Below are 55,976 nucleotides of genomic sequence, written 5' to 3' on the forward strand. Positions count from 1 at the left end.
GGCAACTCGGCGTGGTTGACCCCGTCGGAGGCGGCCAACCGGTTGCGCGGCGCCGACGTCTCCAACAGCGCCGACGGCATCGCCTCGAACGTGTCCAACTACCGGCGCACCTCCGACGAGGTCGCCTACACCAAGAACATCCTCAACGCCCTGGGCGACGGCCGGCTCACCGCGGTGATCGACACCAGCCGCAACGGCAACGGCCCGCTGGGCACCGAGTGGTGCGACCCCGCCGGCCGCGCCATCGGCACACCCAGCACCACCAACACCGGCGACTCCCGCATCGCCGCGTTCCTGTGGGTCAAGCTGCCCGGCGAAGCCGACGGCTGCATCGCCCAGGCCGGCCAGTTCGTGCCCCAACGCGCCTACGACCTGGCCATCGCAGCCGGCCCGACGTCGACCACCACCAGCACCACGACGTCGACCACCACTTCCACCACTACTACTTCCACGACCACGACCACCACGACCACCACTCCGCCTCCAGGGGACGGATGCCGGGTGACGCACCGCGTGGTGAGCCAGTGGTCGGGCGGCTACACCGGCGAGATCGTCATCGAGAACCGGGGACCGGCGATCAACGGCTGGACCCTCACGTTCTCCGCGCCCGGTGTGACCGTTTCCCAGGGCTGGAACGGGACGTGGACCGACGGCGGCGACATCGTCCGCGTCGGCAACGCGGCCTGGAACGGCGGACTCGCGACCGGTGGTACCGCGACCATCGGGTACAACGCGAGCTTCAGCGGCGGTACCCCACCGTTCACTTCTCCCACTTTGAACGGTGTGGCGTGCGGCTGACGCCGTAGCCGGCCCTCGAAGCGGCTCCCCTCCCCGACTGGCAGTCAACGGGAGGGGGGCCGCTTCCTCTCCTATCCTGGTCCCGTGACCGAACCGATGTCCGCCGCCGTGCGCGAGGCGCTGTCGACCGACCCGTCGGCGCCCGCCGACGCGCTGGCGGCGCTCGCCGAGGACCCGAGCCCGGTGATCCGCGCGAACCTGCTCACCAACCCCGCCGTGCCCGCGGACCTGCGCTACCAGGTGCACGCGTCGTTGTCGGCGGAGGCGGCGGCCGGTGACCGGGACGCCGAGAACGCGCTGGCGTGGGTGCGCTACGACCGCTCCGGCCGCACCGCGTGCGACCGGCCGGAATGAGCGGCACGGGAACGGGCGGGACCGGGAAGGCCGGCCGGTGCCCCTGCGGCCGGGGCGAGCCGTACGACGAGTGCTGCGGGCCGCTGCACCAGGGGCGGCGCAAGGCGGCGACGGCCGAGGCACTCATGCGCTCCCGCTACAGCGCGTTCGCGGTGGGCGACGAGGACTACCTGCTGGCCACCTGGCACCCCAGCACCCGCCCGGCCTCGCTGGACCTCGACCCGGACCAGCGCTGGACGCACCTGGAAGTCCTCTCGCACACCGGCGGCACGCCGTTCCAGACGACCGGCACGGTCGAGTTCCGCGCCCACTACCGCTGGCAGGGCCACCGCGACGAGCTGCACGAGAACAGCCGCTTCGTGCGCGAGGACGGCGTCTGGTTCTACGTCTCCCCCGCCTGAAACACCGGCCGCCCGCGTGACGATCTACCGGACATGGTCGAGCAGGCAGACGGAAACTCGGGCATCTACGACGCCTTCCCCGGCTACCGCCGCCCCTCCGAGGAGGAGCAGGCGGACGCGCTGCGGTCCGCGCTGGTCGTGGTCGACGCCAACGTGCTGCTCAACCTCTACCGCTACACCGAGGCCACCCGGGACGACCTGCTGGGCCTCCTCCGTCGCGTGGGCGAGCGGCTGTGGATACCGCACCAGGTGATGCGCGAGTTCTGGCGCAACCGGCTCACCGTGCTGGCCGGGCGCGCGGCGGCGACCGACCAGGTGCTCTCCGCCCTGGCCAAGCAGCAGCGGGCCGCGGACGACGCGCTGAACCAGTGGGCCAAGACCACGGCGCTGGCCGACGCGGTCCGCGACGACCTCGTGCGCAAGGTGACCGCGCTGCACCAGGAGCTGGTCGCCGCCATCAGGTCGCACACCCCGCCGTCGCCCGACTCGCCGGGCGTGCCGGGACGCGAACCGGTGCTCGACCGGTTGGAGGCGTTGCTGCGCGGCAAGGTCGGCGCGCAACCGGATCACAGCCAGTGGAAGGCGCTGGTCCAGGAGGGCAAGCGGCGTGCGGCGGCCAAGGAGCCGCCCGGGTACCTCGACGCGGGCAAGGACGACTCGGCCCTGCCCGAGGGCGCGGCGGGCGACTACCTGGTGTGGGCGCAGGCGGTGCAGGAGGCCGCGCGGCGCGACACCGACCTGCTGTTCGTGACCGGGGACGAGAAGGAGGACTGGTGGTGGCGCTACCGGTCGGAGTTCCTCGGACCGCGGGTGGAGCTGGTGGAGGAGTTCGCCGCCACGGCCGGCAGGCAGCTCTACATGATGCGCCCGGTCGACCTGCTCCGGCGGGCGTCCGCGTTGGAGGTCGAGGTGCGCACCGAGTCGGTCGACGACGTCGCCCGGGTGAGCGAGAGCCAGGAGAGCGCGACCTGGTCGGCCACCGGCGTGGCGGAGCTGCTCCGCCTCCTCGACTTCGAGGAACGGCCGCACGCCCAGGTCATCCGCCAGGCAGCACGACTGGGTGGGCACATCGACAACAACGCGATCGCATCCAGCGGGGCCTACCTCGGGGGGATACCGCACGACTTCACCGATCCGGTCCACCGCATCACCCGCATGTTGCAGAGTCGTGGCCTCGTCCCGCGAGGGGTCACGCCGGTGCTGACTCCCGTGTTCAGCGGAGTGGAACTGGTCGGGTTCGAGCTCCCGGGCGAGGTGGTGGCCATCCTGGCCGGAACCGAGGACCCGGACGACTAGCGCGGGACGTTCTGCGAGCCGCGGACGCCGGTGGCGGAGCCGCGCGGGAGGGTGCAGGCGGCGTCGGTGTTGAACGGACCGGCCGAGGTGTCCAGGCCGCCGCGGCGCGGGGTGGTCTCGTAGCCCGCCTCGCACGGCGGCGGTTCGAAGAACGTCAGGGCCAGGCCGAACCGCGCCTGGCCGGACCCGACCGCCGAGGCGGCCACCGACACCGCGTCGGGCACGGTCACCAGGACCTCCTCCAGCGCGCCCTGCCGGGTGACCAGCACGTCCGCCGTGGTCAGCAGGTTGGCCAGGACGACGCCGAGGTTCGGGCCGGACTCCCGCAGCAGGGCGCTCACCTCCGCCGACGCGCCCGGCGCCGCCGCGATCAGCCGCCGCAGGTCGCCGTCTGACTCGCGCAGCCGTGACGCGACCTGCAAGGCGCTGTCGGCGAAGGAGTTGATCGCCGCCGAGTGGTCGAGCTGGGTCGCCAGCACGCCCGCCGAGTCGTTGAGCAGCCGCGTGGTCTGGGGCAGGTGAGCGCTCGCGGTCGCGATGAACTGCGTGGTCGCGTCCAGCAGCACCTGGAGGTCCGGCCCGGTGCCGCGCAACGCCTGGTCCAGCTCGTCCACCACGGTCCGCAGCGACTCGACGGGCACCGAGCGCGCCAGGTCGTCCAGGCTGGTCAGCACCTGCTCCACCGGCAGCGGCAGCGAGGTCCGCGACCGCGGGATCACCGAGCCGTCGCCCAGGTACGGCCCGCCGTCGTGGCGCGGCCGGAGGTCGACGTACTGCTCGCCCACCGCCGAGCGGTTGGCGACCACGGCCTCCAGGTCCACCGGGATCGGCGGCGCGCCCGCGGCGATGCGCAGCTCGACCTCGACCTGCCCGTCCCCCAGCCGGATCGGCCCGACCCGCCCCACCGGCACGCCCCGGTACGTCACCTCGCCGCCGGTGAACAGACCGCCCGTGCGCGCCAGCTCCACGCGGACCACGTACCCGTCGTCCACCACCACGAGCCCCACGTACTTCGCGCTGACGTACGTGACGCCGAGCAGCGCGATGACCGCGAACAGCGCGATCTGCGCCTTGATCCGGCGAGTGATCATCAGCGCGCTCCGGGTTCCAGGGTCAGGTAGGTGTTGAGGTAGTCGCCCTTGATGCCGTCCAGCACGGCGTCGGTGAACGGGAAGGTCAGCAGCATCTCCAGCGACTGCGGCAGGTTCTGCCCGGATTCGGCCAGCCGCCGCAGCGTGGGCTCCAACGCCCGCAGGTCGGCCACCAGGTCCTCCCGGCTGCGGTCCACCGTGCTCACCGCGACGTCGGACAGCCCGCGCAACGCGTCGAGCAGCCCCACGAGCTGCCCGCGCTGCTCGTGCAGCACGCGAAGGCCCGGTTCCAGCCCGTCCAGCACCTCGCCGATGTCGTCCTTGCGGGACTCCAGCGCCGACGCGAGCTTGTCCATCCCCTCGAGGGCGCGCGTGATCTCGCCCTTGTGCGAGTCCATCTCGCCGACGAACGAGTCCAGCGTGGACAGCAGTGACTTCACCGCGGCCTCGTTGCCGGACAACGCCGCGCTCAGCTCCCGCGAGATGTCCTGGATCTGCGCGATGCCGCCGCCGTTGAGCAGCATGGACAACGCGCCGAACACCTCCTCCACCTCGGGGTTGCGGTTGGTCCGCGCCACGGGGATCACCGCGCCGTCCACCAGCGGCGACGCCGACCGCTGCGGCGGCGAGGCGAGCTCCACGTACTTCTCCCCCAGCAGGCTCGACTGGCGCAGCCGGGCCAGGGCGTTCGCGGGCAGCAGCACGTCACCGCGCACCGCGACCCGCACCAGCGCCGTGGAGCCGTCCTCGGACAACGCGATGTCCTCGACCTTGCCGACCGCTACGTCGTCCACTTTGACCCCGGCGTGGGGCACGAGGTCCAGCACGTCGTCGAACTCGACCGTCACCCGGTACGGCCGGTCACCGAGGTCCGCGCCGCCGGGCAGCGGCAGGTCGTACGCGCTCGGCATCGCCGAACACCCCGTCAGCACCAGCACCAGCGCCACCGCCGCGAGCCGCCTCACCGCACGCCCCCGGGCACGCTCAGCAGGTCGGTGACGAACTCGTTCAGGTTGGCCCGCGCGGTCAGCGTCCCGGTCGCGGGGTCGTAGGCGTTGACCACGTTGTGCAGCGCCACGGGCGCGACCTCCAGCATCTCGGTCAGCGACGCCTGCTGCTGCACCAGCGTCCCGGTCAGCACGGCCAAGTCCTCCACACTGGACTTCACCCGGTCGCGGTTGTCGTGCACGAATCCCCGCACCTGTTCCAGGGCCGTGGCCAGCTCGCCCAGCGCCGCGCCGAGGTCGTCCCGTTCGGCGGCGAAGAACCCGGACACGTCGGCGAGCTGGTCGGCCAGCCGGCCCACCTGCTCGTCGTTCGCGGCGAGCATCGAGGTGAACGACTGCAGGTTGTCCACGGTCCCGAACAGGTCGTCGCGCGACCCGGCCAACGTCTTCGCCGCGTCCGCGAGCTGCCGGATCGACTCGCCCAGCGCCGCACCGGAGCCGTCCAGGTTCGCCGCGCCGGTGGTCAGCAGGTCGGACAGCGCGCCCTCGCGGTTCGCGCCGTCCGGGCCGAGCGCGGTCAGCAGCGTGTCCAGGCTGGAGTACAGCTCGTCCAGCTCGACCGTGCCCGCGGTGCGGGCGCTGGTGATCACCGCGCCGGGCGCGATCCGGTCACCCCCGGTGTAGGCGGGCGTGAGCTGCACGTACCGGTCGGCCACGATGTTGGGCGACACGACCACCGCGCGGGCGTCCGCGGGCACGTCCACGCCGGGGTCGAGCTCCAGGTCCACCCGCACCGCCCCGCCCTCGGGCAGCACGCCGACCACCCGGCCGATCCGCACCCCGAGCACCCGCACGTCCGATCCCTCGTAGACGCCGACGGCGGCGGTGAAGTAGGCGGCGACGCGGGTGGGCGCGGGCCGCAGGAAGACCCACCACACCGCGATCGTCGCCACGAGCACGAGCACGAACCCCTGCGCCAGCACCAGGACCAGCCGGCGACGGCCACGCGTGGGCGCGAACATCAGCGGCCTCCCGTCGGGCAGTCGCGCCGCGCGCCGGGGTCGACCACAAGCCCGCACAGGTAGGTGTCCACCCAGCGGCCGTTGCCCAGGGAGTTGTTCAGCACCCGGTAGTACGGCCCGGCCAGCGCGAGCCCGCGGTTGAGCCCGTCCTGGTTGTTCCGCAGCACGTCGGTGACGCGTTCCAGCTGCTCCAGCGCGGGCCGCAACTGCTCGTTGTTGTCGGCGACCAGGCCGGAGAGCTCCCGGGACAGCGCGCGCGTGCCGTCGAGCAGGCGTGCGATCGCGTCCCGGCGACGCCCGATCTCCTCCAGCAGCAGGTTGCCGTCGGTGATGAGCGCGGCGAAGTCCTCGTTGCGCTCGGCCAGCGCCCCGCTGACCCGGTTCGCGCCCTCGATGAGCGACGCCAGCTGCTCGTCGCGCGAGGAGATGGTCTTCGACAGCGACGACAGCCCGTCCAACGCCTGCTTCACGTGCGCCGGCGAGTCGCGGAAGGTGTCCGAGAGCACCTGGAAGCTCTGCGCCAACTGGTCGGTGTCGATCCCGCGCACCGTGGTGGACAACCCGCTGAACGCCTCGACCACGTCGTAGGGCGAGGTGGTGCGCTCGACCGGGATGGTCTCGGTGAGCGGGTCGCGGCCCTCGGAGTCCAGCGCCAGGTACTTCTGCCCGAGCAGGGTCTTGATGCGGATCTCGGCCCGGCTGCGGTTGCCCAGCTCGACGCCGCTGACCCGGAACGTCACCAGCACCCGGCCGTCGCGCAGCCCGACGTCGGTCACCGTGCCCACCTTCATGCCCGCGACGCGGACCTCGTCGTCCACGCGCAGGCCGGCCGCCTCGGCGAACTCGGCGGTGTGCCGGGCGCCGCCGCCGAAGAACGGCAGGTCCTCCAGGAAGAACGTGAGCAGGGCGGTGACCGCGATGACCAGGAGGCCGACGGCTCCCAGCAGCACCGGCCGGCTCCGCACCCCTCTGGGTGTCATCGGTGGCACCTCGCTTCGGTGACGGGGATGCCGACGGGCGGTCCGCCGGGCGCGGGCGGCGCCTGCGAGGAGGCGAAGCACAGGTAGAAGTTGAGCCAGGAGCCGTAGGACGCGGTGCGGCCGATGGACTCGAACTTCACCGGCAGGTTCCGGATGAACGGCTCCAGCTCGGGCGCGTCGCCCAGGTTGCCCGCGAGCAGCCCGAGGGCGGCGATGTCGTCCTTGAGCGGTTGGCGGCCCTGCTCCAGCAGCGCGGCGGTGCTGTCGCTCAACGCGGCCAGGCCGGTGATGGCGTTGCCGATCGGCTCCCGGTCCGCGGCGAACCCGGACACGAGCTGCCGCATGGAGGTCAGCAGCTCGCCGAACCGGTCGTCGCGCGAGTTCACCGTCTCCAGCACCGCGTTCAGGTTCTCCACGACCTTGCCGATGACGTCGTCCTTGGCGGCCAGCGCGGAGGTCAGCGAGGCGGTGTGCGCGAGCAGGCTCTCCACCGTGCCGCCCTCGCCTTGCAGCACCTGCACGATCTCGTGCGACAGCTTGTTCACGTCCTCCGGGTTCAACGCCTGGAACAGCGGCTTGAACCCGTTGAACAGCACGGTCAGGTCCAGCGCCGGCGTGGTCCGCTCCACCGGGATGAGGTCGCCGGGCGCGAGCGTCGCGCCGACCCGGCCGGCGGGCTGCTCCAGCGCGATGTAGCGCTGGCCGACCAGGTTGCGGTACTTGATGGTGGCGGTGACGTCGGCGGACAGCGACCGGCCGTCGGCGACGGAGAACCCGACGTCCACCAGCTCGTCGTCCACCAGCTCCAGGGACTCGACCTGGCCGACCTTCACCCCGGACATGCGCACGTCGTCGCCCTCGGCCAGCGCGGTGACGTCGGTGAACCGGGCGGTGTAGACCGCGGTCGCGCCGACCTGGCTGCCCGCGATGGTCGCCGCCAGGAAGCCGGTGGCGGCGACCGTCACGAGGACGAACACCAGGAACTTGGTCAGCGGCGCGGCGACGTTCCTCATCGGGCTCCCATCAGCAGGCCCGCCCACTCGGGCACCCGGTCCGGCGTGACGGCGCTGACGGGACCGGCCGGGCAGTGCGGCGCGCCGCCCCGGCGGTGCGCCGGGTCGTCGACCCCGGGCACGTACCGCTCCCCCGGCGGCACGACGGTGAACTCGACGTGCATGCCGGGCTGGTCGGTGCCCTTGCCCAGGGCCTGGTCCATCCGCGGCCGCAGCGCGTTGACCGCGCCCAGCACGCACCCGAACTCCGGCGAGTAGGTGGCGAACAACTCGAACGTCGGCCGCGACCGGTCCGCCAGCGCGACCACCGTCTCGCCGTTGGCCCGGAGGAACCCGGTCAGGTCGGCCGACGCGGTGGTGAGGCTCGCGTACACCGCGTCGAGGTCGGCGCGCTGCTCGGCGATCGTGCGGCTGACCGCGGTGGCGTCCGACAACGCGCGCACGAGGTCCGGTCCCGCGTCCGCGTACACGCCGGCGACGTCGGCGAACTTGGTGATGTCGTCCTTGAGCACCGGCAACTGCGGGTTCAGCTCGCGCAGGTAGGTGTCGAGGTCGACGATCGCCTGCCCCAGGGTCGCGCCGCGCCCGTCCAGCGCCTGCGCCATCGACGTCAGCGCGGCGGACAGCTTGTCCGGCCGCACGGCCTGCAACGTGGGCAGCAGGTCGGCGAGCACCCGTTCCAGCTCGACCGCGCCGGACGTGCGGTCCTGCTCGATCACCGCGCCGTCGCCGAGCGCGCCCTCCGGGTCGTCGGGCAGTTCGAGGCTGACGAACCGCTCGCCGAACAGCGTCTTCGGCAGCAGCCGGGCGGACACGTTCGCCGGGATGCGGTCCACCTGCTCCGGGCGCAGCCCCAGCTCCACCTCGGCGCCGTCGCCGCGCGAGCGGATCGCCCGCACCTCGCCGACGAGCACGCCGAGCAGCTTCACGTCCGAGTCGGCCTGGAGCTGGTTGCCGACGTGGTCGGTGCGCAGGAGCACGGTCACGCGCGAGGTGAACACCTTCTGGTACGCCGCGACGGACAATCCGCACAGCGCGACCAGGAGGGCGGCGAACAGCAGCCCCAGCAGGCGACGGCGCAATGCCACGGGTATTCTCCGCACTGGTGGTGTGAATAGCCGAAATGACGTTACCGACGAGTACGTTACTGACGGGCGTCCCACCGCACAAGAAGCCGAAAAGGCTTGTCAAGCACGTGACAAAAACCGGTCGCGGACCACTCACGTCGCTGCACAAACCCGATCGGGCGCTGGCGCCCCGGCCCGCGTTGCGGCTACCAATGATTGGCGTTGTCGAGATTCGGGGGTGCACGCGTGTCACATCTGCCGCACTGCGTTCGGGTGCTCCACCGCGCCGGAATGGTCCAAGCGCACCGACCCGATCGGGCGCTGCGGTCGCTGGTCGAGGTGCGCGCGTGGGGTCCGCTGCTCGGGTCGGTGCTGCGCGCCGCGCGCCACCACCCCGAGGCCATCGCGGTGATCGACGAGACCGGGCCGTGCACCTACGCCGAGCTGCGGGAGCGGTCGACGGCGGTGGCGCGGGCCCTGCACGCGGCGGGCATCGGCGCGGGCCAGGTGGTGGCCGTGCTGTGCCGCAACCACCGCGACCCGGTGGAGGCGATGCTGGCGTGCGCCCGGCTCGGCGCCCGGGTGCTGCTGCTCAACACCGGGTTCGCCGCGCCGCAGCTGGCGGACGTGGTGCGCCGCGAACGGGTGGTCGCGCTGGTGCACGACGCCGACTTCGCGCCCGTGCTGGTGGAGGTGCCGCCCGCCGTGACCCGGTTGCGCACCGACGACTTCGACGCGCTGGTCGGCTCCGCACCCGACCGCGAGCCTCCACGCCCGGCGCGGCCGGGCAGCGTCGTGCTGCTGACCAGCGGCACGACCGGGACCCCCAAGGGCGCGCACCGGGAGCTGCGCTCGGCGTTCGCCGCGGTCGACTTCCTGGACCGCGTCCCGCTGCGGACGCGCGAGGTGACGCTGATCGCCGCGCCGGTGTTCCACGGCATCGGCTTCGCGCACCTGGTGCTGGGCCTGGCGCTCGGCTCGGCGGTGGTGCTGACGCGCAGGTTCGACGCGAGGCGGACCGTGGAGCTGGCCGCGCGGCACCGCGCCACCGCGCTGATGCTCGTGCCGACCATGCTCCGGCGCATCCTCGACCTGGGGCCGCTGGAGCTGGAGTCGCACGACCTGTCGGCGTTGCGGGTGGTGCTGAGCTCCGGGGCCGACCTGCCCGCGTCGCTCGCCGCCGAGGCGACCAGGCGGTTCGGTGACGTGGTCTACGACCTGTACGGCTCGACCGAGGTGGCGGTGGCGACCGTGGCCACGCCCGAGGACCTGCGCGCGGCGCCGGGCACGGTCGGTCGCCCGCCGCGCACGTGCCGGGTGGCCGTCTACGACGAGCGCGGTCGCCGGATCGCCGAACCGGGCGTGGTCGGCCGCGTGTTCGTCGGCAGCGGGCTGCGGTTCAGCGGCTACTCCGGCGGTGGCGGCAAGGACACGATCGACGGCCTGGTCGGCACCGGCGACCTGGGGCACTTCGACGGGCACGGGCGGCTGTTCGTGGTCGGCCGGGAGGACGACATGATCGTCTCGGGCGGCGAGAACGTCTACCCCGGCGAGGTGGAGAACCTGCTGGCCACGCACTACCAGGTGCGGGAGTCGGTGGTGCTGGGCGTGCCGGACCCGGAGTTCGGGCAGCGGCTGCGGGCGTTCGTCGTGCCGGTGCCCGGCGCGCGGGTGGACCCGGAGGAGCTGAAGCTCTTCGTCCGCGACCGGCTGGCCAGGCACAAGGTGCCGCGCGAGGTCGTGCTGATGACCTCGCTGCCGCGCACCGAGACCGGGAAGGTGCTGCGCCGCGGGCTGCGCTAGCGCCGTTCTTGTCATCCGGCGCACGACAACAGCGGCGACTTTGTCATGGGAGCGCGTCCCGGTTGACAACTTTTCATGATCAAAAATACAGTGTTCGGAATCACACCTAACCGTTTGGTGGTGGGCGAACAGCATGAACAGAACCGGAGAAGTCCGAGCCTCCGAGTTACCGCTCATCGGGAACGCGGACCTGTGGGAGCAACTGCCCGCCGACCTCGCGCCGAAGTTCCGCGCCCGGGCCGGCGACGTGGCGGTGGACATGGTCCGGGAAATCCAGGATCAGATCGCCGAGTATTCGCAGAAGCTGGAGGGGATGTTCGGCCAAGTGGTGGTCGAGGGGGTGGAACAGGCGATCCACCAGTTCATCGACCGGATGGTCGACCCCACCGCGCAGCGGGAGGACCGGGCCAAGCTGTTCCGCCTGCTGGGCAAGCTGGAGGTCAGCGCGGGCCGCAGCCTCGACCTGCTCCAGACCGCGTACCGGATCGGGGCGCGGGTGGCGTGGCGGCGCATCTCCGAGTTCGGCCAGACCGAACGCGTGCCGCTGGCCACCATGTGCCTGATCGCCGAGGCGATCTTCGCCTACATCGACGAGCTGTCGCTGCGGTCCATGGAGGGCTACGCCGAGGCGCAGGCCCGGCACGCGGGCGCGTTGCAGCGGCGGCGCAAGCGGTTGCTGGAGCTGCTCCTGGGCGAACCCGGCTACCACCCGAACGCGCTGGTGGAACTGGCCGAGGCGGCGCACTGGCCGTTGCCCGACAAGGTGCTGGTGGTGGCCCTGGAACGGCGCACCGACCAGCACCAGCTCCCGATACCGGCGCTGCACGAGGACATCCTGATGGACCTGGAGGGCAGCGAGCCGTGCCTGCTGCTCACCGACCCCGAGCGGCAGCTGGTCGCGCTGGAGCAGAAGCTCGGCGGGTGGCGCGCGGCGGTCGGCCCGGTCGTGCCGCTGACCTCGGCGCGGCAGTCGCTGCGCTGGGCGCGCCGCACCATCACGCTGATCCAGTCCGGCGTGATCGCGGACAAGCCGATGGTGGACACCACCGAGCACCTGTCGACGTTGCTGCTGCTCGGCGACGAGGAGCTGGTGCACGAGCTGGTGAAGCGGACGCTGGCGCCGTTGGAGGGGTTGACGCCGAAGCAGCAGCAGCGGATGCGGGAGACGATGACCGCGTGGGTGGAGACGCGGGGCAGCGCGCCGGAGGTCGCTTCCAGCCTCGCCGTGCACCCGCAGACGGTCCGCTACCGGTTGCGGCAGTTGGAGGAGCTGTTCGGGGCGAAGCTGCACGACCCCGACGCGTTGTTCGACATGGGCATCGCGCTGCGGGCGTTGCGGCTGCTGAACGGCTCGACCGAGCGGACCGGGCGGCTCGGGCCCGCCGGCCCGCCGGGGTTCACGGGATCCCCGGGAGCAAGGTCAGCGTGAGGTCGAGCGTGTTGCCCGGCCCGGAGATCAGGCCGGTCAGCAGCGAGTCCAGCCGCTCCCGTCCCTGGCAGCCGCCGAAGGGCGGGATGGGGTAGACGCCCTTCATCCGCATCTTCGCGAGCTCGAACGGCCCTTCGAGGTCGATGGAGGCGGCCTCGACGGTCCGGCACGCCGGTCCGACGTCCAGCGGCTGGGCGTCGACCACGACGTCACCGAGCCCGATGTCGAGCTTGGCGTTGGCCTTGACGTCACCGTCCTTGATCGTCCCGGTCACCTTGGCGACCGGGACCAGGTCCGTGCGCGCGGTGGTGGGCACGAAGCCGAACACGACGAAGTAGCCGTCGCTGGGCGGCAGCCACAGGTCGCCGACGATGGTGCCGTTGACGAGGTCGATCTCGGCCTTGAGGGTGCCCGGACCGATCACGAGGTCGGACTGGAGCTTGAAGATCCGGCTCACGCCGTCCACCTGGTAGTTGACCACGATGCCGGCGGCGGGCCTCGGCACGCGCACCTCGGCGTGGCGCACCTCCCACGTCGGGGTCAGCGTCGCGCCCAGCAGCGCGGCGACGGCGGCCAGCACCACCGCGATCCTCACCGCCCACCTCCGCTCATTCTTCGAAACTACTTTCCCCAGCCGGTCCGGACAAGCACCGGGCGATGATTTGTCATGCGGGTGACAACTCTTTCCGGCGCTTTTGTCGCACCTCTGACACAGCCGGGGAAAACGTGAAAGAAATACTTGCCCAGCGTGCGCGACAAAGCTACTTTACTGACGAGTAGCCTTCCGCCGCACACCGAACACCCTGCTTTCCGCACTGCTCTCGACGAGGAGAAGCACATGCTGAAACTCACTGGCCGTACGGTCATCGGTGCACTCGCGGTCGCCACCGCCGTCGTCGGATCGGTGGCGTTCGCCGGCGCGGGCACCGGCATGGCCGCCACCAAGAGCCTGACCCTGGCGTACAGCTGCCCGTTCCCGCTGATCGGCACCCAGGACATGACCGTCCGCATCACCGTGGCCGACCTGGCCGACTCCGCGGTGGTCGGCCAGCCGGTCCCGGGGACGCGGGTGACCGCCATCGCCACCGTGCCGTCGAGCGCCACCCTCGGGCTCAGGCTGGTCGGCGCGACGACCGTGGAGGGCACCGCCGTCGCGAGCACCGCGGTGGACAACGCGGGCGCGGTGCAGAACGTCGTGGCCAACCTCGTGGTGGCCAAGACGAACATCCCGACGTCGGGCTCGTTCAACACCATCGCCACGGGCGGCACGGCGCCGGTCACCTTCGCCAAGGCGGGCACGACCACGGTCCGGGTCGGCGCCTTCAGCACCACGTTGACGCCGCGCCGGGCCGACGGCAGCTTGACCGGCCTCGGCACGTTCACCTCCGACTGCACGCTCAAGCCGAACCAGAACACGCTGCTGCACACCTTCACCGTGTCGCCCGCCTGACCGTCGTCGACGGCACCGGGCAGTGATCCGACCGCGGGCGGGCCGGCGACGTCGCCGGCCCGCCCCGACGTTTTCGGCAGGAGAGGACCTGACATGAGATTGCGGCACCGGGTGGCCGCCCTGGGTGTCACCGCGGCGGTGGTCGGCGCCTCGGCCCTGTGGGGCGCGGGCGTCGGCAGCGCGGCGACGGCGCGGCTGACCCTGGTCTACAACTGCCCGTTCCCGTTGATCGGTGCGCAGGACATGAGCGTCGAGATCGTGGTCGAGGACCTCCCGGACACCGCGGTGGTCGGCGAACCCGTCCCCGAGGCTCGCGTGACCGCGACCGCCACCGTGCCGGAACTGGCTACGCAGGGCCTGCGGCTCGTCGGCGCGGAGACCGTGGAAGGCACCGCGTCGGCGCAGACCGTGATCGACAACGCGGGCCTGGTGCTCGACATCGTGCCCGACCTGACCGTGGCCAAGACCGCGGTCCCGGAGTCGGGCGCGTTCGACACGGTCGCCACGGGCACCACGCCGTCGTTGAGCTTCCCCTTCGCGGGCACCACGACCATCGACGTCGGCGACTTCGTGACCACGCTGACCCCGCGCACCGCCGACGGTTCGGAGACGGGGCTGGGCACGTTCACCTCGCCGTGCACGCTCAAGCCGGGCCAGTCGACTCGCCTGTACGAGTTCACGGTGCAGCCCGAGGGCACCACCACCACGACGACGCCGACCACAACGACGACCGAACCCACGACAACAACCACGACGACCACAACCACCACCACGGAGCCGACGACCACCACCACCGACTCCACAACCACAACAACGGAACCCACCACCACCACGACTACGACGTCGCCGACGACGACCACCACGACCGGTCCCACCACGACGACCACGACGAGTCCGACGACGACCACGACCACAACGACGACCACTCGTCCGACCACCACAACCACGACCCAGCCGACCACCACCACGACCACCACTCAGCCGACCACCAGCACCACCACCACGAGGTCCACCACCACGACGGTCCCGACGTCCACCACCACGAGCACCACGACGCCGGTCACCAGCAGCAGCACCACGACAACCGCGTCACAGGCCGTGGTCCCGGTGTCGCACCCGGACAAGAACGGGCTCGCCTACACCGGCAGCTCGATCAAGGGCCCGCTGGTCCTGGGCGGCGCCCTCCTCGCGCTGGGCGCCGGCGTTCTCCTCTACCTCCGCCGCACCCGCAACCGCGCCTGACGATCCCGTTGTCCCCCAACGCGAAACGGCCCCCTCCCGAGACATCGGGAGGGGGCCGTGCGCGTGCCGATCAGCCCGGCAACGCGGGCAGCTCGCCGAGCTGGTCCGGCGCGGGCGGGGTGATGTCGACCGGCTTGCCCCAGTCCCGGTAGTTCGCGACCACCTGCACCGTCTCACCGCCCTCCACCGGCGTGCGCGCCTCGGTCTTCACCGGCAGGTCCTCCCCGTCCACCCACAGCTTCAGCACCGACGCCCGCCCGTCCAGCGTCACGTGCGCGGTGTAGCGGACGGTCTGCATGCCCGACACCGACTCCTCGCCCTTCTCCACGATCCGCGCGCCGTCGGGCAGCGCTTTGCGGATGTCGGCGGTGTCGCGGATGTGCACGGCGACGTCCGCCATGGCACGCGCCAGCGCGTTGTCCGGGTCGTCGGGGTCGATCCGGAGCCACGGCTTGTCCGGCTGCGGCGCCTGCCCCGTCGGGATGCGCACGAAGATGCCGTCCGGCACCATCACGTACGCGACCTCCTCGGCGTCGGCGATGGAGATCCGGCACGACGCGGCGAAGTCGGCGGTGCGCACGCCGCAGCTGCCCCTGCCGTTGGTCGCGAGGTCCAGGTCGACGGTGACCGACCCCTTGATCTCGGCGGCCACCCGGGTCGCCTCGGCCAGCGCCTGCGGCGTGTCGAACGTCCTCATCGTCGACGACGGGTCGTCGGCGCACGCGGTGAGCGCGGCGGAGACCACGACGGCGAATCCCGCCGCGGCCACACGGTTGGAGCGCATGCTTCTCCTCGGACCAGAATGGGGAAAAGGCTTTTACCCGGACACTCTAACCGGAACCGGGAGCGCCGACGCCGAGGAATTCACGCCTGTTGCGGAAACCAAAACAGGAATTCGACTTTTGTCAGGGGCGTGACAATCAGGGCCGTCTTCGCACCGACACGAGCAGGTTGCGGGCGACTTCGCGCAGCTTGGTGTTGTGCTGCTGCGACTCGGTCACGAGCCGGCCGAACGCCTCCTCGGCGTCGATGCCGTGCGCGGCCATCAGCACGCCCTTGGCCTGGTCGATCTCGGCCCGCGAGTCCAGCGCGTGCTGGAGGTGCTCGACCAGCCGCCGGGACCGCTCGTACCGGCGGAACCCGGTGATGGCCGTGGACGCGGCGGTGACGAACAGCCGCAACAACGCCTCGTCGAACGGGTCGAACGCCCGCTCGTGCGAGCTGTAGAGGTTCAGTGAGCCGAGCATCTCGTCCTCGACCACGATCGGCGCGGACAGGTAGGCCCGCACGCCCGCGCGCTCGGCGGCGGCGGCGAACTCGGGCCACTTCTCCCGGCCGTCGGCCACGGTCGCCCGCACCGGCTTGCGCGTCCTGGTCGCCTCCAGGCACGGCCCGTCACCGGCCGCGTACTGGTCGGCGTCGACCGCGAGGACCTTCTCGTCGGTCGACGCCACCGTGGACGCGCCGTCGGGGTCCACTGCGGTCACGCTGACGTTCTCCGCGTCCGGGATGACCCGCGACGCCGACTCGGCCAGTTGCTGCAACGCGTCCTTCAAGGTCTGGCCGTCGGCCAGCACGCCCGCCAGCTCTTCCAACGCCTCGCTGGCCTCGTCCAGCAGGACCGCGGGCACGTGCTCGTCAATGCTCACAGCCACTGTCTACACCTCGAACGACATAATCGCCCCAACCAAAGGGGGTGGACGGGTGCGCGTGCTGCTCGTCGAGGACGACGACGGGGTCGCCGACGCCTTGGTCGAGGCGCTGGAGGCCAACGACCACCGGCCGAGCCGGGTGGCCCGCGGCGCGGACGCGCTCCTGGTCCACCGCGACTTCGACCTGCTGCTCCTGGACCTGGGCCTGCCCGACACCGACGGGCTGGAGGTGCTGCGCAAGATCCGCAAGGTGTCGCCGGTCCCGGTGCTGGTGCTCACCGCGCGGGGCGACGAGCGCTCGATCGTGCGTGGTCTGCGTCTCGGCGCGGACGACTACCTGGTGAAACCGGTCCGCCTCGGCGAGTTGCTGGCCCGGATGGACGCGGTCGCGCGGCGCAGCGCGGCGCTCACCGGCCCGAAGGACCGCACGGTCCGCGTCGGTGACGTGGAGATCGACCTGGAGGGCAGGCGGGTGGTGGTCGGCGACGCGGAGATCGCGTTGACCACCAAGGAGTTCGACGTGCTGGCCGCGTTGGCCAGCCGGGCGGGCACGGCGGTGAGCCGCCAGCAGCTCATGGACGAGGTGTGGGGCGACGCGTACCTGGCCGTGTCGCGGTCCCTGGACGTGCACCTGGCGGGGCTGCGGGCGAAGCTCGGCCGACCCGGGCTGCTGACCACCATCCGCGGCTTCGGCTACCGGCTCGCCCCCGGCGGGGCCGAAGACAAGACGGGGCAGTGAATGCGACGCCGCCTGCTGCTGGTGCTGCTGCTGTTCTCGGGGGCCGCGGTGGCCGCGTTCGCCGTGCCGCTGCTGTCGTCCACGGCGGCCGAGCGCACGCAGTCGTTCGTGCTGACCCGCACCGGCGACCTGGACCGGTTCGCCGCGCTCGCCCAGCAGGCGGAGACCACCGGCGACAAGGCCGCCCTGGAGGACGAGGTCGCCGCGTACGTGGAGCTGTACGGCGATCCGGTGGTGGTGGTCGACGCGCGCAGGCAGCCGGTCGCCCAGGCGGGGCTGGCCGCGGACGACCCGGCGCTGGCGCGGGTGCTGGACGCGGCGCTGCGCAACCAGCCCGCGTCGTCGGTGCCGGCGCTGACGCCGTGGTCGTCGGGGCACGTGGTGTTCGCGCGGCCGGTCGGCACCGGCACGAGGGTGGCGGGCGCGGTGGTCCTGCGGGCGTCGGTCGACCGGGCGGCGGCGGACGTCACCCAGCGGTGGCTGCTGGTCCTCGGTGGCGCGCTGGCGGCGGCCGTCGTCTCGGTGGTGCTGGTGCTGGCCGTGGCGCGGTGGCTGCTCAAGCCGCTGGCGGAGCTGGCGATCGGCGTGCGCGCGGTGGCCGCGGGCGAACGGCGGGCGCACGTGCCGGGCAGCAGCGGTCCCCCGGAGGTGCGGGAGCTGTCGGAGTCGTTCAACCGGATGTCCGACGCCGTCACGGAGGCCGCGGACCAGCAGCGGCGGCTGATCGCGGACGCCTCGCACCAGCTGCGCAACCCGATGGCGGCGTTGCGGCTGCGCATGGACACGTTGAGCGGGCAGGTCAAGCCGGAGGGTGTGCGGGCGTACACGGCGGGCGTGGCCGAGATCGAACGGCTGGAGTCGCTGCTGGACGGCCTGCTGGCGCTGGCGTCGGCGGAGAGCGCGGCCACCGAGGTCGCGGCGGGCGGGCGCGAGCCGGAGCTGGCCGACGTGGGCGCGGTGGCGGTGGACCGGGCCGGGTTCTGGCAGGTGCCCCTGCCGGAGACGCCCGCGCTGGCCGTGCTGGTGCGCTGCCCCGAGTCGGACCTGGCGCAGGTGCTGGACGTGCTGCTGGACAACGCGGTCAAGTACGGCGGCGCGGTGCGGGTCTCGTTGGGCGCGGACCGCGCGGCGGGCGTCGGCTGGGTCGAGGTGCACGACGACGGGCCCGGGTTGGGCGAGGAGGAGCTGGCGCTGGCCACGTCCCGGTTCTGGCGCGGGCGGTCCGGGCAGCCGGGCACGGGGTTGGGGCTGGCGATCGCGGACCAGCTCGTGAAGGCGCGGCACGGCGTGCTGGCCCTGTCGTCGGCGGACGGGTTCACCGCGCGCGTGACGCTGCCGCTGGAGCCGGCGCTGTGAACCGGCGGGTGTTCCTGCTGGGGCTGCTGGCCGCCGGCTGCGCGTCCGGCGGGCCGGCCGGCGAGGTGACGATCGCGGCCGGTGAGCGCGGGGGCATGTACTTCGACTTCGCGACCCTGCTCGCCGAGCAGCTCCTGGACGTGCGGGGGCGGGTGCTGGAGACGGAGGGCAGCCTGGCGAACCTGGCGCTGCTGGCGTCCGGTCAGGCGCAGGTGGCGCTGTCCCTGGCCGACTCGGCCCGCGTCGCCGACCCGGGGCTGGAGCTGCGGGCGTTGGGCCGGGTGTACGAAAACTACCTGCAACTGGTCGTGCGGGTGGACGACCCGGCGCAGACCCCCGGTGACCTGGCCGGGCGGACCGTCTCGCTGGGTGCCGAGGGGTCGGGCGCGTCGCTGTCCGGTGAGCGGATGCTGGTCGCGCTCGGCCTGCGCGAGTCCGTGCGGGTGGAGCACCTGAGGCTGGGTGACGCGGCGCAGGCGTTGGCCGCGGGGCGGATCGACGCGCTGCTGTGGTCGGGCGGAGTGCCGACGCCCACGTTGGACGACCTGCCGGGCATCCGCCTGCTGCCGCTGGCCGGGTTGGTGCCGGAGCTGCGCGCGGCGCACGGCTCGGTCTACGACCAGGTGCCGGTGCCGGTCGGCGTGTACGGCGCGACCCGCGAGGTCCCCACCATCGGCGTGGCCAACCTCCTGGTGTGCCGGGCGTCGCTGCCGGACGACGTGGCCGCCGCCGTCACCCGCACCCTGATCTCCCGCGCCGCCGCCCTCGTCCCCCGCCAGACCCTGGGCACCCAGTTCCTCGACGTCCGCAGCCTGATCGGCACCGCCGGCCTCCCCCTGCACCCCGGCGCCGCCACCACCTACCGCACCCACCACCACTGACCCGCGCGAGTCGAACACCCAGGTCCCGAGAGTCGAACGCCCAGGACCCCTGAATTCAACGCTCAGGACGGCCAGGCGCGTTCCGAAGGGCGAACTCACGGGTCCTGAGCGTTCGACACGCGGGACCTGAGCGTTCGACACGCGGGACCTGAGCGTTCGACTCGCGGGTCAGAGGTTGGCGGTGTAGGCGTGGCGCAGGGAGGTCAGGATGTCGTCGTCGATGTCGTCGGCGCTGCCGATGCCGATCCGCAGGGTGATGGTGTCGTGGCCCGTGCCGCGGGCGGGCTCCAGGCGGCCCGTCGGCGGGTGACCGGCCAGGCGCAGGCCCAGGTCGACGCGGGTGCGGGTGGCGGGCTTCACGACCGCGAACGTCCGGCGCGGCGTCACGAGGGCCACGTACGCCTTGCGCGCCTGGACGCGCATCGGCCCCAGCAACGCCGCCTCCGCCAGCAGCCGGTCGAGGATGGGACGCAGCTCGGGCCGGTCGGCGTACTGGGCGTCCACCAGCCCGTCCGACGACGCGCGCAGCAGGTCCGGGTACCCGAACCGCTCCATCACCAGCAGCATCTGCGGATACCCGGTCACGCCCCGCTCGCGCAGCCACACGCGCAGGTCACGCTCGTTGTCGAGGCCGGACGACAGCACCCGCCGGTTCCACTCCGGCACGCCCTCGCCGGTGCCGCGGCGCAGCAGCGCCACGGACCAGTCGACCATCTCCCGCCAGTTCTCCGCCACCACCACGGGCGACATACTGCCGCGTCACGGCAGACGTTGCCCGAAGAGCAGCGCGCCCGCCACGGCGATCATCCCCAGCACGGTGCCCAGCGTGACCCACGGCCGCGACGCGTCGGCCTGCTTCTTCTCGTACCCGATCTGCTCGCCCAGCGTGTCGTACACCCGGCGCAGCTCCTCGGCGCTCGCGGCCTTGAAGAACTCGCCGCCGGACAGCTTCGCGATCTCCTTCATCGAGTCGTCGTCCACCGGCACCTCCTGCCGCCGGCCCTCGATCTCGACCACGCCCTCCTCGGTGCCGAACGAGATCGTGGAGATCGGAACGCCCGCCTTCTTCGCGTCCTCGGCCGCGTCGAACGCGTCCCGCGTGCCGACGGTCTCCTTGCCGTCGGTCATCAGCACGACCCGCGCGGGCGGTGGCCCGTCCGCGCCGCCGACGACCTTGCCGAACGAGTCGATCGCCGCCAGCGCGGCCACGATCGCGTCACCGGTCGCGGTGGACTGGGCCAGCTTGAGCCCGTCGATGCTCTGCGTGACCGCGGCGCGGTCGGTGGTCGGCGCGACCAGCACGGTGGCGGAGCCCGCGAACGAGATGAGCCCCAGGTTGATGCCCGGCGTGAGCCCGTCGGCGAACGACTTGGCGGCCACCTGCGCGGCCTCCAGCCGGGACGGCTGCACGTCGGTGGCCTTCATCGACAGCGACGTGTCGATCACCAGCATCACGGTGGCCCGGTTGCGCGGCACCTTCTGCTCGGCGGTCGGCCCGGCCAGCGCCACGGTCAGCGCGATGAACGCCACCATCAGCAGCGCCACCGGCACGTGCCGGTACCAGCCCTGCCGCTTGGGCGCGACCTTCTCCAGCATCGGCAGGTTCGCGAACCGCAGCGTCCGCTTGCGCAGCACGCGTTGCACCACCACGTAGAACGCGGCCAGCGCCGCCACGCCCACCAGCAGCAGGAACCACCACGGCGCGGTGAAACCCGACAGGCTCATCAGGCCACCCCTCCCGACCAGCGGCGCTTGCGCGCGACGACGAACCGCACGGTGTCGGCGATCCAGTCCGAGTCGGTGCGCAGCACCAGGTGACCGGCGCCGGCGCGGCGCAGTCCCGCGGCCACCTCGGCGCGGTGCTCGGCGGCGGCGGCGGCGAACTCGCGGCGCAGCAGCGGCGACGCCACGACCTCGCGCTGCCGGCCCGACTCCGGGTCGGCCAGCACCACCGTGCCCACCTCGGGCAGGTCGATGTCACGCGGGTCGATCACCTCGATGGCCACCAGGTCGTGCCGGGCGGACAGCGCGCGAAGCGGGCGCTGCCACTCCGTGCCGCCGAGGAAGTCGGAGATCACCACGACCAGGCCGCGTCGCCGCGGCGGGCGGCGCAGCTGCTCGACCACGTCGGCCAGCGAGCCGCGGGTGCCCTCGGGCGCGCGGGGCGTCTCGGCGACCTTGCGGATCAGGCCGCGCGAGTGCGCCAGACCGCCGCGCGCGGGCACCCGGACGAGGTCTTCGCCGGTGGACACCAGCGCGCCGATCCGGTTGCCGCCGCCGCGGGTGAGGTGCGCGACCGCGGCCGTCGCGGCGACCACCAGGTCGCGCTTCTCGCACGCCGCCGTGCCGAAGTCGAGGCTCGGCGACAGGTCGATCGCGAGCCACGTCTCCAGCTCGCGGTCGGCGACGGTCTCGCGGATGTGCGGCACGGTGGTGCGGGCGGTGACCGCCCAGTCCATCCGCCGCACGTCGTCGCCGGGCTGGTAGGGCCGCGCCTCGCCGGGCTCGGAGCCCGGTCCGGGGACCAGGCCCAGGTGGTTGCCCTGGAGCAGCCCGTCGAGCCGGCGGCGCACCTCCAGCTCGAGCGTGCGCAGCGCCGCTTCCATCCGGCCGCCGTGCAGCACCGGTGGCGCCCAGCTCGGCCGCTCGCCGGTCGTCGGGTTCGGCTCGGTCACGGCCTGCCCGCGGGCTGCGGCGTCTGCGGACGGGCCGAGACCTGCGGCAACGGCACGGTCTGGAGCACGCGCGTGATGATGTGGTCCAGCGGCACGCCGTCGGCCAGCGCGTCGTAGGACAGCACGAGGCGGTGCCGCAGCACGTCCGGCACCACGTCCACGATGTCCTGGGGCAGCACGTAGTCGCGCCCGCGCACCAGCGCCAGGGCGCGGGCGGCGGCGATGATGCCGAGGCTGGCGCGCGGCGAGGCGCCGTAGGCGACCCACCCGGCCACGTCGGTGAGCTGGTGCTCCTTGGGCGCGCGGGTCGCGATGACCAGCCGCACCACGTAGTCGACCAGCGCGTGGTGCACGAAGACCCGGGAGGCCACGCCCTGGAGGCGGACCAGCTCGTCCGGGCCGAGCACCTGGCTGGGCACCGGCGGCTCGACGCCCATCCGGTAGACGATCTCCCGCTCCTCCTCGGCCGTCGGGTACTCGACCTGGATCTTGAACAGGAACCGGTCGCGCTGCGCCTCGGGCAGGGGGTAGACGCCCTCGTTCTCGATCGGGTTCTGGGTGGCCAGGACCAGGAACGGGGTGGGCATCGGGAACGTCTTGCCGCCGATGGACACGTGCCGCTCGGCCATGACCTCCAGCATCGCCGACTGCACCTTGGCGGGCGCGCGGTTGATCTCGTCGGCGAGGACGAAGTTGGCCACCACGGGGCCGAGCTCGACGTCGAAGCTCTCGCTGCCCTGGCGGTAGATGCGGGTGCCGAGGATGTCGGCGGGCACCAGGTCGGGGGTGAACTGGACGCGGGAGAACGAGCCGCCGACGACGTTGGCGAACGTCTCCACGGCCAGCGTCTTGGCCACGCCGGGCACGCCTTCCAGCAGCAGGTGGCCCTTGGCCAGCAGGCCGACGAGCATCCGCTCGACCAGCCGGTCCTGACCGACGATCACCCGCTTGACCTCGAACACGGTGCGTTCGAGCAACTGGGCGTCACGAGCCGGCGTGTGGGTCGCCTCGGCGGCGGGCTCGGACAAAGGTCCTCCTCGACAGGGTTGTACGACTGTGGCCCAGTCTCCCCTGCCGACGGTGTGGCTCTTGTGAAGGGGGTGGGCCCCGAATTCGGGCAGCGGCGCAGCTCACGCCGTCCTCACCGGATCTTGGTCCCCGTCACGGGGTCAGGTCGCGCGGGGTGTCGACGTCCCGTGCCTCACCCGGTCGGGCGACGACAGCCGCGGCGTCCAGGGGGCCGAGGACGGACCTCATGGACGCGTCGCGCGGGTCGGTCGGCAGCGCTCGGCGCAGCGCCTCGGTGCGCCACGCCCCGATGAGCCACTGCGAGCGCCCTTCGTCGTCAACGAGGACCGCGCCGGTGTCGCCGACGGCTGCGAGCAGCCGGTCCACCGTGGACCGGGTGATGCCCGGCTGGTCCACCGCGAGCACCACCACGAGGTCGGTGGTCACGTGCGCGAGCCCGGCGGCCAGTCCGGCGACGGGTCCACCGCCGGGCGGGTCCTCGCGCGCCCACGTCACGCCGGGCACGTCGTCCTTGCGCGGACCCACGACGACGGTCCGCCGTGCGCCCGAGACCGCGTCCAGCACGTGGTCGAGCAGCGTGCGACCGCCGACCACGACGGACGCCTTGTCGACGCCGCCCAGCCTGCTGCCCCGACCACCCGCGAGGACCACCGCCGACCACGACACGGGCTTACGGTAGCCGTCAGGCGGCCTCGCCCAGCACGTCGTCGTCGGAGGTGAACAGCATCCACAGCAGTGCCGCGACCACCAGCGCGCTGGTCACGAACACCGGGAACACCAGGTCGAACACGGCCGTGCCCTGCGGGGCGGCGATCGTCGGGTCGGTGGTGACCCGCACCGCGGCCATGCCGGTGTAGTGCATGCCGGTGACCGCCACACCCATGATCAACCCGGCCGCGACCCGCGCCGAGGTGGTCTTGACGACCAGCGTGAACCAGAACGCCGCGGTCGCCGCCACCACCGCGATCACGCAGGACAGCGCCACCAGCGCCGGGTCGTAGCCGAGCTCGCCGCGGAACCGGATGGCGGACATGCCCAGGTAGTGCATGCCCGCCACGCCGAGCCCGGCCAGCAGCCCCGCGAGGAGCAACCGCATTCGGGTGAACCGGACCAGCGTGACCAGCGACAACCCGACCCCGACCACCCCGATCGCCACCACCGCCGACAGCGCGGTCAGCGGCGCGGAGTACTTCACCGCCGCACCGGGGACGTCGAAGCCGAGCATGGCGATGAAGTGCATGAGCCAGATGGCCACACCCCCGATGGCGACCGCGCCGAACGCGGTCCAGCGCGCCTTGGCGGCGCGTTCCGGCTCGGCCTGGGCACGCGCCATGCAGGCGAGGCCGATCAGCGAGCCGACGACGGAGACGACGTAGGCCAGCACGAGGGTGGAGAGGCCGTCGGAGGAGAAGTGCTGCATCGAGTCGTGGGGCACAGCCATTACTAACCGACGGTGATCACGTTCACCAGAAAAGACCAGGTGAATTCATTGACCCGCAATCGAACTGACCCCTTTTTCTACTGTGTGTAGTTTCCGAGTGGGCTGAACGGCCGCTCACAGCGCCGTGTGGGTGAGCCAGTGGTCGAGGAGGGAGCGGTCGCCGGACACGGTCACGCCGGTGGCGTCCGGAGACAGCCGCCGGGTGGCGACGAGCAGCAGGTCGCGGGCGCTCGCCGTCACCGTGACGTCCCCGTCACCGCCGCCCCGCCGCCAGGTCGGGCCGGCCGATCCGCGCGTGATCGACCACGGTGTCGCGTCGTGCGGGCGCAGCGCGATGGTGTGGCCGTCACCGCGCAGCTCGGCCAGAGCCGGTTTCAGAGCGGGAGCGCCGGGTGCGGTCAGCAGCTCCAGCAGGCCCTCCAGGGCGTCCCCGGCCAGGTCGGCCGGGATCAGGGCGTCCCGACCCGCGAGGTCGGCGTGGTGGACGGTGGTGTCGTGCAGCATCCGCCGCAGCCAGAACCGGGACGGGCCGTCGCCGAAGTAGGTCCACACCGGCGTGACGCCGTCGCCGACCGCCTCGACCAGGTCCACCGCGCCGTCGCGCAGCCACGCGGCCCAGTCGTCGGGGACTTCCTGCGCACGGGGATCGGGCACGTCGACGGGCGCGCCGGAGCGCACGATCTCCTCGGCCCAGCGGTGTTCCTGGCCGATGTGCGCCACGAGGTCACGCACCGTCCACTCCGGACACGTCGGCACGGTCGCGGTGAGGTCGCGCACGTGCGCGGCGAAGGCGGAGGTCTGCTCGAGCAAGCCCACGGCGAGGCGTTCCAGGGTCGGCATGGCCGTACCGTAGGAACGGCACCCGGGTGGAGGTTCGACCGATCGTGACGGGGGACACAATGCTGGGCATCGGTGACCTCGCGCGGTTGACCGGGGTGCCGGTGCGCACCATCCGCTTCTACTGCGACGAAGGCGTGCTCGAACCGGCCCGCAGCGCGGGTGGGCACCGGCGGTTCGACCAGGCCGCCGTCGACCGGCTGCGGACCGTCCGGGAGCTGCGCGCGCTGGGGTTGGGGCTGCCCGTGATCACCGACGTGCTGGCCGGGCGGCGGTCACTGGCCGACGCGGTCGCGGCGGAACGGGCGGCGCTCGACGTGACCCTGGCCGGGATCGCGTGGCGCAGGGCCGCCCTGCGCGCCGTCGAGCACGCCCCGCCGGCCGCCCGGGCCGCGCGCCTGGCGTTGCTGGCCGCCGCACCGGACGGCCGAGCCGTGCGGGACTCGCTGACGTCCTTCTGGAGCCGTTGCTACCTCGGCCCCGCGCCGGCCGACACGGTCGAGATGTTCCTCCAGGTGAGCGCTCCCCCGCCACCGGCCGACCCGACGCCCGAGCAGGTGCTCGCGTACGCCGGGATGGCCGCCCTGACCGCGGACCGGTCCCTGCGCCACCTGCTGGCCACCCGCGACCGCGTGCCGGACCAGGGCGCGCTGCACGACGGCGTGGGCCGGGCGTGCGACGCAGCCCGCCCGCTGGTGTCGGCGGGCCGCCCGCCCGGGCCGGGACCCGCGCTGGACCTGTTCGTGCGGTCCTACGCGGAGGTGCTGGGCCGGCGGGACACCCCCGCGTTCCGCCGGGCCCTGCGCGCGCGGACCGAGGTCGAGGGCGATCCCCGGCTGCGCCGGTACTGGCGCCTGGTCGGCGCGGTGACCGGCGAGGAGGTCACGGTCGGCGCGGCGCACTCGTGGCTGCTGGACGCGCTCGCCGCGTGAGGCTCAGCCCCCGGCGCGGCGGCCGACCACGCGGTTGCGACCGGCGTCCTTGGCCTCCAGCACCGCCACGCTGGCCTCCTCCACGGCGTCGGTGACGGACGCGCCCGCGCAGACCTCCACCGCGCCGATCGACACCGTCACCACGCCGCCGGGGTTGCCCCGGTGCTCCAGCCCGAGCCGCTGCACCTCCTGCCTGATCCGCTCGCCCAGCGCGAGCGCGCCGTCCAGCCGCGTGCCGGGCAGCAGCACGGTGAACTCCTCGCCCCCGTACCGGTACGCCCGGTCACCCGCGCGGGTGGTGCGGTCGATGGCCTCGCCGACCTTGCGCAGCGTCTCGTGGCCGGCCAGGTACCGGTACAGCGTGTTGTAGCTGTGGAACCGGTCGATGTCGACCAGCAGCAGGCTGTACGGCTCGCCCGCCCGGTTGCGGCGGGCGTGGTCGGCGTCGAACGTCGCCGGGTTCGGCAGCCCGGTCCGCTGGTCGATGGTCGCCGCCTCGGCCAGCGCCCGGTTCTCCGCGTGCAGCTCCTCCAGCCGCTCGGCGAGCCGGTCCACCTGGTGCTTGCGCGCCAGCGCCCAGTCCTCCAGGTCCTCGTCGTAGACGGCGACGCCGCCCGGGCCGATCGTCTTCGCCCGGTACATCGCGAGGTCCGCCTGGTGCAGCAGGTCCTCCGCGCCGTGACCGGGCCGGACGAACGTGATGCCCGCCGACACCGACACCCGGATCACGCCCTCGTCCAACGTCACCGGCGTGGCGATCACGGCCAGGATCTCCCGGGCCGCCGCGATCGCCTCCAGCTCGTCCAGCTCGTCGAGCAGCACGGCGAACTCGTCGCCGCCGAGCCGGGCCGCCGTGCCGCGCCCGGCCACCACCGCGGCCAGCCGTGACGCCACCAGGCGCAGCACGTGGTCGCCCGCGGCGTGCCCGTGGCAGTCGTTGACCTCCTTGAACCGGTCGAGGTCCAGGAACACCAGCACCGGGCCCGGCGCGCCGCGCACGGCCTGCTCCAGCCGCGGCAGGAACCCGGTGCGGCTGGCCAGCCCCGTCAACGCGTCGGTGTTGAGCCTGCTGCCCAGCTCGTCGGCCGTCGCCGCCCAGCCCGTGACGTCCAGCGCCACCACCACCAGGCCGCGCACGTCCGGGTCCGCGCTCAGGTCGCGCGCGATCAGGTCCACGTGCCGGTGCCGGGAACCCTGCACCGGCACCGCGCAGGTCAGCCGCGACGCGCCCGCGCGCCCCACCGCCTGCAGGAACGTGCCGACCGCCGCCGCGTCGCCGGTCGCCACCAGGTCGGGCAGCAGGCCGGACGCGCCGCCGAACAACCGCCGGGCCGCCGGGGTCGCCCACCGGACGCCCAGGTCGGTCGGATCGACCACCAGCACGGCGGCGTCGGCCCGTTCGAGCACCGCCTGGTGGAAGCCGCCGTTCATCGCGACGCGCGCAGGAACCGCAGCAGGACCCGGTCGAACTCGTCCGGCCGGTCGAGGTTCACCAGGTGACCGGCACCCTCGACAACGACCTCCTCCGCGCCGGGCACGGACTCCTGGAGGAGGTCGGCCACTGCGTGGATGTCCGACGAGTCGAGGTCGCCGACGACCACCGGCGTCCGCGCGCGCAGCTCGTGCGGTCGGTCGACCGCGTGCAGCTCGTCCGGCAGGTCCGTCACCCGGTCGGGGTGGGCGAGCGCGAAGCCGACCGCGGTGCGGGCGCCCAGCGACAGCCCGACCAGGGTCGCCCGGTCGAGGCCGGGCCCGTCGAGCAGGTCCTCCAGGTCTTCGTGGTGGGCGAAGGGGCCGGTCACCGGCGACGACCCGCCGTGGCCCCTCGCGTCGTACCGGACCGCGGTGTGGTCCCGCGCCAGCAGCGGGAATTGGCGGTCCCACAGGGCGCCCGAGAGGCCGCCGGCGTGCAGCAGCACGACCGGCGGCCCGTCGCCCCGTCTTTGGTAGGTCACTTCGCCGTCGTCGAGCATCAAGCGGCCGGCCGTCATGGTCCCCCCTGGACTTGACTTCCTCCCTGTACCCATCGACGCTACCGAATCCGGGCCGGGCATTCGGGTGATCGGGACCATTTCTCCGCAATTCTGGGGTGGCCATTCCGAGATCGCGCCGAATAGGGGTTCATATCCACCCGTGGTCCACTGTGGACAGGCCAATCGAGACGGAACGGCAAACCGGTGGACAACCGCAGGCTGCCGTGCCTAACCTCGCCGCCGACCGTCCCCACGCGTGCGAAGAGGTGCATTGGATGCCCGTCCGGGTCCCGGCCGCCGAGCGGCCGATCACGCCGACCGACCCCTTGGACGTGAGGACGACCGGAAGTGGACATACCCCGTAGATTCACCATCCGCGAAAGCGGCCACCGCATCCACAACCCGCTGGACGACGCCAAGTTGGCCGTCCTCGGGCGGGCGTTGCGCCCGGGTCCCGGGTGGCACGTGCTCGACCTGGCGTGCGGTTCGGGCGAGATGCTGTGCACCTGGGCCCGCGACCACGGGCTCACCGGCACCGGCGTCGACCTGAGCGCGACGTTCCTGGCCTCGGCGAAGGCCCGCGCGGCCGAGCTGGGCGTGACCGACAAGGTCCGGTTCGTGCACCGGGACGCGGCGGGCTACGTCGCGGACGAGCCGGTGGACGTCGCCGCGTGCGTCGGCGCCACCTGGATCGGCGACGGCGTGCCCGGCACGGTCGAGCTGCTGCGGCGCAGCCTGCGCCCCGGCGGCCTGCTGCTGGTCGGGCACCCTTACTGGCGGCAGGACCCGCCCGACCAGGCCGCGGTGGAGGGCAGCCACGCGGCCTCCCGGGACGACTTCCTGCCGCTGCCCGACCTGCTCGCGCAGTTCGGTGAGCTGGGCTGCGACGTGGTCGAGATGGTGCTGGCCGACCGGGACAGCTGGGACCGCTACGTCGCGGCGCAGTGGCTCACCACCCGGCGCTGGCTGGACGCGAACCCGGACGACGAGCTCGCGCCCGCGCTGCGGGCCGAGCTCGCCGGCGAACCGGCCCGGTACGCGCGCTACCAGCGCGAGTACCTGGGCTGGGGCGTGTTCGCCCTGATGGACCGCTGACGCGGAGCGCGGACCCCACCTCGGCGGGGTCCGCGCCACCATGGACCCATGGATGATCCACGACTGCGCGTCGAGGTGGTGTCCGCGCCGGCCGTCGCGGACCGGTTGCGAACGCTGGACGTGACCGGGCTGGTGACCGTGCTCGACCGGCCCGGACCCGCCGCGCTGGTGGTCGGCGGCGTCGAGGACGCGCGGGCGGACGTCGTGGCGGACGACCCGGACGCGCTGTGGTCGGGCCGGGTCGAGCCGTTCGCGCGGCGGTTCGCGGGCATCGACCCGCCGCCGCGCACACCGCCCGCGCCGGCGGACCACGACCCGCGGCTGCCGGCCGCCGCGCGCCGCCTGCCGGACCGGCTGCGCGCACACCTCGCCGAGCCGTCGTGGAGCTACGAGCACATCGGGTCGAGCGCCGTGCCGGGGTTGCGCGCCAAGCGGTTCGTCGACCTCCAGCTCGGCGTGACCGCGCTGCCCGACCCCGCCGACCTCGACCCCCGGCTGGCGGCGCTGGGTTTCCGGGTCGCGACGGGATCGCGACCCGACTCCCCCGGCGAGACCCACGACTGGCGGAGCGATCCCGACGTGCCGGCCGAGCTGTACCGCAAGCGGCTCTACTTCCGGCCCGACCCGGCCGAACCCGCGATCCTGCACGTGCGGTCGTTCGGCAACCCGTGGCACGGGGCCACGATCCGCTTCCGCGACCGGCTGCGCGCCGACCCGGCCCTGCACGAGGCTTATTAGACGGCGAAACTCCGTGCGGCCGAAACGCACGCCGGAGACGACGACTACGACGACTACACCCGCGCCAAATCGGCATTCTTCCGCTCGATGAGGTGAATTCGCTCAAGCCGTGCGGTCCGTGCGCCGATGGGGCGGTGCTCGATCGAGCGAGATCCCCGAAGCGTGCAGGAGGAGTTCGGCATGGCTCTGCGCGACCGCGTCCGCGATGTCGTGGACGGCAGGCGCTTCCAGCAGTTCGTGATCGCGGTGATCGTGGTCAACGCGGTCACCCTCGGCTGCGAGACCTCGACGGCGCTGATGGGGTCCTACGGCGAGCTGCTCGACGTGCTGGACAGCGCCGCCCTCGCGGTCTTCGTCCTCGAACTGGTCGCGCGGCTGTACGCGCACGGGCCCCGGTTCTTCCGCGACCCGTGGAACTGCTTCGACGTCGTCGTCGTCGGCGTCGCCCTGCTGCCCGCCGCCGGCCCGCTGTCGGTGGTCCGGGCGCTGCGCGTCCTGCGCGCCCTGCGGCTGGTCGCGATGGTGCCGAGCATGCGCCGCGTGGTGACCGCGCTGGTGAAGTCGATCCCGGGGCTGCTGTCGCTGTCCGGGCTGCTCGTGCTGATGCTGTACGTCGGCAGCGTGGTGGCCATCAACCTGTTCCGCGCGAGCGGTGACCCGCGGTTCGGCGACCTCGGGGCGACCGTGCTGACGCTGTTCCAGATCACCACCGGCGACGGCTGGTCGGACGTGATGCGGGACCTGATGGCGACCCAGCCGCTGGCGTGGGTCTTCTTCCTGGTGTACCTGCTGGTCGGCACGTTCACCATGCTGAACCTGTTCATCGCGGTGGTGTGCAGCGCGATGGAGTCCGAGGCAGCGCCGGCGCGCGCCGGCGCGGAGGACCGGCTGCTGGACGAGGTGCGGGCGCTGCGCGAGGAGGTCCGGGCGCTCCGCGTGCAACCCTCCAGCGTGCACCCCTCCAGCGTGGAACCCTCCGGCGTGCAACCCTCCAGCGTGGACCCGCGCCGCCTGGACCCGGTCGGCGACCGGCGCTGACGGCTACAGCACGCGGGTGGCGTACGGCATGATCCCGCCGTACCGGACCGGGGCGACCCGGACGTGCGAGCCGGAGTACGGCGCCTCGACCATCATGCCGCCGCCGAGGTAGAGCGCGACGTGCGTGCCGCCGCCCGGTCCCCAGAACAGCATGTCGCCGCGCTGCGCCTGGGACAGCGGCACCTTGCGGCCGGCGTTGTACTGGTAGCCGCTGTAGTGCGGCAGGTAGACGCCGGCGCCCGCGAACGCGTACATCATCAGCCCGGAGCAGTCGAAGCCGACGCTGTAGTAGTCGCCGTGCGCGTCGCCGATGCCGCCGTCCCGGATGCCGACGGTGGGACCGTCGTAGTTGCCGCCGCCCCACGAGTACCGCACGCCGAGCTGCTGCATCGCGCGAGCCACGACGGTCTCCACGCTGCCACTGGCGGGCGCGGTCACCGGTTGCGGTCGGGGCGCCTGCGGCTTCGGCGCGGCGGCGAGCGCGGCCAGGCGCGCGGCTTCCTCCTCCTCGCGGCGCTTGTCCTGGAGCCACTGGTCGTACCGGTCGCGCTGGCCCTCCAGCCCTTCGACCGCGTGCAACGCCTGGTCCAGCTCGCCCTCGACGCGGGTCTTCTCGTCCTGGATGCCCTGCGCGGCGGCGGCCTGGCCCTGCTGCGCCTGCACGGCGGCGGTCTGCGCCGCGTCCGCGTCCCTCTTGGCCTGGTCGGCGTCGGCCTGCTTCCGGTCGGCCAGGTCGAGCGCGGCCCGTGCCGCCGACTCCTTGTTCGCCTGCTCGGCCCGGCTGCGCTCGACGTCGTCCAGCGCGTTGAGGCTCGACTCGCTGACGGCCTGCAGCAGCTGGGCGCGGGCGAGCAGGTCCTCGGGGCTGGTCGCGCCGAAGTACGCCGAGACGGAGCCGACCACGCTGCCCTGCTCGTAGCTGGCGGCGGCGAACTCGTCCAGCCGCACGCGGGCGTCCTCGACGGCCCGGCCCGCCGCCTCGGCCTCGACCCGGGCCGCGTCGGCGTCCCGGCGAGCCCGGTCGGCCTCGGTCCGGGCGGTGTCGAGGTCCACCCGGGCCTTGTTGGCCAGCTCCAGCTTGAACGCGACGTCGTCGGTCAGCTCCCGCAGCCGGGCCTCGGCGTCGGTGAGCCGACCGGTCAGCTCACCGACGCGGGCGGCCTTGGCGTCGGCCTGCTGCCGGCCGGCGTCGATCTCGGCGTCGCTCGGGTTGGGCGGCGGTGGCGGCACCGCGTGCGCGGCGCCCCCCAGACCGATCGCGGTGGTCAACGCGATCACGACCGGGATGATCCATCGAGTCACGACTGCCGCCCTCCCCGCGCACTCGGCCGAACGACGTTACGCCGAACGGCGCTACCCGGAGTCGACTGTGCCACTCGTGCCACATCGTTTCCAATGGACCCGGGGTGAACATCAGCCACATGGGCCACACCGGACGCGGGGAACAGCCCTCAGCCGGGTGACGCGATCACGGTCAGTTGACCTTGCGGTCGAGGTCGGCCCAGTACGGCTCGCGGAGCTTGAACTTCTGCACCTTGCCGGTGGCGGTGCGCGGGATGGCGTCGCGGAACTCGACCGACGTCGGCGCCTTGTAGCCCGCGAGCCGGGCCTTGCAGTGCGCGATCAGCTCCGCCTCGGTGACCTCCGCGCCCTCGGCCCGCACGACCAGCGCCTTGATCGTCTCGCCCCACTTGTCGTGCGGCACGCCGATGACCGCCGCCTCGGCCACCGCCGGGTGGGCGAACAGCGCGTCCTCGACCTCGATGGACGACACGTTCTCGCCGCCGGTGATGATCACGTCCTTCTTGCGGTCGGAGATCGTCAGGTGGCCCTCGTCGTCCAGCTCGCCGCCGTCGCCGGTGTGGAACCAGCCGCCCTCCAGCGCCTCGGCGCTCGCCCCCGGGTTGTCCCAGTAGCCCTCCATGACGACGTTCCCGCGGGCCAGCACCTCGCCGCTCTCGGACACCCGCAACCGCACGCCCAGGCCGGGCGCGCCCGCCCGGGACAGCTTGCGGGCCCGCTCGGCGGCCGGCAGCGCGTCGTCGGCGGGGCGGGTGCGGTTGAACGTGAGCAGCGGCGAGGTCTCGGTCAGGCCGTAGAGCTGGAGGAACTCCCAGCCCAGCTCCTCGCCCACGCGGGCGATGGTGCGGCTGGGCGGCGGCGCGCCCGCGCAGACGACGCGCACCCGGTCGCGGCCGGGGATCTCGCCGTCCCAGTCCTGGGCGGCGTCGAGCACGGCGTTCCACACGGCGGGCGCGCCGCACATCAGCGTGACGCCGTGGTCGCGGACGCGGTTGAGGATCTCCCTGCCGTCGACCTTGCGCAGCACGACCTGCGGCACGCCGAGGCCGGCCAGGCCGTAGGGCATGCCCCAGCCGTTGCAGTGGAACATCGGCAGCACGTGCATGTAGACGTCGCGCTCCCACGCGCGGGCGTGCAGGGCGAACGTGACCGCGTTGAGCCAGATGTTGCGGTGGGTCAGCTGGACGCCCTTGGGCCGGGCCGTCGTGCCGGAGGTGTAGTTGATGGTGGCGGTGGCGTCCTCGTCCGGCTCGTGCCACGGGCGCGGCTCGGTGTCGAAGCGCATCAGCTCGGTCTCGGTCTGCTCGCCGAGCACGAAGCGGTGCCGCGCCGTGACGCCGCCGAGGTCCAGCTCGGGGTCCACGAGCAGCGCCGACGCGCCGCTGTGCTCGACGATGTAGGACACCTCGTCGGGCCGCAGCCGGAAGTTGACGGGGACCGCGATGCGCCCGCTCGCGGGCACCGCGTGCAGCAGCTCGAGCAGCCGCGCCGAGTTGTGGCTGACCACGGCCACCCGCTCGCCCTCGCCGACCCCGAGCGCGTCGAACCCGGCCTGCCAGGCCCGGACGCGGTCGGCGAACCCGCCGTAGGTGGTGGTCGGCACGGGCGCGGCGGCCTGCACGGGCTCGTCCACGCACGCCGTGGTGTCGGCGAAGACCTGCTCCGCCCGGTGGAGGAAATCGGCGACAGTCAGGGGTACGCGCATACGTGGTGACCTTATGACGCCGGACGCGCCCCGGCCAGCCTCCGATCACCCGGTCGTCAGCACGACCCTGCGGTTCACCGGTTGGACCGGGCGGGGCTGGTCGGCGTGGGTTCGGATGAAGGCGCGCAGGGCCGGGTCGTCGACGCCGACCGGGTCGCGCATGACGACCCAGCTCACGATCTCGTCGAACCCGCCCGTGGTCAGCGAGCCCTCGTAGCGGTGGAAGCCGCCGCCCGGGAAGAGGGCGGGCAGGTCGATGCCGCTGGGCGGCTTGCCCTCCGAGGGCCCCGGCTCGCCCAAGTCCACGAACACCGCCACCACGCACAACGGGGGTCACCAGGTGCTGGGGTCGCCCCACGTGCGGATCGGACCGGTCGCCACCACGGGCACCGCGGCCAGCTCCGGCAACGCCGTCGCCGCCGGTTCGCGCACCACGGCCGCCGCCAGCGAGTCGTACGGCGTCGGGTCCAGGGTGCAGATCACCACCGCCGCGCCCGCCTTCGCCGCCAACGGCACGAGCTGGGCGGCGGGCTCGACGGTGAGCGACGTCCCCACCACCAGCATGGCGTCGCAGTCCAGCACGGCCATCCGCGCCGCCCGCACCACGTCGTCGTCCAACGGCTCGCCGAACGCGACCGCCGCCGGCCGCAGCACCCCGCCGCACACCGCGCAGTCCGGCGGCACGTCACCGCCGCGCACCCGGACCAGCGCGTCGCTCGTCGCGGAGGTGGCGCCACAGGAGACGCACACCACACGCGCCATCGATCCGTGCAGCTCGATCACCGTCGACCCGGCCCGCTGGTGCAGCCCGTCGACGTTCTGCGTCAGCAACGACCGCACCCGCCCGGCCCGCTCCAAGCCCGCCAACGCGCGGTGCGCGGCGTTCGGGCGCGCCGTCCACAAGGGATCGTCCAGCCAGGACCGCCACACCTCGCGCCGCACGCGCGCCGACGCCAGGAACGACTCCGCGTCGAACCGGAACCGCACCACGCCCGACTCCAGGGACACCCCGGCGCCGGTGAGCACGGTGATGCGCCGTGCGAGGGCCATCACGTCCCGTGCACTCATGCCACCACCGTCCCACACGCCTGCGAGCATGGGTGCGTGCGCGGGACACCGTCGGCGGAGCCGACAACCAGACGTTGGACGGGCGCGGTGCTCGGAGTTATCGGTTTGGTCACGGCCGTGGTGGGTTTCTTCCTGCCCTGGCTGCGGTCCGGGACGGTCACGCGGACCAGTTACGAGGTGCTCGCTCTGCGTGGTTTCGCCGGGTTGAGCGGTGTGCCGGGAGAGGTCGTGCGCGGGGTGTGGGTGGCACTCACCCCGTTGGCGGTGTGCTGCGTGGTGCTGTGGGCGGTCGGTTTTCACCGGATCGCCGGATGGATCGCACTAGTGTTTGGCACGATTACGGGAACGGTGGCGGCACTTGCCGCCGTCCAAGGGGGCAACGAGGCGGCACTGGTCGGGATCAGCCTGACCGGACCGGTGGTCACCCTCGGTGGTGCTGTGCTGGGGATCGCCGGGGCGATCACCGTGCTCACCGCGACATCCCGCACAGCGATCAGCACTCCAGGAGGAGCACCGTGACGTACCCAGGTGGCGGCGGAGGCGAATGGCCACCGCAGAACAACCCGTACGGCCAGCCGCAGGGGGGATACCCGCAGCAGGGCCAGCCGGGCGGCTTCCCCCAGCAGGGCGGCCCCCAGCAGGGCGGCTACCAGCAGGGCGGCTACCCGCAGACCGGCCCGCAGCCGCAGCAGGGCTACCCGCAGACGGGCCCGCAGGGCTTCGCCCAGCCGCAGCCCGGTTACCAGCAGGACTTCGGCCAGCAGCCCTACGGCCAGCAGCCGTACGGCTTCGCGGGTGGTGAGCCGCCGAAGAAGAAGCGCACCGGCCTGGTCATCACCGCGGTCGTCGCCGTCCTCGCGCTGGCCGCGGGCACGGTCGCCACGGTGTGGGCGCTGCGCAGCTCCGACGACGTGGCCGCGGGCTCCGAGAGCCCGTCGACCGCGGCGAACAACCTGCTCAGCGCCCTGGGCAGCGGTGACGTCCTGGGCATCATGAACGGCCTGGCGCCCGCCGAGGCCAAGCTCAGCAAGGACTACACCGAGGCCACGATCAGCGAGGCCAAGCGGCTGGAGATCCTGAAGAAGGACGCGGACCCGAACAAGCTGAGCGGCGTCCAGATCACGAGCGAGGGCATCAAGTTCGACGACGCCGCCGCGGAGAAGGTCAACGACCACCTGACGATCAACAAGGTGGTCGAGGGCAAGATCACGATCACCTCGGACGTCAAGCAGATCCCGCTGACCGACAAGCTGGTCGACGCGCTGGGCGCGGACCTGCAGAAGGCGGGCACCGAGACCGAGACGCTGGACTTCGCCAAGGAGAAGGCCGACCGGGACGGCAAGCCGATCGGCATCGCCACCATCAAGGTCGGCGACGAGTGGTACCCGAGCCTCTTCTACACCATCGCGCACGCCGCGCTGGAGGAAGAGGACCTGAAGTGGCCCGCCCAGGGCATCGCGCCGGCCGGAGCGGCGTCGGCGAACGACGCCGCGAAGCAGCTGGTGGAGAAGGCGTTCGAGGGTGACGTCGAGGGCGTCATCGCGCTGCTGCCGCCGGACGAGATGGGCGTGCTTCAGGACGTCGGCCCGGTCATCCTGGACCAGGTCGGCAAGACGCCCGCCACCGGCGCGAAGCTGGTCGAGCTGGAGACCGACTCGAAGGACGTCAAGGGCGGCACCCAGCTCACCATCCGCAAGCTGGTCGTCGAGGCCGAGGGCGAGACGGTCGAGATCAGCCGGGACGGCGACTGCTACAGCGCCAAGGTCCAGGGCCAGTCGCAGCGGCTGTGCGCGGACGAGATCACGCAGCTGGTCGAGCAGCAGGGCGGCGGCGACATCCCGGCCGCCGCGGTCGACGTGATCGCCCGCGTCGGCGCGCAGGTGCTGAAGGACGGCATCGGCGTGGTCGCCACCGAGGTCGACGGCAAGTGGTACGTCAGCCCGTTCCGCACCTACAGCGAGCTGTTCCTGACGCTGATGCGCGGCCTGGAGCCGAAGGACATCGACGAGCTGATCAAGGCGATCAAGTAGTCCAACCGCCTGACGCACGCTCCGCAGGGGTCCCCGCCAAGGGGACCCCTGCTTTTATTGTGCCCCGGGGGTCCGACGATTTCGGCCGCCGAGCACCGTCGCGAGCACCGGCCGCGATCCCGGTGCGGACGACCGGACCGCGTCCCCACCGACCGCGCCGGAGCGCGACGACCCAACCCGCTCCCGGTGAGCCACAACGATCGGTTGTGCGCGTTTAGGCTCGGGCGGTGGACACGGAAGCGCTGCGGTCGTTCGTCAGGGCGGCCGAGCTCGGGCAGCTGCGGCACGCCGCCGCCGAGCTGGGCGTCACGCAGCAGGCGGTCTCCAAGCGGGTCGCCGCGCTGGAGCGCGAGCTGGGCGTGCGCCTGTTCACCCGCACCGCCCGAGGGGTCGGGCTGACGCTGGACGGCCAAGCGTTCCTCCCGCACGCCCGGGGCATCGTCACGGGCGCCGATCGCGCCGTCACCGCGGTCCGGCCCGGCTCCCGGGCCCTGCGGATCGACGTCCTCGGCCTGCGCAGCGCGCAGGCCGTCGTCCTGCACGACTACTGGCGCTCGCGTCCGGGCACGAACCTCGACGTGGTGACCCTGAGGGTGGACGACCCGCGCCTGGCCGCCGCGGCGGTCGAATCGGGCGACGTCGACGCCTCGTTCCGCTCGGTCACCGACCGGGCCGAGCTGCCACCGGCCGTGCGGATGATCCACGCGTTCGACTCGCCGCTCGAACTCCTCGTCGGTCCGCGTCACCCCCTGGCGTCCGCGCGGGAGCTGACGCCGCAGCGGCTGCGCGGGCACCGGATCTGGGTGCCCGGCATCGCCCGGCGCAGCGAGTGGGCGGAGTTCTACGACGAGCTCACCACCGCGTTCGACCTCCGCATCGACGCGGCGGGCCCGAACTTCGGCAACGAGGTCCTCCAGGACGCCCTCGCGGACTCCGGCGACGTGGCGACCCTCGTCGGCGCGCGCGACCGGTACACGTGGCCGACGGGCCACGACCTGCGCCGCATCCCGATCGCCGGTCCGACGCTCGCCTACCCGCTCTCGCTCCTGCTGCCCGGCACGAACCCGCACCCGGGCCTGCGGGCGGTCGTCGAGCACCTCGGCGGCCTGCCCGCGCTCCGCGGACCGGTCTGGCGCCCGTCCTGGGCTTCGGCGCCCCGATGAGGAAGCGCGACAACCGCCTCGTGCGGATCCGCAGCACCGAGTTCCGGGCCATGTCCGAACGGGTGCTGCGGGCCACCGAGCTCACCTCCCGCCTCAACGTGCTGCCGTTCGACGACGAGAGCGGCAAGGCGGAGCTGTTCGAGCAGATCCTCGGCCGGCCGCTGCGGGACGGCGTGACGATCTACCCGCCCTTCTACACCGACCACGGCCTGCGCCTGGACCTGGCGGACCGCGTGTTCGTCAACCAGAACTGCACGTTCCTGGACTACGCGGGCATCCGGCTCGGCGAGCGCGTGATGATCGGGCCGCGGGCCACGTTCATCACCGTCGGTCACCCGGTCGATCCCGAGGAGCGGCGCGGGTGGCTGAGCGGCGGGCCCATCGACGTGGCGGAGAACGTGTGGATCGGCGCGGGCGCCACGATCCTGCCCGGCGTCACCATCGGCCGTGACGCCGTGATCGCGGCGGGCGCGGTCGTGGCCGACGACGTGCCGCCGTCGACTCTGGTCACGGGAACGAAGGCCGCGGTCCGCCGGCGGTGGTGACGTCACGCTAACCGCGACGCGGGCCCAACGCCGCGCCGAGCCACGTCGCACCCGCCACGAACAGCGCCGCGACCACGCCGGACACCGCCAACGCCGTCGGCACGCCGTCGTCGTGGGACAGCGCCCACAGCACGTTGCCCACCGGCGGCGTGCGGCCGAACAGGAACACCAGCACGACCAGGGCCGTCGCGGCCAGCACGGACCAGCCGGTCTGCGGGATCACCGGCCGGCCGCACAGCACGCCCACGCCGACGCCGACCAGCGCGCACACGGCCAGCGCCGCGAAGCCCTGCGCGACCGTGCCGGGCGGGTACGGGCGCGGCTGCGTCACGACCGGGACCAGGGCGGCGACCAGCGCCACCGCCAGCGCCGCCAGCACGGACAGCGCGGTCACGGCCGCCTGGGCCCGCGCCCAGCCGCCCGCGGTCACCACGGTGATCGTCCGGCGCACCGGGTCCTCGGCGGTGGCGATGACCACCGTCAGCCACGCCGACACCGGGTAGACCAGCACGCACGTCCCGGCGTACGCGGGCAGCGGCGGGCCGGCGTCGGAGGCGTAGAGCATCCCCAGCACGGCCGCGAGCACCAGCGACGGCGGCAGCCAGCGCTGCGTGCGCAGCACGTCCACCAGCAGGTACCGCACCAGCGCCGTCACGACCGCACGCTCCGCACCGAGCAGCCCAGCCGCAGCGCCTCGGCGAGCACGCCGTCGCTGAACCCGGCCCGCACCTCGACCCGCGCCCCGCCGCCGACCTCGTGCGCCGCGAACACCCCGTCCAACGCGCTGATCAGCGCGAACGCCTCCCCCACCCGGTCGAGTTCGATCACCACGCCCCCGGGCCGGGTCGCGCCGAGCGCCACCTCGCGGGCACCGGGCAGGTCGTGCCCGTGGTGGTCGGTCAGCACGACGGCGGCCCGCGACGACGTCACCAGCCCGCCGAGCACCGCGCTCGCGGCGGCGTCCAGCCCGGACCACGGCTCGTCCAGCACCAGCAGGTCGGTGGCGTGCAGCGCCTGCGCGAGCGCGACCTTCTGCGCGTTGCCCTTCGACAGGGTGGCCATCGGCGCGTCCGGGTCGCCGACGAACCCCAGCGCCTCGACGAGGTCCCACCGGGCCGGGACGCCGCGCACGGCGGCGAGCCGGTGGAGGTAGTCGCGCGCGGACAGCCGCACGCCCGTCGGGAACCGCTCCGGGGCGTACCCGACCGACGGGCCGCGGTCGACCCGGCCGCTCGTCGGCGCGGTCACGCCCGCCGCGATCCGCAACAAGGTCGACTTCCCCGCGCCGTTGCCGCCGCGCAGCACGACCACCTCACCGGGTTCGACGGCGAGCGAGACGTCCCGCAGCACCCACGGGCCGCGGCCGTAGCGCTTGCCGATTCGATCAAGACGCACCACGGGTGTGATGATGCCCCGATCAAGGTAGGGCCGGGTTGAAGCGGAATACAGGACACGCGTACTGTTTGGGGTGAGAGGGCGCCGCACCCGCGGGTGCGGAAGACTCAGCAGCAGTTCCCCAACCGACTTTGCGCGTCACCAGATGGAGTTTCACGTGACAGGACCAGGGAGTTCCGTGCCTGCCGGCACTGGAGGCACCAGCAAAGACAGCTTCGGCGCCCGTGGCACGCTCACCGTCGGCGACGCCTCGTACGAGGTGTTCCGGCTGAGCGCGGTCGAGGGTGCCGAGCGCCTGCCGTACAGCTTGAAGATCCTGCTGGAGAACCTCCTGCGGACCGAGGACGGCGCGAACATCACCGCCGACCACGTGCGCGCGTTGGGCAGCTGGGATCCGTCGGCCGAGCCGGACACCGAGATCCAGTTCACGCCGGCCCGCGTGGTGATGCAGGACTTCACCGGCGTGCCGTGCGTGGTGGACCTGGCCACGATGCGCGAGGCGGTGACCCAGCTCGGCGGCGACCCGTCGAAGGTCAACCCGCTGGCGCCGGCCGAGCTGGTCATCGACCACTCGGTGATCGCCGACGTCTTCGGCCGGCCGGACGCGTTCGAGCTGAACGTGGACCTGGAGTACCAGCGCAACAAGGAGCGCTACCAGTTCCTGCGCTGGGGCCAGACCGCGTTCGACGAGTTCAAGGTCGTCCCGCCGGGCACCGGCATCGTGCACCAGGTCAACATCGAGCACCTGGCCCGCGTGGTGATGGTCCGCAACGGCGTCGCCTACCCGGACACGCTGGTCGGCACCGACAGCCACACCACCATGGTCAACGGCATCGGCGTGCTGGGCTGGGGCGTCGGCGGCATCGAGGCCGAGGCCGCCATGCTCGGCCAGCCGGTGTCCATGCTGATCCCGCGCGTGGTCGGCTTCAAGCTGCACGGCGAGCTGCCCGCCGGCGCGACCGCCACCGACCTGGTGCTCACGATCACCCAGATGCTGCGCGAGCACGGCGTGGTCGGCAAGTTCGTCGAGTTCTACGGCTCGGGCGTCGGCGCGGTGCCGCTGGCCAACCGCGCCACCATCGGCAACATGAGCCCCGAGTTCGGCTCGACCTGCGCGATCTTCCCGATCGACGGCGAGACCATCGACTACCTGAAGCTGACCGGCCGTTCGGCCGAGCAGCTGGAGCTGGTCGAGACCTACGCCAAGGAGCAGGGCCTGTGGCACGACCCGGCCGTGGAGCCGGTGTACTCCGAGACGCTGGAGCTGGACCTGTCGACGGTCGTGCCGTCGATCGCCGGCCCGAAGCGCCCGCAGGACCGCATCGAGCTGACCAACGCCAAGGAGGCGTTCCGGCAGGCGCTGGGCGCCTACGTCACGCACACCGACGGCGTGGACAACTCGCCGGTGGACGAGGCGTCGGAGGAGTCGTTCCCGGCCAGCGACCCGATCGCGGTGTCCGACGGTGACGCGGGCGGCAAGCCGCACGTGTTCCAGTCCGCCGCCGAGGGCGCGGAGGGCCGGCCGTCCAACCCGGTGAAGGTGACCGTGGACGGCGCGGAGTTCGAGCTCGACCACGGCGCGGTGGCGATCGCGGCGATCACGTCGTGCACCAACACGTCCAACCCGTCGGTGATGCTCGGCGCGGCGCTGCTGGCGAAGAAGGCCGTGGAGAAGGGCCTGGAGCGCAAGCCGTGGGTCAAGACGACCCTCGCGCCGGGCTCCAAGGTCGTCATGGACTACTACGAGCGCGCCGGGCTGCTGCCGTACCTGGAGAAGCTGGGCTTCCACCTGGTCGGCTACGGCTGCACCACGTGCATCGGCAACTCCGGCCCGTTGCAGGACGAGATCTCGGCGGGCATCAACCAGGGCGACCTGGCCGCGGTGTCGGTGCTGTCGGGCAACCGGAACTTCGAGGGCCGGATCAACCCCGACATCAAGATGAACTACCTGGCGTCCCCGCCGCTGGTGGTGGCGTACGCGCTGGCCGGTTCGATGGACAAGGACATCACCACCGAGCCGCTGGGCACCGACGCCGAGGGCAAGCCGGTGTACCTGGCCGACATCTGGCCGTCGCCGCAGGAGATCTCGGAGGTCGTCGCGTCGGCGATCTCGCCGGAGGGCTTCACCAAGGGCTACGCCGACGTGTTCGCCGGTGACGAGCGCTGGCAGTCGCTGCCCACGCCGACCGGCAAGACGTTCGAGTGGGACCCGCAGTCCACCTACGTGCGCAAGCCCCCGTACTTCGAGGGCATGCGGATGGAGACGACTCCGGTGACGGAGATCGGCGGCGCGCGCGTGCTGGCGCTGCTGGGCGACTCGGTCACCACCGACCACATCTCGCCGGCCGGCGCGATCAAGGTCGACTCGCCCGCGGGCAAGTACCTCAGCGAGCACGGCGTCGAGCGCAAGGACTTCAACTCCTACGGTTCCCGCCGGGGCAACCACGAGGTGATGATCCGGGGCACGTTCGCCAACATCCGGCTGCGCAACCTGCTGCTCGCCGACGAGAACAACGGGCAGGGCGTCCAGGGCGGGTTCACCCGCAACTTCCTGGAGGAGGGCGCGCCGCAGACCACCATCTACGACGCGTCGGTCGCCTACGCCGAGGCGGGCGTGCCGCTGGTCGTGCTGGCGGGCAAGGAGTACGGCTCGGGCTCGTCGCGCGACTGGGCCGCGAAGGGCACCTCGCTGCTCGGCGTGCGCGCCGTGATCGCCGAGTCGTTCGAGCGCATCCACCGGTCGAACCTGATCGGCATGGGCGTGCTGCCGCTCCAGTTCCCCGCGGGCGAGTCCGCGGCGTCGCTGGGCCTGGACGGCACGGAGACGTTCGACTTCACCGGCATCACCGCGCTCAACGACGGCGAGACGCCGCGCACGGTGCACGTGGTGGCGACGAAGGCGGACGGCGCGAAGGTCGAGTTCGACGCGGTGGTCCGCATCGACACGCCGGGTGAGGCCGACTACTACCGCAACGGCGGCATCATGCAGTACGTGCTGCGCAAGATGGTCCGCAGCTAGTCGTCAGGGGTGAGAGGGCCGTCCACCTCCGGGTGGGCGGCCCTCTCGCATGTCCGCGCCGACGCGCCGCACGCCTGCGCGGGCGTGGCGGAACGCGTGGCCGCCGCATTGTCGTCACAATTGCAGTTTCGTCCGTAACGATCCGCAGATCAAAAACGACGAGCCATTTCCACTGGCCCGATCGGGTGAACCGATTGCTCTTCGTGAGAATTCGTGTTTAACCTCTTCATGCCGACGCATCCGAGTCGCACGGCAAGTGTCATTCGGTGGGATCTTCGCTGGTCCGCACCTGTTCGGGGACTGACTTACCCGGCTTCACCGGAATGCGCGAACGTGATTCCAGAGGGGACTTCACGTCTCGTCGGCGCGCACGAGGAGGTGCGATACCGATATGAACCAGAACACTCGAAGACGGGCTTGCGGCGTGACCGCGGTCCTGCTGGCCGCTCTGGCGGCCCCGCTCGCCACCACCACCGCGGCGGTGGCCGCGGACGGCACCGTCACCGGCACCAAGACCCTGGGGGCCACCGACATCCCGTGCGGCGGGTCCGTCCCGGTCACCGTGACGCTCGACGCCCAGACCGGCATCGCCGGCAGCCCCGTCGACATCGAACTGGTCCTCGACCGCTCGGGCAGCATGCAGGACGCCATCGACGACCTCAAGACCGCCGCCAAGTCCTTCGTGGACATCATCGACGAGGCCACCGACGGCTCGCTGGACGGCGTGGTCGCCAACGGCAGCCGCATCGGCGTCGTCAGCTTCGCCGACGGCGCCACCGTCGACACCGCGCTCTCGTCCGACGCGAACGCCGCCAAGTCCGCCATCGACGCGCTCGTCGCGGCCGGCGGCACGAACCACTCCGCGGCCATCTCGACCGGCCAGGCGCAGCTCGCCGGGTCGGTGCCCGCGAACGAGAAGATCATGGTCATCATGACCGACGGCCAGACGACCGTGGGTCCCGACGCGAGCCCCGCCGCCCAGGCGGCGCGCGACGCCGGCACCGAGATCTTCGGCATCGGCCTCGGCTCCGTCGACGCGAACGAGATCCGGGACTGGACCAGCGACCCCGACGCCACGCACTACTACGAGGCACCGACCGCCGCCCAGTTGCAGGAGGTCTTCGAGGCGATCGGCGCGGCCATCGTGGTGCCCGCGGCGACCGGCGTGACCGTGGTCGACACGGTGGCACCGCAGTTCTCGATCAGCGGCGCGGCCGCGTCCAAGGGCTCGGTCGGCCAGAACGGCAACCAGCTCACGTGGACGGTCGACGAGCTGAGCACCGAGACGGTGACGCTGACGTTCACCGCGACGCACTCCCCGGCCGCCGGTGGCGGCGCGCTGGCGGTCAACCCGACCGTCGCCTACACCGACGCCCAGGGCCACGTCGTGACGTTCGGCAACCCGACGGTGAACGTGCGCGGCTGCGCGGCGTCCATCGACGTGGAGCCCGAGCACGCGGTCAACGAGCTGGGCACGCCCGGCCAGACGCACACCGTGACCGCCACCGTCACCGACGACTTCGGCGACCCGGTGGCGAACACCGCGGTCGACTTCTCCGTGCTCTCCGGCCCGAACGCGGGCGCCGCGGGCAACGGCAGCACCTCCGCCGCGGGCGCGGTCGACTTCACCTACCCGGGCACGCAGGGCCTCGCGGGCCTGGGCACGGACTCGATCCGCGGCTGCTTCACCCACGCCGCCGGCCACCGGGTGTGCGACGACGTGCTCAAGGACTGGGTCGACACGACCCCGCCGGTCGTGACGTGTCAGCCCACCAACAACCCGGGCGGGGGCACGGTGCCGCCGGCCGACAACGAGGACGGGTTCTTCATCCTGACCGCCACCGACGCGGTCGACCCGAACCCGCAGGTCTTCGTCTCCGACTCGGCGAGCCCGGCGGTGTTCGGCGGCTTCCCGAGCGGCACGAAGGTGAAGCTGGTGCAGGCGCCGGGCGCGACGCCGAACCAGAAGCCCGGTGTCGGTGACATCGACTGGCGCATCACGCTCAAGGGCGACGCCCTCGTCTACGGCGTGGACGCGTCGGGCAACCAGTCGGCTCCGGTGAGCTGCCTGGTCCCGCCGCCGCCGAAGTAACCGTTCGACCGTGAGGGGCGTCCACACCGGACGCCCCTCACGCGCGCAGGGCCCGGGGCGGCCTTCCGGAGGCTCGCTAAGGTTGCATCCCCATGGGGGCAGTCCTGTGGGCGTTACCGGTCGTTGTCGGGCTCGTCCTGCCGCTGTGGCCGGGCGGTCCGCCGGTCGAGGCGTCGATCGCGCTGGTGGTCGCCGGTCTGCTGCTCAAGGCGTGGCAGGTGCACGCCGAGCGGCCCGGTGTCTGGTTCCCGTTGCTGGTGACGGGCGCGACCGCGGTCGCGCTGACGCCGTCGGGCGCGCCGGTGGAGCTTGCGGTCGGCCCCGCCTTCGGTGTGTGGCGGTTCCTCGTCGGGGCGGCGGTCGCGATCGGGCTGGGCGCGTGGGCGTGGCGGGCGCGCAGCCGCACCGTCGCCGCCACGGCCGCCGGGTACCTGGCCGCGGTCCGGTACCTCCGGCCGACGGCCGAGCCGGCTGAGCCGGTCGCGGAGTTCGACTGGACGCACTACGGCCCGCTCGGCGACGCGGTGCCGGTTCCCGACCCGGTCGTCAGCATCGACCTGTCGGCGGGTCAGCCCTTCCCGGAACTGGTGATCCTGGCCGGAGCCGTGCTCGCCCACGCCCGGCTGGGCCGGTCGCGGCCGTGGCACGTGGCCGCGACCGCCGGGTTGCTCGGCTCGCTGTGGCACCCCGGCGCGATGGCACTGCTGGTCGTGGCCGCGGTGCTCGCCGCCTACGACCTCAACGACCGCCGTCCCGGCGCGTGGTACCCGTTGCTGCTGGTGGGCATCGGCCTGGTCGTGTGGCCGGTGGTCGAAGCGCTGACCGCGCCGCCGTGGCCGGGGCCGGAGGTCGAGGACCCGGGGCAGGCCCACGTCGCGGTGCTCGTCGCCGCCGAGAGGAGCGCCTCGGCGTTCGCCGTCTCGCCCGTCGACTACGACGAGCTGTTCCTGGCCGTCGTGGTGGCGGTGGGGCTGGCCGTGGGGGCGTGGCGGCGCCAGAGCCCGGTCATGCTGCTCACCGCCCTCGCCTACCTCGGCGTCGCCTGGTTCGGCGACCTGCCGGTCGGGACCGAACTGGTGGTGCTGGCCGGTGCGGCCGTCGCCCTCGCGACGACGGCCGCACCGCGTGCCGCTCAGAACGGCTGGGCGTTCGGCTGGAACACCTGACCGTCGGCCGGCGCCTTGAGGTTCACCAGGTAGTCGGTCACCGCGGTGTCCACCCCGGCGCTGTCGCCGAGGATGCAGTGCCCGAACGAGTCCACGCTCAGCAGCCGCGCGTTGCCCAGCTGGCGGACCATGCGCTTGCTGAACTCGTACCGGGTGGCCGGGTCGTAGTAGTTGCCCACCACGACGATCGGGTTCGGCGTGCGCTTGTGCCACGGGCCGGCCCAGCGGTCCGGGTGCGGCACGGGCCAGGTCGCGCACGTGAGCAGGTCGGAGGCGGCCTGCTGGCGGCCGAACGTCGGCGACTCCCGCTCCCACTTCGCGGCCAGCGCCGGGAACAGCTGCGGCACGCGCAGGAACGGCTTGTCGGTGCAGTTCACGCCGTAGTACGAGTCGTCGTACAGGTACTCGGTGTCCCCCGTGACGCCGGCGCGGACGTCCGCCAGGCCGTGCTTGTTCGCCAGCGGCGGCAGCAGCGCGGCCTGCTCCTGCGCCGAGAACGTGGCCGCGCTCGGGTGCAGCACCGCGTAGATGCCCTGCAACCACGCGGCCAGCGCCTTGAACCGGGTCGGCTGGTACAGGTCGCTCGTGACGCGGCCGATGTAGCCCGCGTACGTCACGACCTGGTTGTCCGGCAGCGTGATCGAGCTGGTGCGCAGGTGGTCGCGCACCTCGTCGAACTTGGCGCGCGGGTCGCCGTCGCTGTAGGCGCACTTGTCGCCCTCGGCGTCGCAGCGCTTGAGGAACGCGTCGAGCGCGATCTCGAAGCCCTGCGCGCGCTGCCGGTCGTACTCCGCGCCGTTGGAGGTGCGCAGGGCCGGGTCGACGTTGCCGTCCAGGACCAGGGCGCGGGACTTCGACGGGAAGATGTTGGCGTAGGTCGCGCCGAGCAGCGTGCCGTAGGAGAAGCCGACGAACGTGAGCTGCCGGTCGCCGACGCCCTGGCGCAGCAGGTCGAGGTCGCGGGCCACGGCCTCGGTCGACATGTGGTTCAGCAGCGGGCCCGCGTTGCGCGCGCACGCGTCGGTGTAGTCCTCGGTCGCGTCCATCGTGTCGCGGATCTCGGTGCGGGTGACCGGGACGGCGGACATGCGGCCGAACACCTCGTTGGCCTCTTCGAGGCTCTTGAAGCAGCGCAACGGCGAGCTGCGGCCGACGCCGCGCGGGTCGAACCCGATCAGGTCGAACCGCTTCATGACCTCGGGCTGGAAGAACGAGCTGCCGTAGGCGGAGTAGATCAGGCCGGCTCCGCCGGGGCCGCCGGGGTTGATGAACAGCGAGCCGACCTTGGCGGACTGGTCGTCGGCCGGGCGCTTCATCAGCGCGATCGTGATCTTCGGACCGTGCGGCCTGCGGTGGTCCAGCGGCACCGGGTGGTTGGCGCAGGTGACCTTGTCGCGCTGCGCGGCCGGGATCTCGGCGAGGACGTCGTCGGCGCAGGCCGACCACTGGATCGGGGTGGCGCCCTGTGCTTCCCGGGCGGCGGCGGTACCGGTTCCCACGAGGCCGGACACCGAAGTGCCGACGGCCAGCGCGAGAACCAGGGCTCTGGTGCGGAGTTGCATGCGGTAGCGCTCCCTCGGTTCACTCGACGTCGTCCCTCGGTGACACCGCGACGCCGGTCGCGCGAGGCTTTCACTCGATCGTGTCTGGCACTACCCGCAGAACGGAGGATTCGTGCCCGACGTACGGTTCTTGCCCGGGCTCGTGCTGGCCGAGCGGTTCTACCGGGAGGCGGTCGAGCCGCTGGTCAGGGCGCACTTCGGCGAGGTGCCGCACAGCGCCGCCCGGATCGGGTCCGGTTCGGAGGTGCTCGGCTTCGACACCGAGCGCTCGGCCGACCACGAGTGGGGACCGCGCCTGCAGCTGTTCCTCGACCCGGACGACACCAGGGCCGACGACATCCGGACCGCGCTGGCCGAGCACCTGCCGAAGGTGTTCCTCGGGTATCCGACGCACTTCGCCGACACCGAGGACGAGGGCGTCGGGCAGATGGCGTTCACGGACGGGCCGGTGCGCCACCGGGTGGAGGTCACCGACGCGGGCACGTGGTTCGACCGGCAGCTGGGGTTCGACCCGCGTGGCGGCGTCACCGCGCGCGACTGGCTGGGCGCGCCGACGCAGCGGTTGGCGGAGACGACGGGCGGCGCGGTGTTCCACGACGGGCTCGGGGTGCTGACCGGGGCGCGGGAGGCGCTGCGGTGGTACCCGGACGACGTGTGGCGGTACGTGCTGGCGTGCCAGTGGTCCCGGATCGCGGAGGAGGAGGCGTTCGTCGGGCGGTGCGGCGAGGTCGGCGACGAGCTGGGGTCGGCCGTGGTGGCGGCCCGGCTGACCCGTGACCTGATGCGGCTGCGGCTGCTGCTGGACCGCCGCTACCCGCCGTACGGCAAGTGGCTGGGCAGCGCGTTCGCCCGGTACGGCGAGCTGGTGCCCGTGCTGCGGGCCGTGCTGGCGGCGACCGACTGGCGTGCGCGGGAGGACCACCTGGCCACGGCGTACGAGCTGGTCGCCTCGGCGTGCAACGCGCTGGGCCTGTCCGCCCCGGTGGACCCGACCACCCGCCCGTACCACTCCCGCCCGTTCCGCGTGCTGCGCGCGGACCGCTTCGCGACCGCCCTCCGTGACGCGATCACCGACCCGGCCGTCGCCGCCCTCCCCCCGACCGGAACCGTGGACCAACACCACCACACCCCGTGAGTCGAACGCCCAGGTCCCGCGTGTCGAACGTTCAGGACCCCCGAGTTCAACGTTCAGGACGACCGGTCCGTGTCCTGAACGGTGAACTCGGGGGGCGCGAAGGTTCGACTCACGAGACCTGAGCGTTCGACTCACGAGACCTGGAGGTTCGACTCGCGGGGGTCAGGGGGAGGGGCGGAAGACGGCGAGGCGCTGGCCGTCCGGGGCGGTGAGGATCTCCGAGGCCAGGGTGACGGTGGTCCCGTCCAGGTCGCGGAACGCGCGGCGGGAGCCGGTCTTGACCTTCACGTCGTAGTGGCGCCACAGCTCGGCGAACTCGGCGCTGTCCGCCGACAGCTCCGCCACCAGGTCGGTCAACGCCGTCCGGGCCGGGTCCGCGGCGGCGACCGTCCGCAGGTGCGCCACGCAGTCGCGCGCCATGTCCCCCCACACCACGAACACCTCGCGGGCCCGGGGATCGGTGAACACGTAGCGGACCAGGTTGCCCCGCTCCCGCACGCCCGGCATCAGCCGCTCGCCCTCCGGGTTCACCGCCAGCACGGTGCTGACCTGGTCCAGCACGTACGCGGGAGTGGGGCGCACCGCCTCCAGCAGGTGCAGCAGCCCGGGACGCGGCGCGCCCGCGCCCCACCGCGCCGGACCCGGGACCTGGTGGGCCAACGCGTGCAGGTGCGCCCGCTCGTCGTCACCGAGCCGCAGCGCCGAGGCCAGGGCGCGCAGCACCTCCGGCCCCGGGTTGGTGTCACGCCCCTGCTCCAGCCGGGTGTAGTAGTCCACGCTGACGCCCGCCAGCGCCGCCAGCTCCTCGCGGCGCAGCCCCGGCGTCTGCCGCCGACCGACCCCCGCCGGCAGCCCCACGTCCCCCGGCCGCACCGGACCGCGCCTGCTGCGCAGGAACTCACCCAGACCGCTCACCCGCCGAGTGTCGCACCGCCGAGGGGTGGCCCTGCCGGGACCAGGCCCGCGCCGGTCTCCCCCCACCGCCCGTCCGCCACGACGCTGGTCCCCATGACTCACGTACTCGTCATCGGCGGCAGCTCCGGCATGGGCCTGGCGCTGGCGCGGCACCTGCTGGACCGGGACACCACCGTCACGATCGCCGGCCGGTCCGCCGAACGGCTCGCCGACGCCGCCACGACCCTCGGCCGGCCCGCGACCCTGCGCACCGGGCAGGTCGACATCACCCGGGAGGACGAGGTGCGCCGGCTGCTGGAGGCCACCGGCCCGCTCGACCACGTCGTCGTCACCGCGGTGGACGCGCGCGACGCCTACTTCCCGATCGCCGACTTCCCCCTGGACGACGCCCGCGCCGTGCTGGGCACCAAGCTCCTCGGCCCCTGGCTGGTGGCCAAGCACGCCCGCATCGCGCCCGGCGGCTCGATCACCTTCACCTCCGGCGTCGCCGCGCACCGGCCGGGACCGGGCGCCTCGGTGCTCGCCGCCGCCAACGGCGCGCTGGAAGCGCTCGTCCGCGCGCTCGCCGTGGAACTCGCGCCGGTCCGCGTCAACGCCGTCTCGCCGGGCTGGGTCGACACCCCCGTCTGGGACGTCCTGGCCGGTCCGGCCAAGGCCGAACGGCTCGCCGCGATGGCCGCCCGCCTGCCCACCGGCCGGATCGGCACGCCCGACGACATCGCCGAGGCGTTCACCGCGGTCCAGCGCAACCACTTCATGACCGGGTCGGTGCTGCACGTCGACGGCGGGCACCGGCTCGTCTGACGGAGGGACGTGCGGTGGTCCCCCGTGAGGGACCACCGCACGCCGCGCCTACCCGACCGCCCGCGAGAGGGACAGCGCGAAGCGGCCCTCCGAATCGGTCCACCAGCGGTGCAGCTCGAAGCCCGCGGCGGTCAGCTCCCGCTCCACCCCTTCCCGGCGGAACTTCGCCGACACCTCGGTGCGCAGCTCCTCGCCCTCGGCGAACGCCACGTCCAAGCCGAGCGCCGCCACGTGGCTCTTCACCGGGCGCACGGCCCGCAGGCGCATCTCGATCCACTCCGCCTCGGCGTTCCACAGCGCCACGTGCTCGAAGTCCGCGGGGTCGAAGTCGGCGTCGAGCTCGCGGTTGACCACCCGCAGCACGTTCCGGTTGAACTCCGCCGTCACGCCCTGCGCGTCGTCGTACGCGCGCACCAGCACGCCGGGGTCCTTGACCAGGTCGGTGCCGAGCAGCAACCACTCCCCCGCGTCCAGCACCTCGCGCACCGAGGCGAAGAACTTGTCCCGCTCCTCCGGGATCAGGTTGCCGATCGTCCCGCCCAGGAACGCCACCACCCGCGGTGGCACGCCGGGCAGCAGGCCCAGGTGCTCGGTGAAGTCGCCGACCACGCCGTGCACCCCCAGCCCGGGGTACGCGGCCATGATCGCGCGGGCCGCGTCGGTCAGCGCCGACGGCGACACGTCCAGCGGCACGAACTCGCGCAACGTGCCGTGCGACCGCAACGCGCTCAGCAGCAGCCGCGTCTTCTCCGACGAGCCGGAACCCAGCTCCACCAACGACCGCGCGCCGGTGAGCGACGCGATCTCCGCCGCCCGCTCCACCAGGATCTCCCGCTCCGCGCGGGTCGGGTAGTACTCGGGCAGCCGGGTGATCTCCTCGAACAGGTCGCTGCCGACCGCGTCGTAGAACCACTTCGGCGACACCCACTTCGGCCGCGCGGTCAGCCCCGCCCTCGCCTCGGCCCGCAGCGCCGCCGCCGCGTCCTCGGGGGTCAGGTGCACGTCCAGCACAGGCTCGGTCATCCTCGTCCAATCGGTTGAACGTCCACAGTAGACACATCTGCCGTGACGACGTGCCCGTCGGGCACCTCCCGCCAGCGCGGGTCGTCGTCCAACGGCTCGGAGGCCAGCGTCACCGCGCCGTCGCCGGAACGGACCCACAAGGAGTGGGTCCACGTGGTGCCGGCGAGCTCGGTGCCGTCGGTGAGCAACAGGTTCAGCCGCGAACCGGGCGCGGCGGCGGCCACCTCGGACACGACCGACGCCAGCGCGGCGCCCGGCGCGGCGCCAGCGGCCAGCCGCGACCGGACCAGGGCCCACAGCAGGGCCGCGTCGGTCGGCGCGTCCAACGTCAGCAACGTCGCCACGGGCAGCGTCTTGGCCACGTCCACCACGGACTCCGGCCAGTCGGCCACCCGCCCGTTGTGGCTGAACAGCCACCGCCCGTCGGTGAACGGCGCGCACGCCGTGTCCGCCACGGGCATGCCGACCGTCGCCGAGCGCACGGCGGCCAGCACCGCGCCCGACACCGTGACGCGGCTGAGCGCCAGCAGGTTCTCGTCCGACCAGATCGTGCCCGCACGCCGGTAGCGCACGGCCGGACCGCCCGGCACGGGGTACCACCCGACGCCGTAGCCGTCCACGTTGACCGTGCCGCCGCCGCGCATGTCCCGCGGGGCGTACGACTGCCGCACCAACGAGTGCGGCGGGTCGTGCACCAGCGCGGCGACGGGCACGGCGGGGCCCAGGTAACCCAGGTGGCGGCACACGGTCAGGCCAGTTCGTCCCGCGAGGCGTCCCGCGCGCAGCGGAAGCCCGAGAAGATCTGCCGCCGGATCGGGTAGTCCCAGTTCCGGAACGTCGAGCGCACCGCGGCCTGGTCGCTGCCGAACGACCCGCCCCGCAGCACCTTGTAGTCCGGCCCGAAGAACACCTGCGAGTACTCCGCGTACGGGAACACCTCGAACCCCGCGTACCCGTGGAAGTCCGAGCTGGTCCACTCCCACACGTCACCGATGAGCTGGTGCACGCCCAGCGCCGACGCGCCCGCCGGGTACGCCCCGACCGGTGCGGGCGCCAGGTGCCGCTGGCCGAGGTTCGCGTGCGCCTCGGTCGGGTCCTCGTCGCCCCACGGGTAGCGGCGGGACCGGCCGGTCGCCGGGTCGAACCGGGCCGCCTTCTCCCACTCCACCTCGGTGGGCAGCCGCTTGCCGGCCCACTTCGCGTACGCCTCGGCCTCGTAGTAGCAGACGTGCACCACCGGCTGGTCGTCCACGAGCGGCTGCGTGCGGCCGAACGCGGTGCGGTACCACCGGTCGCCCACCCGCTCCCAGAACCGCGGCGCGACCAGGGACGCCTTCCGCACGTGCGCCCAGCCCGCCTCGCTCCACCACCGCGGGTCGCGGTAGCCGCCGTCGGCGATGAACGCCGCGTACGCGCCGTTGGTCACCGGCGTGGTGTCGATGAAGAACGGCTCGGTGACCACCTGGTGCGCGGGCCGCTCGTTGTCCAGCGCCCACGCCTCGGTCGACGTGCCCATGGTGAACGGCCCGCCGGGCACCAGCACCTCCGCCGGGCCGACCGGGCCGCCGCGCGGCGGCGGTGGCGCGTCCAGCACCGGCTCGCCGACCCGCAGCTGGTGCGTGGCCAGCATGGTCTCGTCGTGCTGCTGCTCGTGCTGCACGATCATGCCGAACGCGAACCCGCCGTCGACCAACCGGTGGCCTTCCAGCGGGGTGCGCTCGAGCACGTCGAACACCTTGTCGCGGACCTCGCCGACGTACTTGCGGGCCTCGGCGGGCCCGAGCAGCGGCAGCTCCGGCCGGGCCGACCGGGCGTGCTTGAACGCGTCGTACAGCTCGTCGATGTCGGCCCGGACCGGCTCGCGCCCGCCCACGTCGCGGACCAGCCACAGCTCTTCCTGGTTGCCGATGTGCGCGAGGTCCCACACCAGCGGTGACATCAGCTTGGAGTGCTGGCGGACGAGGTCGTGGTCGTCCACCGCGTCGGTGAGCAGCCTGCTGCGGTCGCGGGCCCTGGTGAGCTGGGCGGCGACCCGGTCGCGAAGGTTCTCGGTGCTGGTCATGAACGGCCCCCTCCGGTCTTCTCAGCGAGCGTGCGGTGCAGTTCTTCGGCGATCGCGTCGGTCTGGGCGGCCGACAGGTCGGTGTCGGGCAGCGCGGCGCAGCCCAGGTCGACCACGTCGCGCGCCGCGCGGGCGAGCACCGGGTCGGCCAGGCCGTACCGCGCGGCGGCGAGCCAGCGGTTCGCGGCGGTCTCCGTCGCCGCCAGGACGCCGTCCACCGCCTTCGGCGTGCTGAACAGCGCCGCCATCAGCACGACGGGCGGCAGCCACCGGCCGTCCGGCGGGGTGTCCAGGTAGCGGACCTCCAGGTACCCGCGCGGGCGCACCGGCGGGAACTGGAGGGTCAGGTGGTAGTCGAGGTCGTCGGCGGTCGGCGGCCGGTCGAGCGCGCCGCCGACCCAGTCGGCGAACGTCAACGGGTGCGGCGGCAGCCAGTTCGGCCCCGGCCGGCGCACCGCGATGACCGGCGTGTCGAGCACGCGCTTGGCCCACGCGTCGGCCGGTCGCGCGCACACCGCCGCCGGGCGGGTGCGCACCGGGTCGGTGGCGTACAGGGAGCGCATCCGCGCGCTGGCCCAGTCGGTCCGGCGGCCGTTGACGCCCGGCGAGTTGGCGAACAGGGCGGCGAGCACGGGACCGAGGGCGTGCACCGCGGCCCACCGCTTGGGCAGGTCGTCCGCCAGGCCGAAGTCCAGGCACACCTGGAGGCCCGCGGTGCTGCACATCATCGTGATGCCCTCGGGCCCGAGCGGGGCGAAGGCGTGTTCCATGGCCGCGTAGCGGGGGACCTGGAGCATCCGGCGCGGCGGGCGGAACGGGTCGGCGCCGCGCTGGCCGAGCCGCAGGCCGGCCGGTTCGAGCAGGCCCTGGAGGTGGTCGATGTCGGCCGCGACGACGGTGAGCAGGTCGGTCAACGACTCGCGCGGCGGGGTGGAGATCTCGACCTGGCCACCCGGTTCCACGGTCAGCGGGGTGCCGGAGGGCAGTGGCCGCTGCGGGCTGTCGGGGACGAGGGTCGGTGGCGCGTGGTCACCCAGCGCGGACGCGAGGGTCTTCGCGTCGAGCGGTCGGGTGGGATCTTCGACGTGGTGGACGGTCCATTCGAGTTCGACTCCGAGCAGTCTCGGAGGTCCGTGCTTGAAGCAGACCGAGGCGACGTAAGCCTCGGCCTCCGCTCGGTCCCGGAACACCGCCGGGGTGGGCCCCGGAGCCGGGGCATTACGGACAGCAGTCACTTGTCGCACTCCCCGTGATCAATCTGGTTCGTTCGACGCTACACGCAGGCACCGACACTCGCAGCCGTGCGAAACCCTTGCGGATCAACGACATGCCGGGGGGCGAGCACGACGATGACGGCCGCTCGGGTGCCGTCGGGCGACAAGCCGGCGGCCCTCAAACTGCTCCGAACGGGCGTTTCCCGGCGTCCACTCGGACAATCCGGTCACGGGCGTGAACAGCCGGTGGCATCCAGGTGACCGTCACGAGGGCGGGTACACGAGGTGCACGCGCAGCACGCGGTCGTTGCCGACCTCCTCGTCCAGGTCCCACGTGGTGGTCATCCACAGGTCGCCCTCGCGGTCGAGCCGGAGCGTGCGCAACCGCCCGTACTCGCCGTGGAAGAAGACCTCCTGCTCGACCAGGTCCGAGCCGTCGATGCGCAGCCGGTACACCCGCTGGCCGACCGTGGTGCCGATGAACAGGTGGTCGTTCA

General features: G+C 72.8%; 55 protein-coding genes (1 of these 55 running past the window's edge). 24 read left to right on the top strand and 31 right to left on the bottom strand.

The genetic code is table 11. The features are described from left to right. From ACIQMJ_RS38820 to ACIQMJ_RS38835, 4 genes are all read left to right on the top strand, one after another. A partial coding sequence (locus tag ACIQMJ_RS38820) for a glycoside hydrolase family 6 protein (protein WP_499766014.1) occupies positions 1-798 on the top strand: 798 nt, incomplete at its 5' end. 84 nt (positions 799-882) lie between these two features. Beyond that, complete coding sequence (locus tag ACIQMJ_RS38825; RefSeq protein WP_499766015.1) at positions 883-1,152, top strand: hypothetical protein; 270 nt, start codon at positions 883-885, stop codon at positions 1,150-1,152. Beyond that, positions 1,149-1,553: a YchJ family protein gene (locus tag ACIQMJ_RS38830; protein ID WP_499766016.1), complete on the top strand. Its 405-nt coding sequence runs from the start codon at positions 1,149-1,151 to the stop codon at positions 1,551-1,553. The genes ACIQMJ_RS38825 and ACIQMJ_RS38830 overlap by 4 nt, the downstream gene beginning before the upstream one ends. Positions 1,554-1,586: 33 nt before the next feature. Next, entirely contained in the window at positions 1,587-2,849 is a 1,263-nt protein-coding gene (locus ACIQMJ_RS38835) for a PIN-like domain-containing protein (protein ID WP_499766017.1), read from the top strand. Here ACIQMJ_RS38835 and ACIQMJ_RS38840 read toward each other — a convergent pair. From ACIQMJ_RS38840 to ACIQMJ_RS38865, 6 genes are read right to left on the bottom strand one after another with little or no spacing between them, the layout of a single operon-like run. Next, positions 2,846-3,940 carry an MCE family protein gene (locus ACIQMJ_RS38840; protein WP_499766018.1) on the bottom strand — a complete coding sequence of 365 codons (1,095 nt, stop codon included), beginning with the start codon at positions 3,938-3,940 and terminating at the stop codon, positions 2,846-2,848. The two genes, ACIQMJ_RS38835 and ACIQMJ_RS38840, sit on opposite strands and share 4 nt — an antisense overlap. Beyond that, a complete protein-coding gene (locus ACIQMJ_RS38845) occupies positions 3,940-4,905 on the bottom strand; it encodes an MCE family protein (protein WP_499766019.1) in 966 nt (321 codons plus the stop codon). The genes ACIQMJ_RS38840 and ACIQMJ_RS38845 overlap by 1 nt, the downstream gene beginning before the upstream one ends. After that, the gene (locus tag ACIQMJ_RS38850; protein WP_499766020.1) at positions 4,902-5,909 is read right to left on the bottom strand and encodes an MCE family protein; all 1,008 of its coding nucleotides are present in this window, start codon (positions 5,907-5,909) and stop codon (positions 4,902-4,904) included. Before ACIQMJ_RS38850 ends, ACIQMJ_RS38845 begins: the two co-directional genes overlap by 4 nt. After that, on the bottom strand, positions 5,909-6,889 hold the full coding sequence (locus tag ACIQMJ_RS38855) for an MCE family protein (RefSeq protein WP_499766021.1): 981 nt from the start codon (positions 6,887-6,889) through the stop codon (positions 5,909-5,911). Before ACIQMJ_RS38855 ends, ACIQMJ_RS38850 begins: the two co-directional genes overlap by 1 nt. Continuing rightward, the gene (locus ACIQMJ_RS38860; RefSeq protein WP_499766022.1) at positions 6,886-7,902 is read right to left on the bottom strand and encodes an MCE family protein; all 1,017 of its coding nucleotides are present in this window, start codon (positions 7,900-7,902) and stop codon (positions 6,886-6,888) included. Before ACIQMJ_RS38860 ends, ACIQMJ_RS38855 begins: the two co-directional genes overlap by 4 nt. After that, positions 7,899-8,990 (bottom strand): MCE family protein, encoded by a 1,092-nt coding sequence (locus ACIQMJ_RS38865; RefSeq protein WP_499766023.1) that lies wholly within the window; start codon positions 8,988-8,990, stop codon positions 7,899-7,901. Before ACIQMJ_RS38865 ends, ACIQMJ_RS38860 begins: the two co-directional genes overlap by 4 nt. A 270-nt stretch (positions 8,991-9,260) precedes the next feature. Between ACIQMJ_RS38865 and ACIQMJ_RS38870 the strand changes: the two genes are divergently transcribed. Together ACIQMJ_RS38870 and ACIQMJ_RS38875 are read left to right on the top strand one after the other, a co-directional pair. After that, positions 9,261-10,772: an AMP-binding protein gene (locus ACIQMJ_RS38870; RefSeq protein ID WP_499766024.1), complete on the top strand. Its 1,512-nt coding sequence runs from the start codon at positions 9,261-9,263 to the stop codon at positions 10,770-10,772. Between the two features lie 133 nt (positions 10,773-10,905). After that, a complete protein-coding gene (locus tag ACIQMJ_RS38875) occupies positions 10,906-12,201 on the top strand; it encodes a PucR-like N-terminal domain-containing protein (protein WP_499766025.1) in 1,296 nt (431 codons plus the stop codon). Here the strand turns inward: ACIQMJ_RS38875 and ACIQMJ_RS38880 are convergent. Continuing rightward, on the bottom strand, positions 12,170-12,796 hold the full coding sequence (locus ACIQMJ_RS38880; protein WP_499766026.1) for a hypothetical protein: 627 nt from the start codon (positions 12,794-12,796) through the stop codon (positions 12,170-12,172). The two genes, ACIQMJ_RS38875 and ACIQMJ_RS38880, sit on opposite strands and share 32 nt — an antisense overlap. A gap of 243 nt (positions 12,797-13,039) precedes the next feature. Here ACIQMJ_RS38880 and ACIQMJ_RS38885 point away from each other — a divergent pair, with 243 nt between their 5' ends. Then, positions 13,040-13,651, top strand: a complete 612-nt coding sequence (locus ACIQMJ_RS38885) for a DUF6801 domain-containing protein (RefSeq protein WP_499766027.1) — start codon at positions 13,040-13,042, stop codon at positions 13,649-13,651. A 93-nt stretch (positions 13,652-13,744) separates the two neighbouring features. Beyond that, positions 13,745-14,893 (top strand): DUF6801 domain-containing protein, encoded by a 1,149-nt coding sequence (locus ACIQMJ_RS38890; RefSeq protein WP_499766028.1) that lies wholly within the window; start codon positions 13,745-13,747, stop codon positions 14,891-14,893. Positions 14,894-14,963: 70 nt separating this feature from the next. On the opposite strand, the gene ACIQMJ_RS38895 is transcribed toward ACIQMJ_RS38890, so the two are convergent. Together ACIQMJ_RS38895 and ACIQMJ_RS38900 are read right to left on the bottom strand one after the other, a co-directional pair. Continuing rightward, the gene (locus tag ACIQMJ_RS38895) at positions 14,964-15,677 is read right to left on the bottom strand and encodes a hypothetical protein (RefSeq protein ID WP_499766029.1); all 714 of its coding nucleotides are present in this window, start codon (positions 15,675-15,677) and stop codon (positions 14,964-14,966) included. Between the two features lie 136 nt (positions 15,678-15,813). Continuing rightward, positions 15,814-16,548, bottom strand: a complete 735-nt coding sequence (locus ACIQMJ_RS38900; RefSeq protein WP_499766030.1) for an ANTAR domain-containing response regulator — start codon at positions 16,546-16,548, stop codon at positions 15,814-15,816. 49 nt (positions 16,549-16,597) lie between these two features. On the opposite strand from ACIQMJ_RS38900, the gene ACIQMJ_RS38905 reads away from it, so the two are divergent. Genes ACIQMJ_RS38905 through ACIQMJ_RS38915 form a run of 3 tightly spaced genes read left to right on the top strand, consistent with a single transcriptional unit; the run spans position 16,598 to position 19,521 of the window. Then, the gene (locus tag ACIQMJ_RS38905) at positions 16,598-17,284 is read left to right on the top strand and encodes a response regulator transcription factor (protein WP_499766031.1); all 687 of its coding nucleotides are present in this window, start codon (positions 16,598-16,600) and stop codon (positions 17,282-17,284) included. Then, on the top strand, positions 17,285-18,640 hold the full coding sequence (locus ACIQMJ_RS38910) for a sensor histidine kinase (RefSeq protein WP_499766032.1): 1,356 nt from the start codon (positions 17,285-17,287) through the stop codon (positions 18,638-18,640). It abuts the gene before it with no gap. Then, positions 18,637-19,521, top strand: coding sequence for a TAXI family TRAP transporter solute-binding subunit (locus tag ACIQMJ_RS38915; protein ID WP_499766033.1), 885 nt, complete (start codon positions 18,637-18,639; stop codon positions 19,519-19,521). The genes ACIQMJ_RS38910 and ACIQMJ_RS38915 overlap by 4 nt, the downstream gene beginning before the upstream one ends. 168 nt (positions 19,522-19,689) lie before the next feature. On the opposite strand, the gene ACIQMJ_RS38920 is transcribed toward ACIQMJ_RS38915, so the two are convergent. From ACIQMJ_RS38920 to ACIQMJ_RS38950, 7 genes are all read right to left on the bottom strand, one after another. After that, positions 19,690-20,262 carry a DUF5655 domain-containing protein gene (locus ACIQMJ_RS38920; protein ID WP_499766034.1) on the bottom strand — a complete coding sequence of 191 codons (573 nt, stop codon included), beginning with the start codon at positions 20,260-20,262 and terminating at the stop codon, positions 19,690-19,692. 18 nt (positions 20,263-20,280) lie between these two features. After that, complete coding sequence (locus ACIQMJ_RS38925; protein ID WP_499766035.1) at positions 20,281-21,246, bottom strand: VWA domain-containing protein; 966 nt, start codon at positions 21,244-21,246, stop codon at positions 20,281-20,283. After that, a complete protein-coding gene (locus ACIQMJ_RS38930) occupies positions 21,246-22,127 on the bottom strand; it encodes a DUF58 domain-containing protein (RefSeq protein WP_387491028.1) in 882 nt (293 codons plus the stop codon). The genes ACIQMJ_RS38925 and ACIQMJ_RS38930 overlap by 1 nt, the downstream gene beginning before the upstream one ends. Positions 22,128-22,192: 65 nt before the next feature. Next, positions 22,193-23,224 carry an AAA family ATPase gene (locus ACIQMJ_RS38935; protein WP_141982847.1) on the bottom strand — a complete coding sequence of 344 codons (1,032 nt, stop codon included), beginning with the start codon at positions 23,222-23,224 and terminating at the stop codon, positions 22,193-22,195. Between the two features lie 133 nt (positions 23,225-23,357). After that, complete coding sequence (gene mobA / locus ACIQMJ_RS38940) at positions 23,358-23,891, bottom strand: molybdenum cofactor guanylyltransferase (protein WP_499766036.1); 534 nt, start codon at positions 23,889-23,891, stop codon at positions 23,358-23,360. Positions 23,892-23,907: 16 nt separating this feature from the next. Then, positions 23,908-24,666 (bottom strand): MHYT domain-containing protein, encoded by a 759-nt coding sequence (locus ACIQMJ_RS38945; protein ID WP_499766037.1) that lies wholly within the window; start codon positions 24,664-24,666, stop codon positions 23,908-23,910. A 114-nt stretch (positions 24,667-24,780) separates the two neighbouring features. Next, on the bottom strand, positions 24,781-25,506 hold the full coding sequence (locus ACIQMJ_RS38950) for a maleylpyruvate isomerase family mycothiol-dependent enzyme (protein ID WP_499766038.1): 726 nt from the start codon (positions 25,504-25,506) through the stop codon (positions 24,781-24,783). Between the two features lie 44 nt (positions 25,507-25,550). Here ACIQMJ_RS38950 and ACIQMJ_RS38955 point away from each other — a divergent pair, with 44 nt between their 5' ends. Next, entirely contained in the window at positions 25,551-26,435 is an 885-nt protein-coding gene (locus tag ACIQMJ_RS38955) for a MerR family transcriptional regulator (protein WP_499766039.1), read from the top strand. A 3-nt stretch (positions 26,436-26,438) separates the two neighbouring features. On the opposite strand, the gene ACIQMJ_RS38960 is transcribed toward ACIQMJ_RS38955, so the two are convergent. Together ACIQMJ_RS38960 and ACIQMJ_RS38965 are read right to left on the bottom strand one after the other, a co-directional pair. Then, positions 26,439-27,866, bottom strand: coding sequence for a sensor domain-containing diguanylate cyclase (locus ACIQMJ_RS38960; protein ID WP_499766040.1), 1,428 nt, complete (start codon positions 27,864-27,866; stop codon positions 26,439-26,441). Then, positions 27,863-28,426 (bottom strand): alpha/beta fold hydrolase, encoded by a 564-nt coding sequence (locus ACIQMJ_RS38965; protein WP_499766041.1) that lies wholly within the window; start codon positions 28,424-28,426, stop codon positions 27,863-27,865. Before ACIQMJ_RS38965 ends, ACIQMJ_RS38960 begins: the two co-directional genes overlap by 4 nt. A 330-nt stretch (positions 28,427-28,756) precedes the next feature. Here ACIQMJ_RS38965 and ACIQMJ_RS38970 point away from each other — a divergent pair, with 330 nt between their 5' ends. From ACIQMJ_RS38970 to ACIQMJ_RS38980, 3 genes are all read left to right on the top strand, one after another. After that, positions 28,757-29,503, top strand: coding sequence for an SAM-dependent methyltransferase (locus ACIQMJ_RS38970; protein WP_499766042.1), 747 nt, complete (start codon positions 28,757-28,759; stop codon positions 29,501-29,503). Between the two features lie 48 nt (positions 29,504-29,551). Next, positions 29,552-30,241 carry a GrpB family protein gene (locus ACIQMJ_RS38975; protein WP_499766043.1) on the top strand — a complete coding sequence of 230 codons (690 nt, stop codon included), beginning with the start codon at positions 29,552-29,554 and terminating at the stop codon, positions 30,239-30,241. Positions 30,242-30,421: 180 nt separating this feature from the next. Continuing rightward, entirely contained in the window at positions 30,422-31,279 is an 858-nt protein-coding gene (locus ACIQMJ_RS38980) for an ion transporter (RefSeq protein WP_499766044.1), read from the top strand. A gap of 3 nt (positions 31,280-31,282) precedes the next feature. Here ACIQMJ_RS38980 and ACIQMJ_RS38985 read toward each other — a convergent pair whose 3' ends face one another. The 4 genes from ACIQMJ_RS38985 to ACIQMJ_RS39000 all read right to left on the bottom strand — a co-directional run bounded on the left by ACIQMJ_RS38985 (position 31,283) and on the right by ACIQMJ_RS39000 (position 35,354). After that, positions 31,283-32,581, bottom strand: coding sequence for an NlpC/P60 family protein (locus tag ACIQMJ_RS38985; RefSeq protein ID WP_499766045.1), 1,299 nt, complete (start codon positions 32,579-32,581; stop codon positions 31,283-31,285). 172 nt (positions 32,582-32,753) lie between these two features. After that, a complete protein-coding gene (locus ACIQMJ_RS38990) occupies positions 32,754-34,286 on the bottom strand; it encodes an AMP-binding protein (protein WP_499766046.1) in 1,533 nt (510 codons plus the stop codon). A gap of 45 nt (positions 34,287-34,331) precedes the next feature. Then, positions 34,332-34,598, bottom strand: coding sequence for a carbonic anhydrase family protein (locus ACIQMJ_RS38995; RefSeq protein WP_499766047.1), 267 nt, complete (start codon positions 34,596-34,598; stop codon positions 34,332-34,334). Positions 34,599-34,619: 21 nt separating this feature from the next. Then, a complete protein-coding gene (locus ACIQMJ_RS39000) occupies positions 34,620-35,354 on the bottom strand; it encodes an SIR2 family NAD-dependent protein deacylase (RefSeq protein ID WP_499766048.1) in 735 nt (244 codons plus the stop codon). A gap of 87 nt (positions 35,355-35,441) precedes the next feature. Here ACIQMJ_RS39000 and ACIQMJ_RS39005 point away from each other — a divergent pair, with 87 nt between their 5' ends. The 4 genes from ACIQMJ_RS39005 (at position 35,442) to ACIQMJ_RS39020 (ending at position 39,092) form a co-directional block, all read left to right on the top strand. Further along, entirely contained in the window at positions 35,442-35,873 is a 432-nt protein-coding gene (locus ACIQMJ_RS39005; RefSeq protein WP_499766049.1) for a hypothetical protein, read from the top strand. Continuing rightward, positions 35,870-37,384: a flagellar basal body protein FliL gene (locus ACIQMJ_RS39010; RefSeq protein ID WP_499766050.1), complete on the top strand. Its 1,515-nt coding sequence runs from the start codon at positions 35,870-35,872 to the stop codon at positions 37,382-37,384. Before ACIQMJ_RS39005 ends, ACIQMJ_RS39010 begins: the two co-directional genes overlap by 4 nt. A 227-nt stretch (positions 37,385-37,611) precedes the next feature. Further along, positions 37,612-38,547: a LysR family transcriptional regulator gene (locus tag ACIQMJ_RS39015; RefSeq protein ID WP_499766051.1), complete on the top strand. Its 936-nt coding sequence runs from the start codon at positions 37,612-37,614 to the stop codon at positions 38,545-38,547. Then, positions 38,544-39,092 (top strand): DapH/DapD/GlmU-related protein, encoded by a 549-nt coding sequence (locus tag ACIQMJ_RS39020; RefSeq protein WP_499766052.1) that lies wholly within the window; start codon positions 38,544-38,546, stop codon positions 39,090-39,092. Before ACIQMJ_RS39015 ends, ACIQMJ_RS39020 begins: the two co-directional genes overlap by 4 nt. A gap of 7 nt (positions 39,093-39,099) precedes the next feature. Here the strand turns inward: ACIQMJ_RS39020 and ACIQMJ_RS39025 are convergent, their stop codons facing one another. Together ACIQMJ_RS39025 and ACIQMJ_RS39030 are read right to left on the bottom strand one after the other, a co-directional pair. Continuing rightward, positions 39,100-39,747: a hypothetical protein gene (locus ACIQMJ_RS39025; protein WP_499766053.1), complete on the bottom strand. Its 648-nt coding sequence runs from the start codon at positions 39,745-39,747 to the stop codon at positions 39,100-39,102. Further along, on the bottom strand, positions 39,744-40,490 hold the full coding sequence (locus tag ACIQMJ_RS39030; protein ID WP_499766054.1) for an ABC transporter ATP-binding protein: 747 nt from the start codon (positions 40,488-40,490) through the stop codon (positions 39,744-39,746). Before ACIQMJ_RS39030 ends, ACIQMJ_RS39025 begins: the two co-directional genes overlap by 4 nt. A 175-nt stretch (positions 40,491-40,665) precedes the next feature. Between ACIQMJ_RS39030 and ACIQMJ_RS39035 the strand changes: the two genes are divergently transcribed. From ACIQMJ_RS39035 to ACIQMJ_RS39045, 3 genes are all read left to right on the top strand, one after another. After that, a complete protein-coding gene (locus tag ACIQMJ_RS39035) occupies positions 40,666-43,506 on the top strand; it encodes an aconitate hydratase (protein ID WP_499766055.1) in 2,841 nt (946 codons plus the stop codon). Positions 43,507-43,930: 424 nt separating this feature from the next. After that, entirely contained in the window at positions 43,931-45,598 is a 1,668-nt protein-coding gene (locus ACIQMJ_RS39040; RefSeq protein WP_499766056.1) for a VWA domain-containing protein, read from the top strand. Between the two features lie 92 nt (positions 45,599-45,690). Next, a complete protein-coding gene (locus tag ACIQMJ_RS39045; protein WP_499766057.1) occupies positions 45,691-46,764 on the top strand; it encodes a hypothetical protein in 1,074 nt (357 codons plus the stop codon). Here ACIQMJ_RS39045 and ACIQMJ_RS39050 read toward each other — a convergent pair. Then, positions 46,731-48,326, bottom strand: a complete 1,596-nt coding sequence (locus ACIQMJ_RS39050; protein ID WP_499766058.1) for an alpha/beta hydrolase — start codon at positions 48,324-48,326, stop codon at positions 46,731-46,733. The genes ACIQMJ_RS39045 and ACIQMJ_RS39050 overlap by 34 nt on opposite strands. 112 nt (positions 48,327-48,438) lie before the next feature. Here ACIQMJ_RS39050 and ACIQMJ_RS39055 point away from each other — a divergent pair, with 112 nt between their 5' ends. Then, entirely contained in the window at positions 48,439-49,461 is a 1,023-nt protein-coding gene (locus ACIQMJ_RS39055) for a DUF4037 domain-containing protein (protein WP_499766059.1), read from the top strand. 162 nt (positions 49,462-49,623) lie between these two features. Here the strand turns inward: ACIQMJ_RS39055 and ACIQMJ_RS39060 are convergent, their stop codons facing one another. Further along, positions 49,624-50,376: a helix-turn-helix transcriptional regulator gene (locus ACIQMJ_RS39060; protein ID WP_499766060.1), complete on the bottom strand. Its 753-nt coding sequence runs from the start codon at positions 50,374-50,376 to the stop codon at positions 49,624-49,626. Between the two features lie 93 nt (positions 50,377-50,469). Between ACIQMJ_RS39060 and ACIQMJ_RS39065 the strand changes: the two genes are divergently transcribed. After that, complete coding sequence (locus tag ACIQMJ_RS39065; RefSeq protein ID WP_499766061.1) at positions 50,470-51,180, top strand: SDR family oxidoreductase; 711 nt, start codon at positions 50,470-50,472, stop codon at positions 51,178-51,180. Positions 51,181-51,228: 48 nt separating this feature from the next. On the opposite strand, the gene egtD is transcribed toward ACIQMJ_RS39065, so the two are convergent. From egtD to ACIQMJ_RS39090, 5 genes are all read right to left on the bottom strand, one after another. Further along, positions 51,229-52,203 carry an L-histidine N(alpha)-methyltransferase gene (gene egtD, locus ACIQMJ_RS39070; protein ID WP_499766062.1) on the bottom strand — a complete coding sequence of 325 codons (975 nt, stop codon included), beginning with the start codon at positions 52,201-52,203 and terminating at the stop codon, positions 51,229-51,231. Next, positions 52,200-52,949, bottom strand: coding sequence for an ergothioneine biosynthesis protein EgtC (egtC, locus tag ACIQMJ_RS39075; RefSeq protein ID WP_499766063.1), 750 nt, complete (start codon positions 52,947-52,949; stop codon positions 52,200-52,202). Before egtC ends, egtD begins: the two co-directional genes overlap by 4 nt. A gap of 2 nt (positions 52,950-52,951) precedes the next feature. Beyond that, positions 52,952-54,265 carry an ergothioneine biosynthesis protein EgtB gene (gene egtB / locus ACIQMJ_RS39080; protein ID WP_499766064.1) on the bottom strand — a complete coding sequence of 438 codons (1,314 nt, stop codon included), beginning with the start codon at positions 54,263-54,265 and terminating at the stop codon, positions 52,952-52,954. Then, positions 54,262-55,500 (bottom strand): glutamate-cysteine ligase family protein, encoded by a 1,239-nt coding sequence (locus ACIQMJ_RS39085; protein ID WP_499766065.1) that lies wholly within the window; start codon positions 55,498-55,500, stop codon positions 54,262-54,264. The genes egtB and ACIQMJ_RS39085 overlap by 4 nt, the downstream gene beginning before the upstream one ends. 243 nt (positions 55,501-55,743) lie before the next feature. Then, positions 55,744-55,976: the end of a PQQ-dependent sugar dehydrogenase gene (locus ACIQMJ_RS39090; protein ID WP_499766066.1), read on the bottom strand. It continues 1,819 nt past the right edge of the window; only the last 233 of its 2,052 coding nucleotides appear in the window; the start codon falls outside the window, past its right edge — the gene reads right to left on this strand; the stop codon is at positions 55,744-55,746.

Source organism: Actinosynnema sp. NPDC091369, from assembly GCF_044757065.1.
Taxonomy (GTDB): Bacteria; Actinomycetota; Actinomycetes; order Mycobacteriales; family Pseudonocardiaceae; genus Actinosynnema.

What these genes read in the sequence shown, in the direction of transcription:
- ACIQMJ_RS38835 (WP_499766017.1), top strand. Translation starts at nt 1,587, where the DNA reads ATGGTCGAGCAGGCAGACGGAAACTCGGGCATCTACGACGCCTTCCCC.
- egtD (WP_499766062.1), bottom strand. Translation starts at nt 52,203, where the DNA reads ATGACCGAGCCTGTGCTGGACGTGCACCTGACCCCCGAGGACGCGGCG.
- ACIQMJ_RS38950 (WP_499766038.1), bottom strand. Translation starts at nt 25,506, where the DNA reads ATGCCGACCCTGGAACGCCTCGCCGTGGGCTTGCTCGAGCAGACCTCC.
- ACIQMJ_RS38840 (WP_499766018.1), bottom strand. Translation starts at nt 3,940, where the DNA reads ATGATCACTCGCCGGATCAAGGCGCAGATCGCGCTGTTCGCGGTCATC.
- egtB (WP_499766064.1), bottom strand. Translation starts at nt 54,265, where the DNA reads ATGACCAGCACCGAGAACCTTCGCGACCGGGTCGCCGCCCAGCTCACC.
- ACIQMJ_RS38855 (WP_499766021.1), bottom strand. Translation starts at nt 6,889, where the DNA reads ATGACACCCAGAGGGGTGCGGAGCCGGCCGGTGCTGCTGGGAGCCGTC.
- ACIQMJ_RS39045 (WP_499766057.1), top strand. Translation starts at nt 45,691, where the DNA reads ATGGGGGCAGTCCTGTGGGCGTTACCGGTCGTTGTCGGGCTCGTCCTG.
- ACIQMJ_RS38830 (WP_499766016.1), top strand. Translation starts at nt 1,149, where the DNA reads ATGAGCGGCACGGGAACGGGCGGGACCGGGAAGGCCGGCCGGTGCCCC.
- ACIQMJ_RS38965 (WP_499766041.1), bottom strand. Translation starts at nt 28,426, where the DNA reads ATGACGGCCGGCCGCTTGATGCTCGACGACGGCGAAGTGACCTACCAA.
- ACIQMJ_RS39000 (WP_499766048.1), bottom strand. Translation starts at nt 35,354, where the DNA reads ATGAGTGCACGGGACGTGATGGCCCTCGCACGGCGCATCACCGTGCTC.
- ACIQMJ_RS39020 (WP_499766052.1), top strand. Translation starts at nt 38,544, where the DNA reads ATGAGGAAGCGCGACAACCGCCTCGTGCGGATCCGCAGCACCGAGTTC.
- ACIQMJ_RS38885 (WP_499766027.1), top strand. Translation starts at nt 13,040, where the DNA reads ATGCTGAAACTCACTGGCCGTACGGTCATCGGTGCACTCGCGGTCGCC.
- ACIQMJ_RS38860 (WP_499766022.1), bottom strand. Translation starts at nt 7,902, where the DNA reads ATGAGGAACGTCGCCGCGCCGCTGACCAAGTTCCTGGTGTTCGTCCTC.
- ACIQMJ_RS38850 (WP_499766020.1), bottom strand. Translation starts at nt 5,909, where the DNA reads ATGTTCGCGCCCACGCGTGGCCGTCGCCGGCTGGTCCTGGTGCTGGCG.
- ACIQMJ_RS39050 (WP_499766058.1), bottom strand. Translation starts at nt 48,326, where the DNA reads ATGCAACTCCGCACCAGAGCCCTGGTTCTCGCGCTGGCCGTCGGCACT.
- ACIQMJ_RS38870 (WP_499766024.1), top strand. Translation starts at nt 9,261, where the DNA reads ATGGTCCAAGCGCACCGACCCGATCGGGCGCTGCGGTCGCTGGTCGAG.
- ACIQMJ_RS39065 (WP_499766061.1), top strand. Translation starts at nt 50,470, where the DNA reads ATGACTCACGTACTCGTCATCGGCGGCAGCTCCGGCATGGGCCTGGCG.
- ACIQMJ_RS38910 (WP_499766032.1), top strand. Translation starts at nt 17,285, where the DNA reads ATGCGACGCCGCCTGCTGCTGGTGCTGCTGCTGTTCTCGGGGGCCGCG.
- ACIQMJ_RS38925 (WP_499766035.1), bottom strand. Translation starts at nt 21,246, where the DNA reads ATGAGCCTGTCGGGTTTCACCGCGCCGTGGTGGTTCCTGCTGCTGGTG.
- ACIQMJ_RS38990 (WP_499766046.1), bottom strand. Translation starts at nt 34,286, where the DNA reads ATGCGCGTACCCCTGACTGTCGCCGATTTCCTCCACCGGGCGGAGCAG.
- ACIQMJ_RS38960 (WP_499766040.1), bottom strand. Translation starts at nt 27,866, where the DNA reads ATGAACGGCGGCTTCCACCAGGCGGTGCTCGAACGGGCCGACGCCGCC.
- ACIQMJ_RS38875 (WP_499766025.1), top strand. Translation starts at nt 10,906, where the DNA reads ATGAACAGAACCGGAGAAGTCCGAGCCTCCGAGTTACCGCTCATCGGG.
- ACIQMJ_RS38975 (WP_499766043.1), top strand. Translation starts at nt 29,552, where the DNA reads ATGGATGATCCACGACTGCGCGTCGAGGTGGTGTCCGCGCCGGCCGTC.
- ACIQMJ_RS38980 (WP_499766044.1), top strand. Translation starts at nt 30,422, where the DNA reads ATGGCTCTGCGCGACCGCGTCCGCGATGTCGTGGACGGCAGGCGCTTC.
- ACIQMJ_RS38945 (WP_499766037.1), bottom strand. Translation starts at nt 24,666, where the DNA reads ATGGCTGTGCCCCACGACTCGATGCAGCACTTCTCCTCCGACGGCCTC.
- ACIQMJ_RS38895 (WP_499766029.1), bottom strand. Translation starts at nt 15,677, where the DNA reads ATGCGCTCCAACCGTGTGGCCGCGGCGGGATTCGCCGTCGTGGTCTCC.
- ACIQMJ_RS38930 (WP_387491028.1), bottom strand. Translation starts at nt 22,127, where the DNA reads ATGGAAGCGGCGCTGCGCACGCTCGAGCTGGAGGTGCGCCGCCGGCTC.
- ACIQMJ_RS38890 (WP_499766028.1), top strand. Translation starts at nt 13,745, where the DNA reads ATGAGATTGCGGCACCGGGTGGCCGCCCTGGGTGTCACCGCGGCGGTG.